The organism is Pseudomonas sp. B3(2017) (assembly GCF_002113595.1).
Lineage (GTDB): Bacteria > Pseudomonadota > Gammaproteobacteria > Pseudomonadales > Pseudomonadaceae > Aquipseudomonas > Aquipseudomonas ekonensis.
Genome location: NZ_NEIU01000016.1, coordinates 56,942 through 111,792, shown reverse-complemented (window position 1 = coordinate 111,792; position 54,851 = coordinate 56,942). Strand labels below are relative to the sequence as shown.

General features: G+C 64.7%; 57 protein-coding genes and 1 pseudogene (2 of these 58 running past the window's edge). 27 read left to right on the top strand and 31 right to left on the bottom strand.

The genetic code is table 11. The annotated features are described in order from the left end of the window. Nucleotides 1–47 carry the end of a L,D-transpeptidase family protein gene (locus CAG33_RS21680; protein ID WP_085577993.1) on the top strand. Its footprint begins 925 nt before the window's first position, so 47 of the gene's 972 nt are visible here — the last part of the coding sequence; its start codon lies beyond the left edge, outside the window; the stop codon is at nt 45–47. Between the two features lie 123 nt (nt 48–170). On the opposite strand, the gene oprI is transcribed toward CAG33_RS21680, so the two are convergent. Beyond that, nucleotides 171–422, bottom strand: coding sequence for an outer membrane lipoprotei OprI (gene oprI, locus CAG33_RS21675; RefSeq protein WP_011335311.1), 252 nt, complete (start codon nt 420–422; stop codon nt 171–173). Nucleotides 423–1,061: 639 nt separating this feature from the next. Between oprI and CAG33_RS21670 the strand changes: the two genes are divergently transcribed. Further along, the gene (locus CAG33_RS21670; protein ID WP_085577992.1) at nt 1,062–1,343 is read left to right on the top strand and encodes a GNAT family N-acetyltransferase; all 282 of its coding nucleotides are present in this window, start codon (nt 1,062–1,064) and stop codon (nt 1,341–1,343) included. A gap of 62 nt (nt 1,344–1,405) precedes the next feature. Here the strand turns inward: CAG33_RS21670 and CAG33_RS21665 are convergent, their stop codons facing one another. Together CAG33_RS21665 and CAG33_RS21660 are read right to left on the bottom strand one after the other, a co-directional pair. Further along, a complete protein-coding gene (locus tag CAG33_RS21665; RefSeq protein ID WP_085577991.1) occupies nt 1,406–2,482 on the bottom strand; it encodes a 3-deoxy-7-phosphoheptulonate synthase in 1,077 nt (358 codons plus the stop codon). Nucleotides 2,483–2,656: 174 nt separating this feature from the next. Continuing rightward, complete coding sequence (locus CAG33_RS21660; protein ID WP_085577990.1) at nt 2,657–3,100, bottom strand: PilZ domain-containing protein; 444 nt, start codon at nt 3,098–3,100, stop codon at nt 2,657–2,659. On the opposite strand from CAG33_RS21660, the gene CAG33_RS21655 reads away from it, so the two are divergent. The 5 genes from CAG33_RS21655 to cysB all read left to right on the top strand — a co-directional run bounded on the left by CAG33_RS21655 (nt 3,099) and on the right by cysB (nt 7,066). Next, entirely contained in the window at nt 3,099–3,485 is a 387-nt protein-coding gene (locus CAG33_RS21655; protein ID WP_085577989.1) for a co-chaperone YbbN, read from the top strand. The two genes, CAG33_RS21660 and CAG33_RS21655, sit on opposite strands and share 2 nt — an antisense overlap. Beyond that, on the top strand, nt 3,482–4,441 hold the full coding sequence (locus CAG33_RS21650; protein ID WP_085640476.1) for a putative 2-dehydropantoate 2-reductase: 960 nt from the start codon (nt 3,482–3,484) through the stop codon (nt 4,439–4,441). Before CAG33_RS21655 ends, CAG33_RS21650 begins: the two co-directional genes overlap by 4 nt. Nucleotides 4,442–4,471: 30 nt before the next feature. Further along, entirely contained in the window at nt 4,472–5,377 is a 906-nt protein-coding gene (locus tag CAG33_RS21645; protein ID WP_085577987.1) for a 5'-nucleotidase, read from the top strand. A gap of 98 nt (nt 5,378–5,475) precedes the next feature. Continuing rightward, nucleotides 5,476–5,979 carry a universal stress protein gene (locus tag CAG33_RS21640; protein WP_085577986.1) on the top strand — a complete coding sequence of 168 codons (504 nt, stop codon included), beginning with the start codon at nt 5,476–5,478 and terminating at the stop codon, nt 5,977–5,979. Nucleotides 5,980–6,091: 112 nt separating this feature from the next. Then, nucleotides 6,092–7,066 (top strand): HTH-type transcriptional regulator CysB, encoded by a 975-nt coding sequence (cysB, locus tag CAG33_RS21635; protein WP_085577985.1) that lies wholly within the window; start codon nt 6,092–6,094, stop codon nt 7,064–7,066. Nucleotides 7,067–7,081: 15 nt separating this feature from the next. Here the strand turns inward: cysB and CAG33_RS21630 are convergent, their stop codons facing one another. Both CAG33_RS21630 and CAG33_RS21625 read right to left on the bottom strand, forming a co-directional pair. Continuing rightward, nucleotides 7,082–7,564: a GreA/GreB family elongation factor gene (locus tag CAG33_RS21630; RefSeq protein ID WP_085577984.1), complete on the bottom strand. Its 483-nt coding sequence runs from the start codon at nt 7,562–7,564 to the stop codon at nt 7,082–7,084. Between the two features lie 2 nt (nt 7,565–7,566). Then, a complete protein-coding gene (locus CAG33_RS21625; RefSeq protein ID WP_085577983.1) occupies nt 7,567–7,974 on the bottom strand; it encodes a hypothetical protein in 408 nt (135 codons plus the stop codon). Nucleotides 7,975–8,098: 124 nt separating this feature from the next. On the opposite strand from CAG33_RS21625, the gene earP reads away from it, so the two are divergent. Together earP and efp are read left to right on the top strand one after the other, a co-directional pair. Further along, nucleotides 8,099–9,241, top strand: coding sequence for an elongation factor P maturation arginine rhamnosyltransferase EarP (earP, locus tag CAG33_RS21620; protein WP_085577982.1), 1,143 nt, complete (start codon nt 8,099–8,101; stop codon nt 9,239–9,241). Between the two features lie 48 nt (nt 9,242–9,289). Further along, nucleotides 9,290–9,859, top strand: coding sequence for an elongation factor P (efp, locus tag CAG33_RS21615; RefSeq protein ID WP_085577981.1), 570 nt, complete (start codon nt 9,290–9,292; stop codon nt 9,857–9,859). 84 nt (nt 9,860–9,943) lie between these two features. On the opposite strand, the gene CAG33_RS21610 is transcribed toward efp, so the two are convergent. The 4 genes from CAG33_RS21610 to CAG33_RS21595 all read right to left on the bottom strand — a co-directional run bounded on the left by CAG33_RS21610 (nt 9,944) and on the right by CAG33_RS21595 (nt 13,244). Next, complete coding sequence (locus CAG33_RS21610; RefSeq protein WP_085629821.1) at nt 9,944–10,954, bottom strand: alpha/beta hydrolase; 1,011 nt, start codon at nt 10,952–10,954, stop codon at nt 9,944–9,946. A 36-nt stretch (nt 10,955–10,990) separates the two neighbouring features. After that, on the bottom strand, nt 10,991–11,410 hold the full coding sequence (locus tag CAG33_RS21605; protein ID WP_085577979.1) for an organic hydroperoxide resistance protein: 420 nt from the start codon (nt 11,408–11,410) through the stop codon (nt 10,991–10,993). 332 nt (nt 11,411–11,742) lie between these two features. After that, a complete protein-coding gene (locus tag CAG33_RS21600; protein WP_085577978.1) occupies nt 11,743–12,204 on the bottom strand; it encodes a MarR family winged helix-turn-helix transcriptional regulator in 462 nt (153 codons plus the stop codon). A gap of 83 nt (nt 12,205–12,287) precedes the next feature. Beyond that, nucleotides 12,288–13,244 carry a LysR family transcriptional regulator gene (locus CAG33_RS21595; protein ID WP_085629825.1) on the bottom strand — a complete coding sequence of 319 codons (957 nt, stop codon included), beginning with the start codon at nt 13,242–13,244 and terminating at the stop codon, nt 12,288–12,290. 110 nt (nt 13,245–13,354) lie between these two features. Between CAG33_RS21595 and CAG33_RS21590 the strand changes: the two genes are divergently transcribed. Then, a complete protein-coding gene (locus tag CAG33_RS21590; RefSeq protein ID WP_085640474.1) occupies nt 13,355–14,104 on the top strand; it encodes a sulfite exporter TauE/SafE family protein in 750 nt (249 codons plus the stop codon). On the opposite strand, the gene CAG33_RS21585 is transcribed toward CAG33_RS21590, so the two are convergent. After that, complete coding sequence (locus tag CAG33_RS21585; RefSeq protein WP_085577975.1) at nt 14,094–14,948, bottom strand: LysR substrate-binding domain-containing protein; 855 nt, start codon at nt 14,946–14,948, stop codon at nt 14,094–14,096. The genes CAG33_RS21590 and CAG33_RS21585 overlap by 11 nt on opposite strands. A gap of 96 nt (nt 14,949–15,044) precedes the next feature. On the opposite strand from CAG33_RS21585, the gene CAG33_RS21580 reads away from it, so the two are divergent. Next, nucleotides 15,045–15,260 carry a DUF1127 domain-containing protein gene (locus CAG33_RS21580; protein ID WP_085577974.1) on the top strand — a complete coding sequence of 72 codons (216 nt, stop codon included), beginning with the start codon at nt 15,045–15,047 and terminating at the stop codon, nt 15,258–15,260. Nucleotides 15,261–15,333: 73 nt separating this feature from the next. Next, nucleotides 15,334–16,560 (top strand): winged helix-turn-helix domain-containing protein, encoded by a 1,227-nt coding sequence (locus CAG33_RS21575; protein WP_085640472.1) that lies wholly within the window; start codon nt 15,334–15,336, stop codon nt 16,558–16,560. A gap of 99 nt (nt 16,561–16,659) precedes the next feature. On the opposite strand, the gene CAG33_RS21570 is transcribed toward CAG33_RS21575, so the two are convergent. Beyond that, on the bottom strand, nt 16,660–18,006 hold the full coding sequence (locus CAG33_RS21570; RefSeq protein WP_085640470.1) for a class II 3-deoxy-7-phosphoheptulonate synthase: 1,347 nt from the start codon (nt 18,004–18,006) through the stop codon (nt 16,660–16,662). 150 nt (nt 18,007–18,156) lie between these two features. Between CAG33_RS21570 and CAG33_RS21565 the strand changes: the two genes are divergently transcribed. Continuing rightward, on the top strand, nt 18,157–18,912 hold the full coding sequence (locus CAG33_RS21565) for a spermidine synthase (RefSeq protein ID WP_085629829.1): 756 nt from the start codon (nt 18,157–18,159) through the stop codon (nt 18,910–18,912). 110 nt (nt 18,913–19,022) lie between these two features. Here the strand turns inward: CAG33_RS21565 and CAG33_RS21560 are convergent, their stop codons facing one another. Continuing rightward, nucleotides 19,023–19,814 (bottom strand): crotonase/enoyl-CoA hydratase family protein, encoded by a 792-nt coding sequence (locus CAG33_RS21560; RefSeq protein ID WP_085640468.1) that lies wholly within the window; start codon nt 19,812–19,814, stop codon nt 19,023–19,025. A gap of 387 nt (nt 19,815–20,201) precedes the next feature. Between CAG33_RS21560 and CAG33_RS21550 the strand changes: the two are divergent. Continuing rightward, a pseudogene (locus CAG33_RS21550) lies at nt 20,202–21,906 on the top strand (DEAD/DEAH box helicase). 127 nt (nt 21,907–22,033) lie between these two features. Here CAG33_RS21550 and CAG33_RS21545 read toward each other — a convergent pair. Next, the gene (locus tag CAG33_RS21545; RefSeq protein WP_085577968.1) at nt 22,034–22,801 is read right to left on the bottom strand and encodes a class III extradiol ring-cleavage dioxygenase; all 768 of its coding nucleotides are present in this window, start codon (nt 22,799–22,801) and stop codon (nt 22,034–22,036) included. 104 nt (nt 22,802–22,905) lie between these two features. On the opposite strand from CAG33_RS21545, the gene CAG33_RS21540 reads away from it, so the two are divergent. Next, nucleotides 22,906–23,571, top strand: coding sequence for a thiopurine S-methyltransferase (locus tag CAG33_RS21540; protein WP_085577967.1), 666 nt, complete (start codon nt 22,906–22,908; stop codon nt 23,569–23,571). A gap of 222 nt (nt 23,572–23,793) precedes the next feature. Here the strand turns inward: CAG33_RS21540 and htpX are convergent, their stop codons facing one another. Then, complete coding sequence (gene htpX / locus CAG33_RS21535; protein WP_085577966.1) at nt 23,794–24,681, bottom strand: protease HtpX; 888 nt, start codon at nt 24,679–24,681, stop codon at nt 23,794–23,796. 305 nt (nt 24,682–24,986) lie between these two features. Then, the gene (locus CAG33_RS21530) at nt 24,987–26,198 is read right to left on the bottom strand and encodes a pyridoxal phosphate-dependent aminotransferase (RefSeq protein ID WP_007955711.1); all 1,212 of its coding nucleotides are present in this window, start codon (nt 26,196–26,198) and stop codon (nt 24,987–24,989) included. 224 nt (nt 26,199–26,422) lie between these two features. Here CAG33_RS21530 and msrB point away from each other — a divergent pair, with 224 nt between their 5' ends. The 3 genes from msrB to CAG33_RS21515 all read left to right on the top strand — a co-directional run bounded on the left by msrB (nt 26,423) and on the right by CAG33_RS21515 (nt 27,863). Continuing rightward, nucleotides 26,423–26,818: a peptide-methionine (R)-S-oxide reductase MsrB gene (gene msrB / locus CAG33_RS21525; protein ID WP_085629909.1), complete on the top strand. Its 396-nt coding sequence runs from the start codon at nt 26,423–26,425 to the stop codon at nt 26,816–26,818. A 101-nt stretch (nt 26,819–26,919) separates the two neighbouring features. Further along, the gene (locus CAG33_RS21520) at nt 26,920–27,405 is read left to right on the top strand and encodes a glutathione peroxidase (protein ID WP_085577965.1); all 486 of its coding nucleotides are present in this window, start codon (nt 26,920–26,922) and stop codon (nt 27,403–27,405) included. After that, entirely contained in the window at nt 27,402–27,863 is a 462-nt protein-coding gene (locus CAG33_RS21515; RefSeq protein WP_085577964.1) for a MarR family winged helix-turn-helix transcriptional regulator, read from the top strand. Before CAG33_RS21520 ends, CAG33_RS21515 begins: the two co-directional genes overlap by 4 nt. Here the strand turns inward: CAG33_RS21515 and CAG33_RS21510 are convergent. Then, nucleotides 27,847–30,168, bottom strand: a complete 2,322-nt coding sequence (locus tag CAG33_RS21510) for a response regulator (RefSeq protein ID WP_085577963.1) — start codon at nt 30,166–30,168, stop codon at nt 27,847–27,849. The genes CAG33_RS21515 and CAG33_RS21510 overlap by 17 nt on opposite strands. Before the next feature lie 170 nt (nt 30,169–30,338). On the opposite strand from CAG33_RS21510, the gene CAG33_RS21505 reads away from it, so the two are divergent. Together CAG33_RS21505 and CAG33_RS21500 are read left to right on the top strand one after the other, a co-directional pair. Continuing rightward, nucleotides 30,339–31,229, top strand: coding sequence for an ATP-binding protein (locus CAG33_RS21505; RefSeq protein WP_085577962.1), 891 nt, complete (start codon nt 30,339–30,341; stop codon nt 31,227–31,229). Then, a complete protein-coding gene (locus CAG33_RS21500) occupies nt 31,226–31,708 on the top strand; it encodes a GAF domain-containing protein (RefSeq protein ID WP_085577961.1) in 483 nt (160 codons plus the stop codon). Before CAG33_RS21505 ends, CAG33_RS21500 begins: the two co-directional genes overlap by 4 nt. Here CAG33_RS21500 and CAG33_RS21495 read toward each other — a convergent pair whose 3' ends face one another. The 8 genes from CAG33_RS21495 to CAG33_RS21460 form a co-directional block, all read right to left on the bottom strand. Continuing rightward, a complete protein-coding gene (locus tag CAG33_RS21495; RefSeq protein WP_085640466.1) occupies nt 31,709–34,654 on the bottom strand; it encodes an HD domain-containing phosphohydrolase in 2,946 nt (981 codons plus the stop codon). 48 nt (nt 34,655–34,702) lie between these two features. Further along, a complete protein-coding gene (locus tag CAG33_RS21490) occupies nt 34,703–38,356 on the bottom strand; it encodes a transporter substrate-binding domain-containing protein (protein ID WP_085577959.1) in 3,654 nt (1,217 codons plus the stop codon). Nucleotides 38,357–38,364: 8 nt separating this feature from the next. Continuing rightward, complete coding sequence (locus CAG33_RS21485) at nt 38,365–38,991, bottom strand: response regulator transcription factor (RefSeq protein ID WP_085577958.1); 627 nt, start codon at nt 38,989–38,991, stop codon at nt 38,365–38,367. Between the two features lie 343 nt (nt 38,992–39,334). Continuing rightward, complete coding sequence (locus CAG33_RS21480; protein WP_085577957.1) at nt 39,335–40,663, bottom strand: deoxyguanosinetriphosphate triphosphohydrolase; 1,329 nt, start codon at nt 40,661–40,663, stop codon at nt 39,335–39,337. Nucleotides 40,664–40,731: 68 nt separating this feature from the next. Beyond that, nucleotides 40,732–41,895: an EAL domain-containing protein gene (locus CAG33_RS21475; protein WP_085577956.1), complete on the bottom strand. Its 1,164-nt coding sequence runs from the start codon at nt 41,893–41,895 to the stop codon at nt 40,732–40,734. 121 nt (nt 41,896–42,016) lie between these two features. Continuing rightward, nucleotides 42,017–42,355 (bottom strand): hypothetical protein, encoded by a 339-nt coding sequence (locus tag CAG33_RS21470; protein ID WP_085577955.1) that lies wholly within the window; start codon nt 42,353–42,355, stop codon nt 42,017–42,019. Continuing rightward, nucleotides 42,352–42,741 carry a phage holin family protein gene (locus CAG33_RS21465; RefSeq protein WP_085577954.1) on the bottom strand — a complete coding sequence of 130 codons (390 nt, stop codon included), beginning with the start codon at nt 42,739–42,741 and terminating at the stop codon, nt 42,352–42,354. The genes CAG33_RS21470 and CAG33_RS21465 overlap by 4 nt, the downstream gene beginning before the upstream one ends. Before the next feature lie 2 nt (nt 42,742–42,743). Continuing rightward, nucleotides 42,744–43,058, bottom strand: coding sequence for a YqjD family protein (locus tag CAG33_RS21460; RefSeq protein ID WP_085577953.1), 315 nt, complete (start codon nt 43,056–43,058; stop codon nt 42,744–42,746). Nucleotides 43,059–43,362: 304 nt separating this feature from the next. Here CAG33_RS21460 and CAG33_RS21455 point away from each other — a divergent pair, with 304 nt between their 5' ends. Continuing rightward, nucleotides 43,363–44,571, top strand: coding sequence for an ammonium transporter (locus CAG33_RS21455; RefSeq protein WP_085640464.1), 1,209 nt, complete (start codon nt 43,363–43,365; stop codon nt 44,569–44,571). On the opposite strand, the gene CAG33_RS21450 is transcribed toward CAG33_RS21455, so the two are convergent. Next, entirely contained in the window at nt 44,568–46,280 is a 1,713-nt protein-coding gene (locus CAG33_RS21450) for a monovalent cation:proton antiporter-2 (CPA2) family protein (protein ID WP_085640462.1), read from the bottom strand. The genes CAG33_RS21455 and CAG33_RS21450 overlap by 4 nt on opposite strands. Before the next feature lie 201 nt (nt 46,281–46,481). Here CAG33_RS21450 and CAG33_RS21445 point away from each other — a divergent pair, with 201 nt between their 5' ends. The 3 genes from CAG33_RS21445 (at nt 46,482) to CAG33_RS21435 (ending at nt 48,182) form a co-directional block, all read left to right on the top strand. Continuing rightward, entirely contained in the window at nt 46,482–46,718 is a 237-nt protein-coding gene (locus tag CAG33_RS21445; protein WP_085577950.1) for a glutaredoxin family protein, read from the top strand. A gap of 169 nt (nt 46,719–46,887) precedes the next feature. Further along, nucleotides 46,888–47,205: a transcriptional regulator gene (locus CAG33_RS21440; RefSeq protein WP_085577949.1), complete on the top strand. Its 318-nt coding sequence runs from the start codon at nt 46,888–46,890 to the stop codon at nt 47,203–47,205. Between the two features lie 80 nt (nt 47,206–47,285). Then, nucleotides 47,286–48,182: a pseudouridine synthase gene (locus tag CAG33_RS21435; RefSeq protein WP_085640460.1), complete on the top strand. Its 897-nt coding sequence runs from the start codon at nt 47,286–47,288 to the stop codon at nt 48,180–48,182. Nucleotides 48,183–48,262: 80 nt separating this feature from the next. Here the strand turns inward: CAG33_RS21435 and CAG33_RS21430 are convergent, their stop codons facing one another. Continuing rightward, the gene (locus tag CAG33_RS21430; RefSeq protein ID WP_085577947.1) at nt 48,263–48,484 is read right to left on the bottom strand and encodes a YgdI/YgdR family lipoprotein; all 222 of its coding nucleotides are present in this window, start codon (nt 48,482–48,484) and stop codon (nt 48,263–48,265) included. Nucleotides 48,485–48,562: 78 nt separating this feature from the next. After that, nucleotides 48,563–49,165, bottom strand: coding sequence for a molybdenum cofactor guanylyltransferase MobA (gene mobA, locus CAG33_RS21425; RefSeq protein ID WP_085640458.1), 603 nt, complete (start codon nt 49,163–49,165; stop codon nt 48,563–48,565). 78 nt (nt 49,166–49,243) lie between these two features. On the opposite strand from mobA, the gene moaB reads away from it, so the two are divergent. Then, entirely contained in the window at nt 49,244–49,783 is a 540-nt protein-coding gene (gene moaB / locus CAG33_RS21420) for a molybdenum cofactor biosynthesis protein B (RefSeq protein ID WP_085577945.1), read from the top strand. Continuing rightward, nucleotides 49,767–50,993, top strand: coding sequence for a gephyrin-like molybdotransferase Glp (gene glp, locus CAG33_RS21415; RefSeq protein ID WP_085640456.1), 1,227 nt, complete (start codon nt 49,767–49,769; stop codon nt 50,991–50,993). The genes moaB and glp overlap by 17 nt, the downstream gene beginning before the upstream one ends. A gap of 41 nt (nt 50,994–51,034) precedes the next feature. Here glp and CAG33_RS28585 read toward each other — a convergent pair whose 3' ends face one another. Further along, nucleotides 51,035–51,355: a hypothetical protein gene (locus tag CAG33_RS28585; RefSeq protein ID WP_170930052.1), complete on the bottom strand. Its 321-nt coding sequence runs from the start codon at nt 51,353–51,355 to the stop codon at nt 51,035–51,037. Between the two features lie 317 nt (nt 51,356–51,672). On the opposite strand from CAG33_RS28585, the gene yegS reads away from it, so the two are divergent. Then, entirely contained in the window at nt 51,673–52,587 is a 915-nt protein-coding gene (gene yegS, locus CAG33_RS21405) for a lipid kinase YegS (RefSeq protein ID WP_085577943.1), read from the top strand. Here the strand turns inward: yegS and CAG33_RS21400 are convergent. The 3 genes from CAG33_RS21400 to CAG33_RS21390 form a co-directional block, all read right to left on the bottom strand. Beyond that, nucleotides 52,571–53,230: a response regulator transcription factor gene (locus CAG33_RS21400; protein ID WP_085577942.1), complete on the bottom strand. Its 660-nt coding sequence runs from the start codon at nt 53,228–53,230 to the stop codon at nt 52,571–52,573. The two genes, yegS and CAG33_RS21400, sit on opposite strands and share 17 nt — an antisense overlap. Further along, nucleotides 53,227–54,120, bottom strand: a complete 894-nt coding sequence (locus tag CAG33_RS21395; protein WP_085577941.1) for a sensor histidine kinase — start codon at nt 54,118–54,120, stop codon at nt 53,227–53,229. The genes CAG33_RS21400 and CAG33_RS21395 overlap by 4 nt, the downstream gene beginning before the upstream one ends. A gap of 477 nt (nt 54,121–54,597) precedes the next feature. Next, a protein-coding gene (locus CAG33_RS21390; protein WP_085640454.1) for a hypothetical protein crosses the window boundary here: on the bottom strand, nt 54,598–54,851 show its 3' portion. 229 nt of this gene lie beyond the right edge of the window; 254 of the gene's 483 nt are visible here — the last part of the coding sequence; the start codon falls outside the window, past its right edge — the gene reads right to left on this strand; the stop codon is at nt 54,598–54,600.

Below are 54,851 nucleotides of genomic sequence, written 5' to 3'. Positions count from 1 at the left end.
CCTCGGCGCCGATGGTCTCCAGCGCCCCGATCGACCTTCAGCAGTAGCCCTGATGACGAAACCCGCCGGCGCGTGACGCGCCGGCGGGTTTTTTGTTGCCTGCAGAAAGCGGCGGGCACAAAAAAGCCGACCCAAAAATGGGTCGGCTTGATAACAATCCCGAAGGACTATTACTTGCGGCTAGCTTTTTCCAGCATGCGCAGAGCACGCTCGTTAGCTTCGTCAGCAGTCTGTTGTGCTTTTTGAGCAGCAGCCAGAGCTTCATCAGCTTTGCGGTAAGCTTCGTCTGCACGAGCTTGGGCGCGAGCAGCTGCGTCTTCAGTAGCGGTCAGACGTGCTTCGGTTTCTTTCGATGCGCTGCTGCAACCGGTAGCCAGAACTGCGGCCAGAGCCAGAGCAGAGAATTTCAGAACGTTGTTCATCGTGTTCCCCTTCAAGGACTTTCAATTAAGTGGCTGTCTCCTCCGATTGAGGAAATAGCCGGCGTACATACTACCCGTTACTTGTAGTAAGTAAACTGACGTAGTGCAAGAAGCAAAAAAAATTGTAGGCGCTGATTCTTTTTCGAGCAACTTTTAACTGGTCTGTATAAAAAATGTCCAGCTGTAAGCCCCGTGATGAGCGAGTCAATGAGAAAAAGTTCCCGTTAGGCAATGCTGTTTTGCCGTCGTTGGCCAATGTCCGTCTATATGGATTCGTCCACACTTTCATTGCGATTTTGTGCGGTGCTTCGCCTATCTTTGGCCGTGTAGAGGTGACTTAAAAAGACGGGGCTCGTCTTACGTCTCAACATCCGGCAATGTTCAGGCGTGCGGAGCGGGGGCAAGCGTCGCCCGCACCGCGCCCGGCGTCCACCGGAGCCGCCGTCGCCGGCGTGCATGTTGACGAGTGTGCCTTGAGCATTTGGCCCATTGGTGCCTACTATTCGTCACGTGCCAGGTTGCGCGAGATCGGTGCGGCTCTTCTCGGTGTCCATCAGGCACGGGGTGGCGTAGATGTTCCTTCGCCGGGAAAACATCGGTAAGGTAGGGGTCATATTCAAAGACCCGCGAGGAGTAGTGATGAGCGAGGCGTTGTCCATCCACCATGACCAGGCTGGTCATCAGTTCGAGACCAATGTGGACGGTCATCGTGCCTACCTGACCTATATGGATCTGGGGAAACAGACCCTGGACATCTACCGCACCTTCGTGCCCAACGCCTTGCGTGGCCGAGGCATCGCGGCGGCACTGACCGAACGGGCGCTGCAGTACGCCGACGAAATGGGCTACACGGTGATTCCTTCGTGCTCCTACGTCGAGCGCTACATGGAGCGCCATCAGAAGCGCACCGCCAAGATCTGAACGTCATCCATAAAAAAACGCCGGGCTCAGCCCGGCGTTTTTTTATGCCCGCGATAAAGCTGTCAGGTGCGCTGACGCTTGGGCAGCACGTCCTTGAGTTTGGCGTGCATGCTGCGCAGGGTGTTTTCGGTGGCGGTCCAGTCGATGCAGGCGTCGGTGATCGACACGCCGTACTGCAGGTCGGCGAGGTCTTTCGGGATCGCCTGGCAACCCCAGTTCAGGTGGCTTTCGACCATCAGGCCGATGATCGACTGGTTGCCTTCCAGGATCTGGTTGGCGACGTTCTCCATCACCAGCGGTTGCAGCGCCGGATCCTTGTTGGAGTTGGCGTGGCTGCAGTCGACCATGATGTTCGGCTTGATCTTCGCCTTGGTCAGCGCCTGTTCGCACAGTGCGACGCTGACCGAATCGTAGTTCGGCTTGCCGTTGCCGCCGCGCAGCACCACGTGACCGTAGGCGTTGCCCTTGGTGGTGACGATCGACACGCCGCCTTCCTGGTTGATGCCCAGGAAACGGTGCGGGCTGGAGACCGACTGCAAGGCGTTGATCGCCACGGTCAGGCCGCCGTCGGTGCCGTTCTTGAAGCCGACGGCCGAGGACAGGCCGGAAGCCATTTCGCGGTGGGTCTGGGATTCGGTGGTGCGCGCGCCGATGGCCGACCAGCTGATCAGGTCCTGCAGGTACTGCGGGGAGATCGGGTCGAGGGCTTCGGTGGCGGTCGGCAGGCCTTTCTCGGCCAGGTCCAGCAGCAGTTGGCGACCGATGTGCAGGCCGTCCTGGATCTTGAACGAGTCGTCCAGGTAAGGGTCGTTGATCAGGCCTTTCCAGCCGACGGTGGTGCGTGGCTTCTCGAAGTACACGCGCATGACCAGGTACAGCGTGTCGGAGACTTCCGCCGCCAGCACCTTCAGGCGCTCGGCGTATTCGTGGGCGGCCTTGACGTCATGGATCGAGCACGGGCCGATCACGACGAACAGGCGGTGGTCGGTGCCGTCCAGGATGTTGCGGATGACTTCGCGACCCTTGGTGACGGTGCGCAGGGCAGCGTCGCTCAGGGGGATATCGCGCTTGAGCTGATCGGGAGTGATCAGGGTCTCGTTGGAGGCGACGTTAAGGTCGTTGATCGGTAAATCAGCCATCGTTTACTCGTCAGGTCACGGGTGCCGTCCGCCAGCGATCCCCGCGCGGCGGAGCACAGCGGAATTGAGCGCGTCGGGGAGCGGAACCTTAGCGCGTTAGGCGCCTGCTCGACAATGGGAAAGTAACTGTTCAGGGGGGCTTTCGCGCCGGGGCGACGGGGCCCCGGAAGCCGTTCAATCCAGAACGGGGTGGGCAAAGGCCTTGCGGACGGTGTCGTGGGAGAACTCGTCGGCGTGCTGCGCGACCCATTGCAGCGCCAGCGCCTGGATGTCCTGCAGGTCGTCGTGGGCCTCGTTGAGGCGGCAGTAGCGTTCGATCTGGCACACTTGCTCGCCCATCCGCGCGCTGAACAGCGTCTGTTCGTCCGTGAAGGCGATGCCCACCAGATAGCCCTTCTTGCGCCGCAGGCACCAGGCGACGTAGCCCGGATAGCAGATGTCGGCGTTGAGGGTCGGCATGCGCACCTGCAGCGCCGTGCCGTGGCGCCATGCACGATGGTAATTGCAAGCGATGCCGCCGAGGCTGATAGTGTTCAGCCGTTGCCGCGAAATGCATTCAGGTGTGAGCAACGTCAGTTCAACGGGCACATCGTCCGGATGAGGAATGAAACGTCCCATGAGCACAGACTCCCTGTGTCGGCCATTTGACATTGTTTCCCCCAGTATAGTGGTCGAATCGCAACTGACCGATTTCGACGCCGACCAACGGCTGCTGGCGATGAGCGGCGTTTCCCTGGTGATCTTCACCAGCGCGGGCTGTGCCTCGTGCCGGTATGCCCGCCAGACGCTGCCGACGCTGAAGCTTGCGGTCGATCGCTTGTGCTGGATCGACGCCGGCGACAACGGCGGGCTCGTCGAGCGTTATCAGGTCTTTCATTTGCCGGCGCTGTTTGTGGTGCGCGACGGCGAGTTCTTTGGTGCTGTGCACACGCGCCTGAGCGCCGGCGAGCTGAATGCCGCCGTGGCCGGGGCGCTGGAGCGAATTGCAGAGGAGTTGCCATGACGGGGGCAGTGAACAACAGGCCGGCGGTGGGGATCATCGGTACCGGCGCGATCGGCGGGTTCTACGGATTGATGCTGGCGAGGGCCGGGTTCGATGTGCACTTTCTGTTGCGCAGCGAGTTCAGCGCCGTGGCCGAGCGCGGCTTGCGGGTGGACAGTGCGGTGCACGGCGCGCTGACGCTCGACCCGGTGCAGGCCTACGCAAAAGCCGACGACATGCCGCCGTGCGACTGGCTGCTGGTCGGGGCCAAGACCACCGGCACCGCCGACCTGGCGCCGGCGATCGTGCGGGCGGCGAAGCCCGGCGCCAAGGTGCTGTTGCTGCAGAACGGCCTGGACGTCGAGGACAGCCTGCGGGCGTTGCTGCCCGATTCGCTGCACCTGCTCGGCGGCCTGTGCCTGATCTGCGTCCACCGCGAGGGGCCGGGGCAGATCACCCATCAGGCGCTGGGGGCGGTGAACGTCGGCTACCACAGCGGCCCGGCGCCGGACGGCGCGGCGCGGATGGCGATCGTCGAGGAGGGCGCCGGGCTGTTCCGCGCCGCCGGCATCGACTCCCAGGCGATGCCCGACCTGCAGCAGGCACGCTGGCAGAAGCTGGTCTGGAACATTCCCTACAACGGTCTGTCCGTGCTGCTGGGGGCGAGCACCACCCCATTGATGGCCGACGCCGACAGCCGCGCGCTGATCCAGGCGCTGATGGCCGAAGTGGTGCAGGGCGCCAAGGCCTGCGGCCATGACATGCCGCCGGGCTATGCCGACTATCTGTTCATGATGACCGAGAAAATGCCGGACTATTGGCCGAGCATGCATCATGATTTCCTGCACAAGCGGCCGCTGGAACTGGAGGCGATCTACGCCCGGCCATTGGCGGCGGCCAAGGCGGCGGGGTGCGAGCTGCCGCGGATCGAGGCGTTGCACCGAACCTTGGGGTTCATCGACCGACGCAACAGGTGAGAGCGTTTTTCATGCACGGCGAGGGAAGGCATGGCAAAGAACATCGATGACAAACTGGTGCTGGCGATTTCGTCCCGCGCCCTGTTCGACCTGAGCGAAAGCCACAAGGTCTATGAGTCGAGCGGCGTCGAAGCCTACCGGCAATACCAGATCGAGCATGAGGACGAGATCCTCGCGCCGGGCGATGCCTTCCCGCTGGTCGAAAAGCTGCTGAGCCTCAACGCCCGTCTCGGGCGGGCGCGGGTCGAGGTGATCCTGGTGTCGCGCAACAGCGCCGACACCGGCCTTCGGGTGTTCAACTCGATCGGCCATTACGGCCTGGCGATTTCCCGGGCCGCGTTCGTCGGCGGGCGCAGCCCTTATCCGTACCTGAAGGCGTTCGGCTGCGACCTGTTTCTCTCCACCCACGCCGAGGACGTGCGGGCTGCGCTGGACGCAGGGTTCGCCGCGGCGACCATCCTGTCCGGCGGCGCCGGCCGTGCGGCCAGCGACGAACTGCGCATCGCCTTCGACGGTGACGCGGTGCTGTTTTCCGACGAGTCGGAGCGCATCTATCAGTCCGGAGGGCTGGAGGCGTTTCAGGCCAAGGAGCGCGAGTCGGCGCGCGAGCCGCTGCGCGGAGGGCCGTTCAAGGGGTTTCTGGCGGCGCTCAACGTGCTGCAGCGTGAGTTCCCGGAGGACGATTGCCCGATCCGCACCGCGCTGGTGACGGCCCGTTCGGCGCCGGCCCACGAGCGGGTGATCCGCACCCTGCGCGAGTGGGACATCCGCCTGGACGAGTCGCTGTTCCTCGGCGGTCTGACCAAGGCGGCGTTCCTCGAAGCGTTTGCCGCCGACGTGTTCTTCGACGACCAGGCCGGGCACTGCGAACTGGCGCGGGAAGTGGTCGCCACCGGTCACGTGCCCCATGGCGTGAGCAACGAACCTTCGCTCTGAAGCCCGCGTGGCACAAGACGTTGCACCGCCCGCCGCTGTCGCCAAGGCACTGCTAAGCTGAATCAAATCTCCGCCATGTCGGCACGCTGGGAGGTCACATGATTCGTGCGATGCTGTATGCCACTGACCTCGGTCTGTACGCACCGTTAGTGATGCAGCACGCCTTGGCGCTGGCGCGGACGTTCGACGCCGACCTGTATGTGGTGCACGCGGTGGAACCCATGGGGCTGTTCGCCGAATCGGTGCTGCAGAGCTATCTCGACGAGCAGGCGCTGAACGAATTCCACAGCCAAGGGCTGAAGACGGTCATCGCCAACATCGAGCAGCGGGTGCTCGACAGTTTCCGCGAAGAGCTTGGGGACGAAGGGGAGCAAGACCTGCAGCGGATCCGGGCCGTGCGGGTGCTGCAAGGGGATCCGTCCCAGGTGATTCTCGAACAGGTGCAGAAACTCTCGGTCGATTTGCTGATCGTAGGAAGTCACAGCCACGGGGTGGGGGCGGAAACGCCGTTGGGGCGCACGGCGGCCCGGGTGCTGCAATTGTCCAAGGTGCCGGTTTATCTGGTGCCGCTGGTGGAGCGTCGGCGTCGGGAGGATCGCTGAAGCGGAATAATGGCGTTTTGATGAAATAGTTCTAGATTTATTCTTCAAACCATTCATATAGTTATATATCGTCGCTGATGCCCGTGGCGTCTACCTGCTTTGAGGGATTCATATGAAGCTTCAACAATTGCGCTACATCTGGGAAGTGGCGCACCACGACCTCAACGTTTCCGCTACCGCCCAAAGCCTCTACACCTCGCAACCGGGCATCAGTAAACAGATCCGACTGCTGGAAGACGAACTCGGCGTCGAAGTGTTCGCCCGCAGCGGCAAGCACCTGACCCGCGTCACCCCGGCCGGCGAACGCATCATCACCACCGCCGGCGAGATCCTGCGCAAGGTCGAGAGCATCAAGCAGATCGCCCAGGAATTCTCCAACGAGAAGAAAGGCACCCTGTCGATCGCCACCACCCACACCCAGGCCCGTTATGCGCTGCCGCCGGTGATCAGCAATTTCATCAAGCAATACCCGGACGTGGCGCTGCACATGCACCAGGGTTCGCCGATGCAGATCGCCGAAATGGCCGCCGACGGCACCGTGGACTTCGCCATCGCCACCGAAGCGCTGGAGCTGTTCGGCGATCTGGTGATGATGCCGTGCTACCGCTGGAACCGTTGCGTGGTCGTGCCCCAGGGCCACCCGCTGACCAAGCTGCCGAAGCTGACCCTCGAGGCGCTGGCCGAATACCCGATCGTGACCTACGTGTTCGGTTTCACCGGCCGCTCCAAGCTCGACGAAGCCTTCAGCCACCGCGGCCTGACGCCGAAAGTGGTGTTCACCGCCGCCGACGCCGACGTGATCAAGACCTACGTGCGCCTGGGTTTGGGCGTGGGCATCGTGGCGAAAATGGCCGTCGACACCACGCTCGACAAAGACCTGGTGGTGCTCGACGCCAGCGAACTGTTCGAGTCCAGCGTGACCAAGATCGGTTTCCGCCGCGGCACCTTCCTGCGCGGCTTCATGTGCGACTTCATCGAAAAATTCGCGCCGCACCTGACCCGCGAAGTGATGGCCAAGGCCATCCAGTGCCACAACAAGCAGGAACTGGAAGAGCTGTTCGACGGCGTCGAACTGCCCGTCCATTAAGTAAGCGTCTCCCTTCTAGAGCACCTCGGTGACAGCGAACTGTTGCCGGGTGCCCGCCACCAGCACCTCCACCTCATCGCCTTCGAACCTGCCCAGCAGACCTTTGCCCAGCGGCGAGCGCGGGCTGATGACGGTGACTGGCTGACCCACCACATCGACCTTCAGGCCTGCCGCATCCGGCGCCAGGAACAGCCATTGCTCGCGCCCGCGTTCGTCCTCGAGGCCGAGCAGCGCACCCACCTCGATGCCCCGGCTGTCGTCGTAGGCGCGCAGGATCAGGTTCTGGCACAGCGCCAGCGACTGGCGGATTTCCTCGACGCGCCTGGCCTGCCCGGCGGCCAGGTACGACGCCTCCAGCCCAAGGGTGTCGTACTTGTTCTCGGCGATGTTCTCTTCGTGGGTCGCGGCCTCGTAAGCGGTTTGCGCCGCGCGCTCGGCGATGTCGAGGTCGCTGCGCAGCTTGTCGAGGATCAGTTGGTGGACGGTGTGTTTGTTCATGGTCAATCGCAGAACTGCAGCACGTTGGCGCGGCTCTTTTCGCTCGGGGCCGTCTGATCCTGCTGCAGCCAGAACTGGCATTTGGGATTGGACAGGTTGCGGGTGCTGTTGCGGGCCTGATCCAGGCGCACTTGCTGTTCGTTCTTGCGCAGGTTCTCTTCGTACTGCTCGAACATCCGGTTCTGCGGCTCCGGTTGCGGCTGCGGCTGGGCGACGGCCGGCGGCTTGCCCATTTGCTGAACCGCCTCGGTCACCGGGGCCAGCTGATGGCTGAAGAGCCGGGAGGCGAGCCACCAGGTCAGGGCGATGGCAAGAAAACCCAGCCACAGGCCGAGGGCGATGCTGCCGGTCAATTGCAGCGCACTAAGCTGAACGGGCAAAGGGCGACGCGGGGCGGGACGGTAGGGCATGACAGCCTCCTGGCGGACGAGAGCGGGCGAGCACCGATTGTCGCACGAAGATTCGTCGGCGTCGGCTCTTCTCCGAGGGCTCGTTTGCGCGGACAATCGGCGCTTTTGCCAACGGGAGCTTCTGATGGCGGCAACGAACACCCGCTGGGACATCTTTTGCACCGTGGTCGACAACTACGGCGACATCGGCGTGACCTGGCGCCTGGCCCGGCAACTGGTGGCCGAGCACGGCGTGGCGGTGCGCCTGTGGGTCGATGACCTGCGGGCGTTCGAGCGTCTCTGCCCGGAAATCGACCCAAGCCTCGCGCAGCAGCGGCAGCAGGGGGTCGAGGTGCTGCACTGGCCGCAGGCGTGGGTCGGGGCGGAGGCGGCCGATGTGGTCATCGCGGCGTTCGCCTGTCAGTTGCCTGGCCCGTACATGGATGCCATGGCCGAACGGGAACAACCGCCGCTGTGGATGAACCTCGACTACCTCAGCGCCGAAGACTGGGTGGTCGGGTGCCACGGACTGCCGTCGGTGAAGTACCGGTCGGTGCAGAAGTTTTTCTTCTTTCCGGGGTTCCAGCCAGGCACCGGTGGGCTGTTGCGTGAGCAGGGGCTGATCGAACGGCGTGAGGCGTTTCAGCAAGATCCCGCAGCCCAGCGAACATTCCTGCAGGAACTGGGGATTGATCCGGCGCCCGGCTCAGAGCTCATTTCACTGTTCGCCTATGAGAACGCCGGCCTGGCCAGTTGGCTCGATGTGCTGGCCGCCGATGCCCGGCCGACCCACTTGCTGGTGCCGGAGGGCCGGATCCTGGGCGACGTCGCCCGCTGGCTCGGGGTGGACGCGCTGACGGCGGGCGCCTTGCAGGTGCGTGGGTCGCTGACCGTGCAGGTCATCCCGTTCGTGCGTCAGGATCAATACGACCGCTTGCTCTGGTGCTGCGATTTCAATGCGGTGCGCGGGGAGGACTCGTTCGTCCGGGCGCAGTGGGCGGGGCGGCCGATGCTGTGGCACATTTACCAGCAGGAAGAAGACATCCACCTGGACAAGCTCGACGCGTTCCTGGCGCTCTACACCCAAGGCCTTTCGTCGGCTGCGGCTGAGGCGACAAGCGGTCTATGGCGGGCATGGAGCGCCGGACTCCCCATCGGACAGCACTGGCTCGCGGCCCGCAAACACTGGACGGAACTGCAGCGGCACGCCCAATCCTGGTCTCTGGAACAGGCCTTGCAGGCCGATCTTGCCACGGCGCTGGTACAGTTTTACCGAAATTGGCTATGATACGCGGCCTAGATTTTTGTACATCCCATCCAAATTCGGATATTCGCAATGAAAACTGGTAAAGAACTCAAACCCGGTACCGTGCTCCGTATCGACAACGATCCTTGGCTGGTTCAGAAAACTGAATTCACCAAGTCGGGCCGTAACAGCGCGATCATGAAGACCAAGCTGAAGAACCTGCTGACCGGTTACAAGACCGAAACCGTTTACGGTGCGGACGACAAACTGGACGACGTGATCCTGGACCGCAAAGAAGCCACCCTGTCCTTCATCAGCGGTGACTCCTACACGTTCATGGACACCACCGACTACACCATGTACGAGCTGAACGCCGAAGACATCGAAAGCGTGCTGCCGTACATCGAAGAAGGCATGGAAGACGTCTGCGAAGCCGTGTTCTTCGAAGGCCGTCTGGTATCGGTAGAACTGCCGACCACCATCAGCCGTCAGGTCGTCTACACCGAGAACGCCGCTCGCGGCGACACCTCGGGCAAGGTGATGAAGCCTGCCAAACTGAAGAACGGCACCGAGATCCAGGTTGCTGACTTCATCGAAATCGACGAGTGGATCGATATCGACACCCGCGACAACTCCTTCAAGGGTCGCAGCAAGAAGTAATTCTGCTGTCGTGTCGCACAAAAAAACCCGACCATCGAGTCGGGTTTTTTTGTGCCCTGCGGGAGCGGGACTGTTCCTACAGCTTCACTTCAAGTGTTGCTTGAGTTCCTGCGAAGCCTGAAGCATCGCCGAACGCACCGCCGGCACCTGGCTGACCACGTTGAGCAAACCGTAGTCGTGGATCAGACCGTTGTAGCGCACGGCCGTCACCGGCACACCGGCCTCGTCCAGTTTGCGGGCGTAGGCCTCGCCTTCGTCACGCAGCACGTCGGCGCTGGCGGTCTGCACCAACGCAGGCGGCAGGCCTTTGAGTTGCGCGGTAGTGGCCCGCAGCGGCGAGGCGTAGATCTCGTTGCGCTGCTTGGCGTCGGTGGTGTAGTTGTCCCAGAACCACTTCATCATGTTGCGGGTGAGGAAGTGCCCCTCGGCGTACTGGCTGTAGGAACCGGTGTCGAAGCTGGCGTCGGTCACCGGCCACAGCAGCGCCTGGAAGCGGATGGCCGGAGTGCCCTTGTCCTTGGCCATCAGCGCGACCACGGCCGCCATGTTGCCGCCGACGCTGTTGCCGGCCACGGCCAGGCGCTTGCCGTCGACGTTGATCTCTTTCCCGTGCTCGGCCACCCATTTCGTGGCGGCGTAGGCCTGGTTGATCGCCACCGGGTAATGCGCTTCCGGCGAAGGGGTGTAGTTGACGAACACCGCCGCCGCACCCGAACCGGCCACCAGGTCGCGCACCAGGCGTTCGTGGGTCGGGAAGTCCCCCAATACCCAGCCGCCGCCGTGGAAGAACATGAACACCGGCAGCTCACCCTTGACCCCGGCCGGGCGGACGATGGTCAGGCTCAGCGGCTGGCCGTCGACCTGGATGGTCTTCTGGCTGACATCGGCCGCCGGCAGCGTCAGCTTGACGCCGGCCTGGGCGCCCACCAGCACGGCGCGGGCCTCTTTCGGCGTCATCTGTTCCATCGGCTTGCCGTTGCCGGCGTTCAGCGCATCGAGGAACGCCTGGGTGTTGTGTTCGACATCACCGGCGAACGCGCTGTGGACGGACAGGGCGAGAAGGGTGCCGGTCAAGACTTTGCTCAAAGCGTTCATGTTCATTTCCTGTGTTCGGGCCTTGGGTGTCGAGGGTTACACGGTGACGTGCAGGCGAACGTCGACGTTGCCGCGGGTGGCGTTGGAGTACGGGCAGACCTGGTGGGCCGCGTCGACCAGGCTTTGCGCGTCGGCCTGTTCCAGGCCCGGCAGGCTGATGTGCAGGTCGATGTCCAGACCGAACCCGCCTGGGATCTGGCCGATGCCGACATGGGCGGTGATCGAGGCGTTGTCCGGGATCTTGCGTTTGGTCTGGCCGGCGACGAATTTCAGGGCGCCGATGAAGCACGCCGAGTAGCCGGCGGCGAACAGTTGCTCAGGGTTGGTGGCCGCGCCGCCGGCACCGCCGAGTTCTTTCGGGGTGGCCAGCTTGACGTCGAGGATGTTGTCGCTGGAGATCGCACGACCGTCACGGCCGCCGGTGGAGGTTGCGATTGCGGTGTAGAGAGTTTGCATGGTGTGAGCCTCTTGAGGTGTGTTTGCCGCGCTAATTGTTTGCGCGTTAAGTAAGTGCGAGATGAATGTATCGCTCTAATATTTAGCGCGCAAGATAAATTTTTCGAAAAAGCTGGCGCGAGCAACGGAAATACACCGCTTATGTGGCGTAAGTTTTTGATGTGAAAGGATTTTTATGGCTAGACAGGAGGCAAAAATATTTTGCGTAGGCAGGTGACACGCAGCCCCTGTAGGAGCGAGCCTGCTCGCGATGGCGGTGGTTCAGTCACGCAAAGGCTGAATGTCCAACCGCTATCGCGAGCAGGCTCGCTCCTACAGGGGGAAGGGGGGATTCAGCTCAGGCTGTCTTGCAGGTGGCTGCGCAGCGCCTGCAGTTCGGCCTGCAGGTGCTGCAGGCGCTCCAGCGAAAAGCCGCTGGCGCCGAGGATGCACTGCGGAATGGTGCGGGCCTGCTCGTGGAGGGCGCGGCCCTGCTCGGTCAGTTCGACGATCACCACCCGTTCGTCTTCCCGGCTGCGGGTGCGGCTGAGCAGGCCTTCGCCTTCCAGGCGCTTGAGCAGCGGGGTCAGCGAGCCCGGATCGGTCAGCAGGCGTGCGCTGATTTCCCCGACGGTCAAGCCGTCCTTTTCCCACAGCACCATCATCGCCAGGTATTGCGGGTAGGTCAGGCCGAGCGCTTGCAGCAAAGGCTTGTAGACCTTGGTCATCATCAGCGAAGTGGAATGCAGGGCGAAGCAGGCCTGGTTGTCCAGCAGCAGGTCTTCGCAGAGGTCGGTGTTGCGGTCGGTGTTCATGTCAAAGCCTTGATCGGTAATCGGATGAATCTAGCGCCCGAACCTTTAATGCGCCACACAATTCTGGCCGGGCGCGGCATCGGTCAGTGCCGGCCCAGCTCCCGTTGCAGCGCCAGATCCCAGGGCGGCACCGGGCTGAAGCGGGTCTTGAGGTACTCCAGCAACAGGCGGCTGCGTGAGCTGGCCTGCTGTGCCAGACGCAAGGCATAGATGACGGCGGGTTCCGGTTTGGGCAGACCGTGTTCGCAGAACAGCGGCAGCAGCTCGCCGCGCAGCAGGTATTCGCTGGCCAGCCAGGTCGGCAGGTGGGCGATGCCGAGGCCGGCCAGGGCGCCGCACACCAGTGCCTCGGCGTTGTTGGCGCTCATGCGGATCCGGCCCGGCCGGTGCAGCTGCATTTTCCCCTCGTGTTCGAAGCGCCAGGCGAAGGGCGGGGCGAGGCCGTCCCAGTCCAGGCCGTCATGGTCGCTCAGTTGCGCGGGGTCGGCCGGCATGCCCCGGCGTTTCAGGTAGTCGGGGCTGGCGCAGGCGATGCGCATCATGCTCGCCAGAGGCGTGGCGACCAGCCGGGTGTCGGCCAGTTGCCCGGCGCGCAGCACCAGATCGACCTTGCCCAGGTTCGAGCCGTGCATGTCGACGAAACTGTCGATCAGGTGCAACTGAACGTCCAGGCCCGGGTACAGCACCAGGAAATCGGCGATCACCGGCGCCAGGTGCCGGCGGCCGAACGCCGCCGGGGCATCGACCCGGATCAGGCCTTCCGGCGCGCTGCTCAGGGACACGGCCTCGGCCCGGGCCAGGCGCAGTTCGGCGACGATCCGCCGCGCCCGCTCGGCGAACGCCAGCCCGGCCGGCGTGGCGCGCACGGCGTGGGTGCTACGGATGAACAGTTGGCTGCCCACCGCCGATTCCAGGCTGTCGATGCGCCGCGCCACGGCCGAAGGTGTCAGCGGATGACGCCGGGACGCTGCCGAAAAGCTGCCGCTTTCCAGCACGTCGAGGAACAGGCCGAGCTGTTCGGTCAATTGATTGGGGTTCATGAAAGGTCGTTGCCTTTGCGAATTTGGCACAGCCATTGTGCGTTGCTGTGCGTTTCCGAGCCAGCACCGACTGCGTAGGATGACCCCCATGACGTAAGAGGAGTACTGCTGTGATCGAGTTTCTGCTGTACCTGCTGTTTGGCGCCGCCCTCGGCACACTGGGCGGCGTGTTCGGGATCGGTGGCGGCCTGATCGCCATTCCTTTGCTCGGCGCCTGGTTCGGGCTCGATCAGCAATTGGCCCAAGGCACGGCCCTGGTGATGGTGGTGCCCAACGTGATGCTGGCGCTGTGGCGCTATCACCAGCGCAACCGCATCGAACTGCATCACGCGCTGCCGCTGGCGGTGATGGGATTCTGCTTTGCCTGGATCGGATCGGTCTGGGCGGTGCGGATCGACGCGCAGACCATGCGCATCGGTTTTGTGGCGTTCCTGGTGGCGCTGTCGGCCTACAACGTGTTGCGCATGTTCGGCGGCAAAGCGGCGGCGACATCTGAGATGCGTTATTCATGGCCATGGCTGGGCGTGCTCGGCGCGGCCTCCGGCACCATGGGCGGCCTGTTCGGCGTGGGCGGGGCGGTGGTGGCGACGCCGGTGCTGACCAGCCTGTTCGGCACCACCCAGGTGGTCGCCCAGGGCCTGTCGCTGGCGTTGGCGCTGCCCAGCACCGGGGTCACGCTGGTGACCTACGCGGTGCACCGGGAAGTGGACTGGATGATCGGCCTGCCGCTGGCGGCGGGCGGGTTGTTGAGCATCAGCTGGGGCGTGCGCATCGCCCACGCGATGCCGGAAAAGCTGCTGCGCGGGCTGTTCTGCGGTTTCCTGGTACTGAGCGCGGTGATGCTCGCCCTTAAAGTTTGAAGCCTTCGACGATATGCTCGGCCAGGCACTCGGTGATCGGCGACGGGTTGTTGAGGTTGCGGATCAGCATGATGCTGGCCTCCGGCAGCAGCGGCAGGTCTTCGTCGGCGCCGAGGATGCGCATGTCCGGGGTGATCAGGCTTTCCAACTGCGCGGTGATGGCCAGCCCCGCGCTCACCACCGCCATCAGCGCCGACAGGCTGGTGCTGTTGTAGGCGATGCGGTATTCGCGGCCCATGGCGTCCAGCGCGTTGCAGGCCCAGAGGCGGCAGAAACAGTCGCTGTTGAACATCGCCAGCGGCAGGGGTGTCTGTTCGTGGGCGCTGAAGTTCTGCGCTTCAGCCCAGACGAAGCGTTCCTTGCGCAGCAACTGGCCGATCTCGCTGCCTGGCTCGCGGGTGACGATCGACAGGTCGAGGTCGGTGCGCTGCAGCAACTGCTTGGTCGATTCGCAGTGCACCTCGATCTGGATCAGCGGATAGAACTGGGCGAAGCGCGACAGGATCCCCGGCAGGAAACGCATCACGTAGTCATCCGGAGTGCCGATGCGCACGGTGCCGACCATGTGCGGCTCGCGCAGGGTGTTGAACACTTCGCTGTGCAGCTTGAGGATGCGCCGGGCGTAGCCCAGCAGCACCTGGCCCTCGGCGGTCAGGCGCACCTGGCGGCCGTCGCGCTCGAACAGCTGGCGCTGCAGCACGTCTTCCTCCAGGCGCTTCATCTGCATGCTCACCGCCGACTGGGTGCGGTTGACCATTTCGCCGGCGCGGGTGAAGCCGCCCTGATCGGCAATCGCGACGAAGGTGCGCAGGACATCGGTATCGATACTGGGGTAGGCGGACATTCATCAATCTCCGAGATGCATGCCATCAGAAACATTCGTTGGATTGATCGTAGACCCGGGGCGAGACTGAAGCCATCCCTAAAGGAGGGCAACACGATGAAAGGTCAAAGCGAATATGTAACTGACGAAAAAGTGTCCGGCCATCTCGTTTCCGATCTGCTGCACAAGTTCAGCCGCTGGTACGAGCTGCACCGCGAGCGCGAGCTGCTCGCCGGCCTGAGCGACGAAGCGCTGAAGGACATCGGCGTCAGCCGTGCCGATGTCGAGCATGAAGCGGTGCGGCCGTTCTGGGACGACCCGATGCACAAATGATGACGGTGACTCGGGGGACGCTACACAAACCACTTTCAGGTGAGGTAGGTTGCGAGCAGACAAGGAGACGTTCATGCCCGCGACACTGTCCTTTTCCCTCAAACAGGCTCGACGCTTGGCGCTGGCCGCCCAAGGATTCCACGGGCGCCAGCCGCCGGCCGTCAAGGCGCAGCACCTCAACCGGCTGATCGAACGGCTGGGCCTGCTGCAGATCGATTCCGTCAACGCGGTGGTGCGTTCGCACTACTTGCCGCTGTTTTCCCGCCTCGGTTCCTATTCCGCCGATTTGCTCGACCAGGCCGCCTGGAGTTCGGGGCGTCGCCGTACGCTGTTCGAATACTGGGGGCATGAAGCCTCGTTGCTGCCGCTGTCGATGTACCCGTTGATGGGCTGGCGCATGCAGCGGGCCCGGCGCGGCGAGGACATCTATCAGCAGTTGGCGCGCTTCGGGCGTGAACAGCAGGACACGATCCGACGGGTGTTGGCCTCGGTTCAAGAGCAGGGCGCCCTGGGGGCGGGCAGCCTGTCGACCCGCCAGGAAAAGGCCGGCCCTTGGTGGGACTGGAGCGCCGAAAAGCACGCGCTGGAGTGGCTGTTCGCGGCGGGTGAAGTCACCGTCGCCGGCCGGCGTGGCTTCGAGCGCCTGTATGACTTGCCGGAGCGGGTGATTCCGGGGTCGGTGCTGCAGCAGCCGCTGCCGGATGAAGCCGAGGCGCAACGGGGCTTGCTGCTGCACGCCGCCCAGGCGCTGGGGGTCGCGACGGAGAAGGACTTGCGCGATTACTTCCGTCTGAATCCGGGGGACGCCCGACCGCGCCTGGCGGAACTGGTCGAGGCCGGACAACTGCTCACCTGCGCAGTCGAGGGCTGGCGGCAAACCGCCTATTGCCTGCCCGAGCCCAGGATCCCGCGCAAGGTCGGCGCCGCTGCGTTGCTGTCGCCGTTCGATTCGTTGATCTGGGAACGCAGCCGCACCGAGCGCCTGTTCGGTTTCCGCTATCGGCTGGAGATCTACACGCCGCCGCACAAGCGGGTCTATGGCTACTACGTGTTGCCGTTCCTGCACGACGAGCGGATCGCGGCGCGTGTGGACTTGCGGGCGGAGCGGGCGCAGGGGCAGTTGGCGGTGCATGCGGTGCACGAAGAGGAAAGCGGTCTGGATGAGGCGGGGATGCAGGCCTTGGCGCTGAACCTGAAGGCGCTGGCGGGTTGGCTGGGGCTTGAGCGGGTGCAGCTCAATTGCCGGCGGGAGAGTGCCGGCAGGTTGCGGCAGGCATTGGCACAGGTTGAAGGTGCTTGAGCCGACGCCATCGCCAGCAGACCGGCTCCCACATGAGGTGTGCGCGCGACACAGAACCCCTGTAGGGGCCAGCTTGTTGGCGATCGGAGCGATTCGCCCTTACCGGCGCACCTGCTTCAGCGTCTCGGCGATCAGGAACGCCAGCTCCAGCGACTGGTCGGCATTCATCCGCGGATCGCAATGCGTGTGGTAGCGGTCCGACAGCCCGTCCTCGGTGATCGGCCGCGCGCCGCCGATGCATTCGGTCACGTTCTGCCCGGTCATCTCGATGTGGATGCCGCCGGCGTAGCTGCCTTCGGCCTGATGCACCTGGAAGAACTGTTTCACCTCGCCGAGGATCTGCGCGAAGTCGCGGGTCTTGTAGCCGCTGCTGGCCTTGATCGTGTTGCCGTGCATCGGGTCGGAGCTCCACAGCACCTGCTTGCCCTCACGCTGGACGGCGCGGATCAGCGCCGGCAGGTGGTCGCCGACCTTGTTCGCGCCCATGCGGGCGATCAGGTTCAGGCGGCCCGGATCGTTGTCCGGGTTGAGCACGTCGATCAGGCGGATCAGGTCGTTCGGATCCATGCTCGGGCCGACCTTGACCCCGATCGGGTTGTTCACCCCGCGCAGGAACTCGACGTGGGCACCGTCGAGCTGACGGGTGCGGTCGCCGATCCACAGCATGTGCGCCGAGCAGTCGTAATAGTCGTTGGTCAGGCTGTCGCGGCGCACGAAGGCTTCTTCGTAGTTCAGCAGCAGCGCCTCGTGGGCGGTGAAGAAACTGGTTTCGCGCAGTTGCGGCGAACTGTCCATGCCGCAGGCGCGCATGAAGGCCAGGGTCTCGTCGATGCGGTCGGCCAGGTGGCTGTACTTTTCGGTCAGCGCCGAATTGGCGATGAAGTCCAGGTTCCACTTGTGCACCTGGTGCAAGTCGGCGAAGCCGCCCTGGGCGAACGCGCGCAGCAGGTTGAGGGTCGCGGTGGACTGGTGATAGGACTGCAGCAGGCGCTCGGGATCCGGCACACGGCTGGCGGCGTCGAAGCCGATGCCATTGACGATGTCGCCGCGGTAGGCCGGCAGGGTCACGCCGTCGATAGTCTCGTCGTTGGCCGAGCGGGGCTTGGCGAACTGGCCGGCCATGCGCCCGACCTTCACCACCGGGCAGCCGGCGGCGAAGGTCATGACCACCGCCATCTGCAACAGCACCTTGAAGGTGTCGCGGATCTTCGCCGCCGAGAACTCGGCGAAGCTTTCGGCGCAGTCGCCGCCCTGGAGCAGGAACGCCCGGCCCTGGGTGACCTCGGCGAACTGGCGGCGCAATTCGCGGGCCTCGCCGGCGAACACCAGCGGCGGATAGCTGGCCAGGGTCTGCTCGACCTGGCGCAGGTGCGCGGCGTCGGGGTAGCGGGGTTGTTGCTGGATCGGCAGGGCGCGCCAGCTGTCAGGGCTCCAGGGTTGGCTCATCACGGTCTCTAGGGGTCTACGCACGGACGCCCATGGTAGCAGCAATTAGTGCGTGACCTGCTCCTGCCGATTGGCCGACAATCGCCGCTTTGCCACGGCGCCGCACGGGTGCCATCGCGTCACCGCGCCCGGTGACCGTCAGGAGATGAAATGACTGAGGAGCGCGTCGAGCGGTTGCTCGCCGAAGTGCAGGACGAGTTTGGCGTGATCCGCGTGCTGGAAGTGGCCGATTACCGCTTTCTGGAGTTCGGCGACGCCATCGAGCAGAGCTGCGTGTTCACCGCCGACCCGAGCTGGCTGGAGTACGACTACACCCGGGCGATGCTGATCGGCGCCTTGTGCCACGAGCAGCCGGAGAGTGCGCTGTTTCTGGGGCTGGGCGCGGGGACGCTGACCCAGGCCTGCCTGAAGTTCTTGCCGCTGGAAGACGTCGAGGCCATCGAGTTGCGCCCGGACGTGCCGCGCCTGGCCATCGAATACCTGGGGCTGGACGACGATCCGCGCCTGTACATCCGCGTGGGCGATGCCCTTGAACTGTTGCCGACCGCAGAGCCGGCGGATCTGATCTTCGTCGACCTGTACACCGACGTGGGCCCCGGCGCCGGGCACCTGGCCTGGAATTTCCTCGGCGACTGCCAGAAGCGCCTGAATCCCGGCGGCTGGCTGGTGATCAACCAGTGGGCCACCGATGACGGCAAGCCGTTGGGCGCGGCGTTGCTGCGCGGCCTCTATCACCGGCATTACTGGGAACTGCCGGTGAAGGAGGGCAACGTGATCCTGATCGTCCCGGCGGACCTTGAGCAGGAACTGGACTTGCCGGCGCTGACCGCACGGGCCGAAGCGCTGTTGCCGAGGCTGGGTTATTCGCTGCAGTCGTTGATCAACGCGATTCGTCCGGCGACCTAGCCCTGCGGGATGCCGCGGTCCCTTCACGGGCAGGCTGGCCCCGGCCGTGAAACGCGATCCCCTGTGGGAGCCAGCCTGCTGGCGATGACGGATCTACAGGCGCCGCGTTATCAGACCCCTCTGAAGACCCCGGCCCGCCGCTCCACCAAAGACCGCACGCCTTCCCGTGCATCCTCGCTGGCCAGCAGTTTCTTCACCAGCGGCGGCAATCCTTGGGCCGCCGCCGTCTCGCCTTCATAACGGGCCTGGCGCGCCGACATCAGCGTCGCCTGCACCCCTAAAGGCGCCTGGCGGGCAATCCGCTCGGCCAGTTCGACGGCCCGGGGCAACAAGTCTTCGCTGGCCATGACTTCCTGCACCAGCCCCAGGCGCAACGCCTCATGGGCATCGAACTCGTCGCCGGTCAGCAGCCAGCGCATCGCGTTGCCCCAGCCGGCCACCTGATGAAAGCGCAACGTCGCACCGCCGAACGGAAAGATCCCGCGCTGGACTTCCATCTGGGCGAACCGGGTGTTGCTCGCGCACAGATTGATGTCGGCGGCGAGCATCAACTCGATGCCGATGGTCAGGCAGTAGCCTTGGGCCGCGACGATCACCGGTTTGCTGACCCTGGGGCCGGCGAACACGCCCCACGGGTCGCAACCGCCGCTGGGCACCTGCCAGCCTTGGGCGAGGGTGGCACTGGCGTTGACCAGGTCGAGCCCGGCGGTGAAATGCTCGCCGTGACCGAACACCACTGCGACCCTGGCGTCGCTGTCGGCCTCGAATTCGCCATAGGCCAGGCTCAGGTCATTGAGCAGGTCCAGGTCGAAGGCATTGCGCTTGGCGGCGCGGTCCAGGCCGATCAGGTACACATGTCCGAGTCGTTCACGGCTGACGCGACCGGCGGCGGGCTGATTCATGGGGATTTCCTCGGACGGGAAAATGAGGGGCAGCGACCACGTGCCGCAGGTAGATGAATCGTTTAAGCGTCATCGCCCGCAGGGCCGGGCCTTTGGAAAAATAGACCTTCGCCGGATTATCCGCAAAACCCCGTTACATCGCGGTGACAAACCTGTCGGGCCGACAAAAAAAGCTCCACTTTTGGGCAAATTCCGGTATAGTGCGCGCCGGCCTTTAACAGGGCCTCGTCCAGGTAGCGCATTCCCGAAGTCAGATTCGGTTGCTCGTCCGCATTGCGGGCTCTTCCTGACGACTCTTTTTTCCATCCATTCGTTTTCGCAAATCCCCGCCGACAAAGCTGCCAGGGCGACTCTTGAGTCTCAACACGGCATGTGCAGCTTTGGAGCATGGGTCTTTGCGGATGCACTTTGAGGCAGACCCATGACCCAGGAAATCGGCGGCTTCGCCGCTCTTGAACTTCATCCCAATATTGTCGCTGCAGTAGTCGCCACCGGCTATGAAGAGCCTTCGGCCATTCAGCAGCAGTCGATCCCGATCATCCTCGCCGGTCACGATATGATTGGCCAGGCGCAAACCGGCACCGGCAAGACCGCTGCCTTTGCCCTGCCTATCCTGCACCGCATCGATCCGTCCAAGCGCGAGCCGCAAGCTCTGATCCTGGCCCCAACCCGCGAGTTGGCGCTGCAAGTAGCAACCGCTTTCGAAACCTACGCCAAGCAAATGCCGGGCGTGACTGTTGTGGCCGTCTACGGCGGTGCGCCGATGGGCCCGCAACTGAAAGCCATCCGGAACGGCGCACAAATCGTTGTCGCCACCCCGGGCCGTCTGTGCGACCACCTGCGTCGCGACGAAAAAGTCCTCGCCACCGTGAACCACCTGGTTCTCGACGAAGCGGACGAAATGCTCAAACTGGGCTTCATGGACGACCTCGAAGTCATCTTCAAGGCCATGCCTGAATCCCGCCAGACCGTACTGTTCTCGGCCACCTTGCCGCAGTCGATCCGTGCGATCGCCGAGCGTCACCTCAAGGATCCGAAGCACGTCAAGATCCAGAGCAAGACCCAGACCGTCACCGCGATCGAGCAGGCCCACCTGCTGGTTCACGCCGACCAGAAGACTTCCGCCGTTCTCAGCCTGCTGGAAGTGGAAGACTTCGACGCCCTGATCATGTTCGTGCGCACCAAGCAAGCGACCCTGGATCTGGCCAGCGCCCTCGACGCCAAAGGCTACAAGGCCGCGGCGCTGAACGGCGACATCGCCCAGAACCAACGTGAGCGCGTGATCGACTCGCTCAAGGACGGCCGCCTGGACATCGTCGTCGCCACCGACGTCGCCGCCCGTGGCCTGGACGTGCCGCGCATCACCCACGTGTTCAACGTGGACATGCCGTACGATCCGGAATCCTACGTGCACCGTATCGGCCGTACCGGCCGTGCCGGTCGCGAAGGCCGGGCGCTGCTGCTGGTGACGCCGCGCGAGCGCCGCATGCTGCAGGTGATCGAGCGTGTGACCGGCCAGAAAGTGGCCGAAGTGCGCCTGCCGGACGCCCCGGCGATTCTCGATGCCCGCATCAAGAAGCTGACCAACAGCCTGGCGCCGCTGGTGGCCGATGCCGAAGCGACTCACGGCGATCTGCTGGATCGTCTGACCGCCGACATCGGTTGCAGCCCGCGTGCCCTCGCTGCCGCCCTGCTGCGCAAGGCCACCAACGGTCAGGCGCTGAACCTGGCAGCCATCGAGAAGGAGCGTCCGCTGGTGCCGAACAGCGCACCGCGCGGCGAGCGCCCTGACCGTGGCGAGCGTCCGGACCGCGGTGACCGCGAGCGCCGTGCGCCGATGCCGCTGGGCGAAGGCCGTGCCCGTTGCCGTACCGCGCTGGGCGCGCGTGACGGTATCGCGGCCAAGAACCTGCTGGGTGCCATCCTCAACGAAGGTGGCCTGGCACGTGACGCCATCGGTCGCATCCAGGTGCGTGACAGCTTCAGCCTCGTCGAGCTGCCGGAAGAAGGCCTGGATCGTCTCCTGGCCAAGCTGAAGGACACTCGCGTTGCAGGCAAGCAGCTGAAACTGCGTCGCTACCGCGAAGATTGATCGGCCTGCGGGCTGATTGATCGAGCGAAAAAAATCCCCGACCGGTTCGGGGATTTTTTTTTGCCTGCGGTTCGGGTCTGCGTGCACCCCGAACCTCTGTAGGCGCGAGCCTGCTCGCGAAGGGCGGTCAGTCGAAGCGGTAGATGTCCATGCCCAGTGCGCCCATGGTGAAGCCCTGATGGGCAACGCTGAACTTGCCTGCGGCGCCACGGGCGAAGTACAGCGGCAGCAGGTGTTCGTCGCTGGGGTGGCTGCGCACCGCATTCGGTGCTTGCCGGCGGTAGTCGTGCAGCGCGGTCTCGTCGTCCGCCACCAGTCGGTCGATCATCCAGTCGCGGAAGTCACGGGCCCAGGGTTCGACGCTGTCCGGGCCGGCATGCCAGTCCAGTTCGCGCAGGTTGTGGGTAATGCTGCCGGAGCCGATCAGCAGGATGCCTTCTGCGCGCAGGCCGGCCAGCGCCTGGCCGACCCGGGTCTGCAGCGCCGGGCCGCCGCGGGTGGGCAACGACACCTGCACGATCGGTATGTCGGCCTGCGGATACATCAGCGACAGCGGCACCCACACGCCATGGTCGAACGGACGTTGCGGGTCAAGGCGGGCGGGCAGGCCGTTGGCGGTCAGCCGTTCGGCGACTTCGCCGGCCAGTTGCGGATGGCCCGGTGCCGGGTACTGCACCTCGAACAGGGCACGGGGGAAGCCGCCGAAGTCATGCCAGGTCTCTGGCTGCGGGTGGCTGCCGACCAGCAGTTCATGGCTTTCCCAATGGGCGGAAACGATGACGATGGCCTTGGGCCGAGGCATATCGGCGGCCAGTCGCGCGAGGGCGGGGCCGCTGGCACCGGGCTCGAGCGCGAGCATGGGCGAGCCGTGCGAAATGAACAGGCTTGGAAACATGAAGGGGTTCCTGAGCGTTAAGATGGGCTCATCTTCATTCAGATCATTGATCTAAATCTAATATAAGTTTTAACGCGTTTTTATCGATTTTTTGGGAGTGATCCATGCAGCCCGAGTTTTGGCACAAGAAGTGGGAATCCAATCAGATCGGTTTTCATCTGTCGCAGGTGAACCCGTATCTGCAGCGGCATTGGCCGGGTTTGCCCGTGCCGCAGCAGGCGCGTGTGCTGGTGCCCTTGTGCGGCAAGAGCCTCGACTTGCTGTGGCTGGCCGGGCGCGGTCACCGGGTCTTGGGCGTGGAGTTGTCGCAGAAGGCCGTCGAGGACTTTTTCGGCGAGCAGCGGTTGCAGCCCCAGGTCAGCGAGGAGGGCGCCTTCAAGGTCTACCGGGCCGGTGCGATTGAGTTGATGTGCGGGGACTTCTTTGCCTTGACGGCGGAGGACGTGGCGGACTGCGCCGCGCTGTATGACCGGGCGGCGCTGATTGCCTTGCCTGCGCCGATGCGTGAACGCTATGCGGCGCATCTGCAGGTCATTCTGCCTACGGACCTGCATGGGTTGCTGATCACGCTGGATTACGACCAGGCGCAGATGCCCGGGCCGCCGTTTGCGGTGGCGGACGCTGAAGTGCAGCGCCTTTTGGGTGCCGCGTGGCAGGTGCGGATGCTGGAGGAGCAGGACGTGCTGGGGGACAGCTGGAAGTTTGTGCAGGCCGGGGTGACGCGGCTTGAGGAGCGGGTGTATCGGGTTTCCGGTCTTTCGATTTCTTGAGGGAATCGGGGGATCCGGTCTGTGCTTGCGCCTCTGTGGGAGCCAGCCTGCTGGCGATGGCGGCCTTACAGCCTGCGAGCCTTTATCTGTCGACCAGAAAGCATGTGAAAGCGGACAGGCCCAGGGCCGCGGCTCGACGAGGAAACCGGTTCGGTCACGCCAATGAACCGTATCAAAAAAAAGGCCCGCATCGCTGCGGGCCTTTCTGTTGTTGCGTGGAAATCAACCGCGACGGCGCAGGGCGTCGATGCGTTCTTCCAGCGGCGGGTGGCTCATGAACATGCGGGCCAGGCCCTGCTTGATGCCGCCGTTGATGCCGAACGCGTTCAGGGTGTCGGGCATGTGCACCGGCAGGCCCTGTTCGGCGCGCAGGCGTTGCAGGGCGCCGATCATCGCGCTGGTGCCGGCCAGGCGTGCGCCGGCTTCGTCGGCACGGTATTCGCGCTTGCGCGAGAACCACATCACGATCGCGCTGGCCAGGATGCCCAGCACCAGTTCGGCGAAGATGGTCGCCACGTAGTAGGCGATGCCCTGGCCTTCTTCGTTCTTGAAGATGACCTTGTCGACGAAGTTGCCGATGATCCGGGCGAAGAACATCACGAAGGTGTTCACCACGCCCTGGATCAGCGCCAGGGTGACCATGTCGCCATTGGCGACGTGGCCGATCTCGTGGGCCAGCACGGCCTTCACTTCATCGGGCGAAAAGCGCTCCAGCAGGCCCTGGCTGACGGCCACCAGTGCGTCGTTCTTGTTCCAGCCGGTGGCGAAGGCGTTGGCCTCGTAGGCCGGGAAGATCCCGACTTCGGGCATCTTGATCCCGGCTTCCCGGGACAGTTGCTCGACGGTTTGCAGCAGCCATTGCTCGTGCCGGGTGCGCGGCTGGCTGATGATCTGGGTGCCGGTGCTCATCTTCGCCATCCACTTGGAGATGAACAGCGAGAACAGGGAGCCGGCGAAACCAAAGACGGCACAGAAGACCAGCAGCTGATTGAGGTTGAGGTCAACCCCGTTGGCCGCCATGAACCCGTTGAAGCCGAACAGGCTCAGGGTGATGCTGGCTATCAGCACGACCGCCAGGTTAGTGGCCAAGAACAGCAGGATGCGCATCATGGTTGTAGAAATCTCCTCAAGCTAAAGATGTAGCGTACTGCGGGGTATATAAGGTGCGGCACCTGGCGATTCAACCGGGTGACTATTTCAAACTGTGTCCTACAGCGGATTCCGTGACGTTCGCCGCGTTTTCCGTCATCCGTCGGCACCGGGGCGTCGGACGACGGCCACCCGCCGACGCGGCACCGGCCGTGTATGGCCGGTGCGCATCGCAAGTCTAGAAGCTGTTTCGGGGCGGGTGACGCAGAAGTGTTGCTGAATCCGTCAGTGCGCAACGTTCGGCGCGTTGCGCAGCGGACCGCCGGTCACTGGCGGTAGGATTTGAGGAAGTTGCCGATCCGGCCGATGGCCATGTCCAGGTCATCGACCCGCGGCAAGGTGACGACGCGGAAGTGGTCAGGCCACGGCCAGTTGAACGCCGTGCCTTGCACCACCAGCAGCTTTTCGGACAGCAGCAGGTCGAGGACGAACTTCTCGTCGTTGTGGATCGGGCAGACCTTCGGGTCGATCTTGGGGAACGCGTAGAGCGCGCCCATCGGCTTGACGCAGCTGACGCCCGGAATGTCGTTGAGCAGTTCCCAGGTGCGGTTGCGCTGCTCCAGCAGGCGGCCTTGCGGCAGCACCAGGTCGTTGATGCTCTGGTAGCCGCCCAGGGCGGTCTGGATGGCGTGCTGGCTCGGCACGTTGGCGCACAGGCGCATGTTGGCCAGCATGTCGATGCCTTCGATGTAGCTGTGAGCGTTGTGTTTCGGCCCGGAAATGGCGATCCAGCCGGAGCGGAAACCGGCCACGCGGTACGACTTGGACAGACCGTTGAAGGTCAGGCACAAAAGGTCCGGCGCCAGCGAAGCGGTGCAGATGTGCACGGCGTCGTCGTAGAGGATCTTGTCGTAGATCTCGTCGGAGAACACCACCAGGTTGTGCTGACGGGCCAGTTCGAGCATGCCCAGCAGCACTTCCTTCGAATACACCGCGCCGGTGGGGTTGTTCGGGTTGATGATCACCATCGCCTTGGTGTTCGGGGTGATCTTGGCCTTGATGTCGGCCAGGTCCGGGAACCAGTCGGCGCCCTCGTCGCACAGGTAATGCACCGCGTTGCCGCCGGCCAGGCTCACGGCGGCGGTCCACAGCGGGTAGTCCGGCGCCGGCACCAGCACTTCGTCGCCGTTGTTGAGCAGCGCCTGCAGCGACATCACGATGAGCTCGGACACGCCGTTGCCCAGGTAGATGTCTTCGATGCCGACGCCTTCGACCTGCTTCTGCTGGTAGTACTGCATGACGGCCTTGCGCGCGCTGAACAGGCCTTTGGAGTCGCTGTAGCCCTGGGCGGTCGGCAGGTTGCGGATCACATCCTGGAGGATTTCGTCCGGCGCTTCGAAACCAAAGGGCGCCGGGTTGCCGATGTTCAGCTTGAGGATGCGGTGGCCTTCCTCTTCCAGGCGTTTGGCGTGCTTGAGCACCGGGCCGCGAATGTCGTAGCAGACGTTGGCGAGCTTGTTCGATTTGCTGAACTGCATGGCGATGTGATCCCGAAAATGAACGATCCAGGCGGCGGGTGGACAACCGGGCTGGGATTCCTGCGTCTTCGCACAGGAAGGCATTCTGGGCGGCGGTTTCCGGAATTCGTTTGAATGCGCAGGAACCCGCTGCCAGACTGGCGTGTGACGAGGCGCAATCATACGTGCCGCCCGATCCGTGGAAAAGGTACAGATCGGGCTTTTTCAGCCGCTGAGGTGTGATGATGGAAAAGATCGAAAAAACCCTGGAGGAATGGCGTGCGATGCTCGATCCCGAGCAGTTCAACGTGTGCCGGCTGAGCGCCACCGAGCGCCCGTTCTCCGGCAAGTACAACGCCACCAAGACCGATGGCGTCTACCATTGCGTGTGCTGCAACGAGCCGCTGTTCGACTCGGACACCAAGTTCGACTCCGGTTGCGGCTGGCCGAGTTTCTACGCGCCGATCGGCGAAAGCGCCATGATCGAGATCCGCGACCTGAGCCACGGCATGATCCGCACCGAAGTGAAGTGCGCCCGGTGCGACGCGCATCTGGGCCATGTGTTCCCCGACGGCCCGCCGCCCACCGGGCTGCGTTACTGCATCAACTCGGTGTGCCTGGATCTGGTGCCGCGCGGGTAGGTGTCGCCGGCGATCCACGGGTCGCCGTTCGGTAAATTAAATTGCACGCAATTTAATTGGTCGCTATTTTTACGGCTCCTTAACTTCCAAGAGTGCGCACCATGAGCGACAGCCTGCTGAACATCCCGTGCACCACCATCAAGGGCGAGCAGAAGACCCTCGCCGATTTCGCCGGCAAGGCGGTGCTGGTGGTGAACACCGCCAGCAAGTGCGGGTTCACCCCGCAGTACAAAGGGCTGGAGGAACTCTGGCAGAGCTACAGGGATCGCGGCCTGGTGGTGCTGGGGTTCCCGTGCAACCAGTTCGGCAAGCAGGAACCGGGCAACGAAGGCGCGATCAGCGAGTTCTGCGAGCTGAACTACGGCGTCAGTTTCCCGCTGTTCAAGAAGATCGACGTCAACGGCGCCGCTGCGCACCCGTTGTTCGTGCAGCTCAAGAAGCGTGCGCCGGGGGTGCTGGGCTCCCAAGGCATCAAATGGAACTTCACCAAGTTCCTGATCGGCAAGGACGGCAGCCTGGTCAAGCGCTTCGCCCCGGCCACCAAGCCGCAGGACCTGCGCCGCGAGATCGAAGACCTGCTCAAATGACCGACTTGCCCGCCGACGCGCTGAAGCTCGACACCCAGTTGTGCTTCAAGCTGTACGCCGCCTCCCGGGCGGTGATCCGCGCCTACCGGCCGATGCTCGATGAGCTCGGCCTGACCTACCCGCAGTACCTGGTGATGCTGGTGCTGTGGGAGTGGCAGGACGAGGCGCCCGAACAGCCGACCGTCAAGGCGCTGGGCGAGCGCCTGGCGCTGGACTCCGGCACGCTGACCCCGCTGCTCAAGCGTCTGGAGCAATTGGAGTGGGTGCAGCGCCGGCGTTCGGCACGGGACGAGCGCGAGGTGCACCTGAGCCTGACGCCGTCCGGACAGGCGCTGCGCGAGCAGGTCGGGCCGCTCAAGGCGCGGTTGCTGTGCGACAGCGGGGTCGACCTGGACCGGCTCGGCGAACTGCGCGACGGCCTCGACCGACTGCTGGGCCTGATCAAAGCGGCGTCATAGTCGGTATCCACTGGTCCAGCAGCGCCGCCAGCTCCTCGCGGCGGAACGGTTTGGCCAGATAGTCGCTCATCCCCGCCGCCCGGCAGCGCTCGCGCTCCTCGGACATGGCGTTGGCGGTCAGGGCCACGATCGGCAGATGGGGCCAGCGACCGCTGCGGCGGATCTGCCGGCTCGCCTCGTAGCCGTCCATCACCGGCATGTTGCAGTCCATCAGCACCAGGTCGAAGGCGTCGTTCTCCAGTTGATCCAGCGCCTCGGCGCCATGGGCGGCCACCACGACATCGCAGCCGAGCTTGCCGAGCATGCCTTTGGCCACCAATTGGTTGACCGGATTGTCCTCCACCAGCAGCACGCGGCCGCGTCGCTGGGTCGGCAGGGTCTCCAGGCGGGCCTCGTCGAGGGTGGCGACGTTCGGCTGCAGGATCCGCCGCAGGGTCTGGTACAGCGCATTGCGGGCCAACGGACGGCCCTGCTGCTGCAGCGGCGCAAGGGCGGCGGCCTCTTCCGAAGGCATGAAGCTGCCGTAGGCGGTCACCAGCAGGATCGGGGCTTTGAGAGTAGGGCGCAGGCCGAACAGGCATTCCGGACAGTCCGTGATCAGCACGTCCGGCGAGAGGCCCAGCAGCGAATCCTCGATCGAGCGCCGCTCGTACGCCAGGCCCCAGGTCGGCAGCAGGTTGTTCAGCAGCTCCGCCAGACCGCTGCTGGCGGCCGTGATGGCGAGCACCTTGCCGTGCAGCGGCGCCGGCGCCACGGCGCGGGTGTGGCAGGGCAGCGGCAGTTCGGCGCAGAACTGGCTGCCGAAACCGACTTCGGAACTGATCGTCAGGCGGCCCTGCATGGCTTCGCACAGGTTGTGCGTGAGCGCCAGGCCCAGACCGGTGCCGCCGAACTGCCGGGTGATGCCGGCGCCGGCCTGGGTGAACGGCTGGAAGATCTTCACCTGGGCTTCCCGGGCGATGCCGATGCCGGTGTCGCAGACTTCGATGCGCACGCCGTCCTTGTGGGTGGTCAGGCGCACATCGACCCGGCCGAAGCGGGTGAACTTGAGGGCGTTGGACAGCAGGTTGCTGACGATCTGCCGTACCCGGGTCGGGTCGCCCAGCACCAGCGCGGGGAAGTGCGGGTCGATCAGGCAGGTCAGCTCGACGCTCGGCGCCGCGTTCTGCGACAGCAGGTTGGCGGTGTCCTCGATCAGCGAGCCGAGGTCGAACGGGATGTTCTCCAGCTCCAGTTGGCCGGCGTCGAACTTCGACAGGTCGAGGATATCGTTGAGCAGTTCCACCAGCACCTTGCCCGAGTCGTGGGCGATCGACAGCTGTTGTTGCTGTTCGGCGCTCAGGGGGCCGTCGAGGGACAGGGCGATCATGCCCAGCAGGCCGTTGAGCGGCGTGCGGATCTCATGGCTCATGTTGGCGAGGAACGCCGAGCGCGCTTCGGCCATGTCCAGCGCCGTGCTGCGGGCCACTTCCAGCTCCTGGTTGGACTGGCTGAGCCGGCTGTTGATCGCCTTGAGCTCGGCGGTGCGGGCCGAGACGATGTCTTCCAACTGGGCGAGGTAGTCGGTCAGGCGGTTCTCCGCGTTGCGTCGCTGCTGGATCTCCGTGGCGATGTTCTCGAACTGCTGGTTGGCGACCTCGACCAGCACGCCGATCTCGTCGTTGCCGTGCCCGTTCGGGCATTCGAGCGGCTTGGGTTGGGCGCTGCGCGGATCGCGGCCGCTGAGCTCGCGGATCACCCGCACCAGCGGTTTGGTCAGCATCACGTAGAACAGCGCCAAGAGGATGCCGGTCAGGATCAGGCTGCGGGCGAAGCCGTTGAGCAGGGTGACTTCGGCCCGGCGCAGGAAGCGGCTGCCGAACGCGTAGGTGTCCACTTCCAGGCTCAGGGTGCCGAGGGACTCGTTGGGCAAGTGGTCGAGGTAGAGACGGTCCTCGAAGCGGCGCTTGGCGCCGAACAGGAAGTCGCTGACCATCCGGTAGCCGCTCTGGAACTCCGGGCGCTTGACGCTGGCCAGCACGTTGGCGTTGTTGTCGGTCAACTGCGCGGAGATGATGGCCGGCGAGCGCAGCAGGCCGAGGGTGAGCTCCTGGGCCAGTTCGGCGTCGATGTTGTAGGCGATGCGCGACGCCGGGTTGTGGCTGATTTCCAGCAGCGACAGGATTTCCCGGTTGATGGAGGCGTCTTCGCTGGCATAATCGATGCCGATCTGCAGCAGGCTGAGCAGCGTGCCCAGAATGAACCCGACCAGCACGGTGAGCCTGGCTTGCTTGTATGACAGCCGGTGGGTGAATTTGATATCCATGGGGTGTTGAATCACTTCCGTTTCCCTTCGCTGCTCAAGCATAGTCGATCATGTATGGATACCGGGGTTCCCGAATCGCCTTGTGACAAGGTCAGGAGCGGGGGTCGAACGTGGTAGGACGCGCATCGCTGCATCGTCATCATCTCTGTGAACGAGCCCGAGGAAAAGACGTGGATTCCCGATTGAATGCCTTTCTTGAGCGTGCCGAGTCGGTTCTGGCGCGGATCGAGCCGCTGTTGCCGGCGCCGCGCCCCGTCATCGACTGGAGCGCCTGCCTGGCGGCACGCTGGCAACGCGACGGCCGCAGCGGCTTTCTGCTGCCGCTGGAGGTCAGCCTCGACATGCGCCTGTCCGACCTGATCGGGGTCGAGCGGCAACTGGAGCAACTGGGGCAGAACACCCGCCAGTTCCTCGACGGCATGCCCGCCAACCATGCACTGCTGTGGGGTTCGCGCGGCACCGGCAAGTCGTCCCTGGTGCGGGCGCTGTTGGCCGAGCATGCCGGCGCCGGGCTGCGGCTGATCGAGATCGAGCGCGATCACCTGGCGGACCTGCCGCGGGTGGTGGAGCAGATCGCCAAACTGCCGCAGCGCTTCGTGCTGTTCTGCGATGACCTGTCGTTCGAGGCCGGCGAAGGCGACTACCGGGTGCTCAAGAGCGTGCTGGACGGCTCCCTGGAGCAGGCGCCGGACAACGTGCTGCTGTACGCCACCTCCAACCGTCGCCATCTGGTGCCGGAAAAGGAAAGCGACAACGAAAACTGGAAGCGCGTCGAAGGCGAACTGCACCCCAGCGAAGCGGTGGAGGACAAGATCGCCCTGTCGGACCGTTTCGGCCTGTGGCTGTCGTTCTACCCGTTCACCCAGGAACATTTCCTCAACGTCGTCGAGCACTGGATCGGCCAGCTGGCCGCCAAGGCCGGGCTGGCCTGGCAGCGCGACGAAGCCCTGGACATCCTCGCCGTGCGCTGGGCCACCGGCCGCGGCAACCGCAACGGACGTTGCGCGTACCAATTCGCCCGTTACTGGGTGGGACTGAAATTGTTGGAGCACAAGGCATGATTGATTTGAAGCAGAGCGGCCAGGGTCTTGAAGGCTACGGCCTGTTGGCCGCGCAACTGGAATCGCTGCTGGCGGACGAGCGCGATTTCATCGCCAACGCCGCGCAGTTCTCGGCGTTCCTGTTCACCCAGCTCGATGACCTGAACTGGGCCGGCTTCTACCTCAACCGCAACGAAGAGCTGGTGCTCGGCCCGTTCCAGGGCCAGATCGCCTGCGTGCGGATCCCGTTCGGCCGGGGCGTGTGCGGCACGGCGGCGGCCAGCCGGCAGACGCAGCGCGTCGAGGACGTCCATGCGTTCCCCGGCCACATCGCCTGCGACAGCGCGTCGAACAGCGAATTGGTGGTGCCGCTGGTCAAGGACGGGCGCCTGATCGGCGTACTGGATCTGGACAGCCCGAAGCTGTCGCGTTTCGGCGTCGCGGATCAGGCCGGCATCGAGCGTCTGGCCGACATTTTCCTGCGCCTGACCGACTGCTGATCAGGCCGCCAGGCCGGCCTTGCGCAACAGGCCGGCGGAATCCACCGCGTCGATCTGCCGGGGATCGAGGAAGCGCCGGGCGTATTGCAGGTAGATGCCTTCGCCGATGAACAGCCCGAACAGGTCGGCGTCGATGTGCGCCTCCCGGCACATGGTGGCCATGATGCCCAGCGCTTCGCTGAGGCTCTTGGCCTTCTTGTAGGGCCGGTCGGCGGCGGTGAGCGCCTCGAAGATGTCGGCGATCGCCATCATCCGGGCCGGCAGGCTCATTTCCTCGCGCTTGAGGCGTTTCGGGTAGCCGGTGCCGTCCATCTTCTCGTGGTGGCCGCCGGCGATCTCCGCGATGTTGCTCAGGTGCCCGGGGAAGGGCAGGTGGCTGAGCATCAGGATGGTCTGCACCATGTGGTGATTGATCACGTAGCGTTCTTCGCGGGTCAGGGTGCCCCGGGGGATGCTCAGGTTGTAGAGTTCGCCGCGGTTGTACTTGTAGCGCGGCACTTCCATCTTGAACCCCCAGGGATTGTCTTCGGCGATGAGCTCGCTGTCGGACCGTTCGAGCAGGTGCTCGGGCTTGTCGGCCAGCAGCGGCTCGCTGACCGGCAGCGTCGGCGCCGGCGTGCGCTCCTGGCGCCGGTTCTCTTCCCACGACACCCCCAGGCGGTCATCCAGCGTGCGCGTCCAGGTGCGCCGGGCGATGCTTGCCAGGCGCGCCAGGTCTTCTTCGGCCATGGCCTCGGCGCCGAGGTTGCAGCGGGCGACGAACGCAAACTCGTCATCCAGCCCGGCCAGCGCGGCATCGCGCAGGCCGGCCAGCTGCGCTTCGTCGCCGCCCTGGGCCAAGGCCTGCCAATAGGCGATCCAGGCATCGCGCTTGAGCACCTCGAAGCGGGTGCGGATTTCGTGGATGCGATCGTTCAGGGTCTCAAGTTTGGTGGCCTTGTCCACCACGTATTCGGGCGTGGTGACCTTGCCGCAATCGTGCAGCCAGGCAGCGATGTGCAGCGCTTCCCACTCGTCTTCGTTCGGCCGGTACCCGCTGAACGCCGGCGCTTGGCTCGCCGCGGCGGCGTGGGCGAGCATCAGGGTCAGCTCCGGCACGCGCTGGCAGTGCCCGCCGGTGTAGGGGCTCTTGGCGTCGATCGCGCTGGCGAGCAACTGGATGAAGGCGTCGAGCAGTTGTTTCTGGCGCGCCTGCAGACGCTGGCTTTCGATGCTCACGGCCGCCGCGCCAGACACCGCCTGCAGAAAGGCGATGCGGTCGGGCCGCAGTTTTTCCCGGTCGGCAGCGGTGCCGCTATCGTTCACCAGCAGGACCAGCAGGCCGACCGTCTCGTTGTGCCGGTTGCGCAGGCGGATGCCGATCAGGTGCACCCGCGGTGCCGCCATGGCCAGCAGCACTTTCTGCAGGTCTTCGGCCTGCTCGAACCCCAGGTCGCTCACCACGTTGTCGGCTTGGGCCAGTTGCGCGAACCAGGCCGGGTTGTGGGCCGAGTCCAGCTGGCGGCCGAGGATGCCGAACCTGGCCAGCGGCTGGGTGACCCCGTCAAGCACCAGCCCGGAAGGCTCCATCCGGTTGCCGTCGTTTTCGCGCAGATAAATCAGGCCGCCCTGGGCCTGGGCGATCTGCACCGTCTCGAACAGCACCCGTTGCAGCAACGGCGCGAAGCGGGTTTCGGCGGTCAGGCTGTCGGTGATGCGGAAGAAGCTGGCCAGCGTGTCTTTCATGCGCGCCATCGACAGGCTCAACTGGTCGACCTCCAGCACCGGAGAGCGGCGGGTCAGGGGGAAGCCGAAATCGAAGCTGCGGATCGCATCGGCCTCCCTGACCAGCGCATGCAGGGGCTTGACCAGAATCCGCGACGTCAGCCAGCCCAGCGGCAGGCACAGCAGAAGCGTGGCGAGGGTGATCAGTGCACCTTGCCAGCGCAGGCGGTAGGCATCGGCCAGCAGTTCGTCCTCCGGCACCAGCAACGCCAGTTGCAGGCCATTGGGGCCGCCTTCGGCAAGGTGGCTGCGGGCGACGATCCATTGCCGGCCGTCGGCCTCCAGACGGTTGCCCCGTTGCCCGCCGTTCAGCAGCGCGTGCAGGCCCGGGCTCAGGTCGGCGGCCTTCGCCAGGCGCGCGCTGCGGTCGTCGACGATCAGGCGGGCGCTGTCCGGGTAGGCCACGGCGTTGCCGGCGGCGTCGAACAGGGCGACCTGGGTGGAAGGCGTCACGACGTGCTTGCTCAAGGTCGCCGAGAGCGCCGCCAGCGTGAGGTCGGCGGCGATCACGGCGTCCCCGCCGCTGCGCCGCGCCAGGGTGGTGCCGACGTGGCGGGTGGAGAAAAACACGTAGGGCTCGGTGGTGATCTGCCCGGCCTGCTGCGTGGCGCTGACGTACCAGGCCCGTTCGCGGGGGTCGTAGGGATCGTCAGGGTTGTCCTGGCGGCCGACCGGGTTCAGGGCCCGGTCGACGAACAGCGATTGCGAGCGGACCTTGCCGCCGCTGTCGCGCTCGATGCTCCAGACCTGGTAGGCGGCCGCCTCCGGCGCCTTGAGCAAGGCCTTAAGCCCGTCGGTGCGCAGGGGCCGCACCATGAAGAAATCGCCGTTGCCGTAACCCAGGTACAGCGAGGCCAGGTCAGGGTTGTCCATGAGCGCCTGGCTGAACGGCTTGAGCAGCGCCATGCGGGCTTCGAGGCTGGTGGTGCGGGTTGCGGGGCTGTCCGCCAACAGGCTCAAGAGGTGGCGGATCGGCTCATAGGTGTTCTGCAGGTCCAGGCGCACATCCTGCTCGATGCGGTCGAACAGTTTCTCGCTGCTGGCGAAGATGATCTGGGTGGTCTGGCGATAGTTGAAGAGACCGAGCACCACGCCCGTGAGCAACAGCAAAAAGGTGAACATCACGCTGATGTGCACGTGCAGGGGGAACCGGCGTCGTTCCGGGCGCAGTGGGCTGGGCATTGCGGTCACTCCGTGATGGGAAACACACTGCTCAGCGCTCAAGCATAGTTAAGGCTCGACCGTTCTGCCGTACGCGAGCCGGTCCAACTGCTGCTGCAGCGCCCGGTCCAGTTCGAGCAGGGCAAGATCGCTGCGTCGGCAGCGAAGGCGGATCTCGGTGGCCGGCAGTGCTTGCGCGCAGGCTTGCTCCAACGCCTCGCAGCAGTCGATCACGCAGCCGGCCTGGACGATGCGTGCGGCGCCCTTGATCTTGTGGGCGAGCACGGCCAGCGCTTCGCGGTCGGCGGCTTCGGCCAACGCCTGCATCTGCTCGCGATCCCGACGGTTGCTGTTGAGCAGTTCGGCGAGCAAGCGTCGCGTCTGGGACGGATTGCCGCCCGTCAACGGCTTGAGCCCTTGAAGGCTGAGCGCCGGCGCCGCGACCGCAGCAGGCGCGGCGGGCGCGATGCCGTCCACCCATTGGCTGAGGACGCTCAGGCTCAAGGGCTTGAACAGGCAATCGTCCATGCCCGCCTGCCGGCAGCGTTGCAGCTCTTCGGGCTGGGCGTTGGCGGTGAACCCCAGCACCTTGCAGGGCGGGCGCCGGGTCTGGCGCTCAAGCCGACGGATGGCCTGCGTCAGCTCGTAGCCGTTCATGATCGGCATGTTGCAGTCGGCGATCACCAGATCGAAGCGGCCGGCCTTCCAGACCTCCAGGGCGCTGCGGCCTTCTTCCGCAACGCTGTAGGCATGGCCGAGGAACTCCAGTTGCTGGCACATCAGCAGGCGGTTGGCGGGATGGTCATCCACCACCAGCACGTTCAGGGGCGCGCCGGCGCGCCGCACCGGTTCATCGCGGCGCTCGACGACGGGGCTGGCGGGGCGGGCTTCCAGCGGCAGGGAGACGCTGACCTGCGTGCCGACGCCGGGCTGGCTGTTCAACTGCAGCCGGCCTTCCATCATTTCGCACAGGCTGCGGCTGATCACCAGCCCCAGCCCGGCACCGCCGTGGCTCTGCAGGCCGTGGTCGGCCTGGGCGAACGGCGTGAACAGCCGCTGTTGGTCTTCGGCGCTGATGCCGACGCCGCTGTCCTGAACGGTCAATCGCATGATCGGCCGCTCGGACCCGTCGGCATCCGGCAGGTCGAGTGTGACCTGGATCTGCCCGGCGTCGGTGAACTTGATGGCGTTGCTGATCAGGTTGGACAGAATCTGCTTGAAGCGCAGCGGGTCCAGGTACACATCCGCCGCGAGTCCAGGCGGATTGACCGTCAGTTGCAGGGAGAGCTTCTTCTGGCGGGCCAGGCCGTCGAAGATCCTTGTCACCGAGCTGACCGTCTCCACCAGGCCGACCCATTCGGGGCTCAGGCTCAAGCGCCCGGACTCGATCCGGGCGATGTCGAGGATGTCGCCGATCAGGCCCAGCAGATCCCGGGCCGAGCGGTAGGCCGTCTCGATGGACGAGCGGTCAGGGTGATGCGCGTCCAGGCGTTCGAGCGTCAGTTCGAGCATGCCGATCACCGCGTTCATCGGGGTGCGGATCTCGTGGCTCATGGTCGCCAGAAAGGTGCTTTTGGCCCGGTTGGCGTTGTCGGCCTGTTCCTTGGCCGTGCGCAGTTCGTCCAGCAGGCGCCGGCGCTCGCTGATGTCGATCCAGCCGCCGATGATGCCCTGGACGTCGCCGCTGGAGTCGCGGTAGGGCAGGATCCAGTGGTAGATGGTCAGGCGCAGCCCGCCGATGTGCAGCGGACGGTCCTGGATCAGCGGCTTGCCTTGCGCCAGCACCCGGCGGTAGTCCGCCTGATAGGCCTGGGCCTCGAAGGCGTTGCCCTGGGCGCTGTGCATGACGCTTTTGCCGATCACGTCTTCGCGCCGGGCGTTGAAGGCCTTGAGGTAGCTGTCGTTGCAGCTTTGCAGCAACCCGTTGCGGTCGCGCACATAGATCGGATGGGGAGTGCCGTCGACCAGCGAGCGCATGAACTCGTATTGGTCGTTGAGGGCCCGTTCGGCGGCCTGGCGCTGTTTGATCTGGCGTCGCATGTAGGCATTCCAGGCCAGCGACAGCAGCAGGAGCAGGCAGGCGCCGGTCGCCACCTGGTAGAACAGGCGCCGGTAGTCGCGCCATGCGCCCTGGGAGGCTTCCGAATAGCCGCGCCAGCGGCTGTTGATGATGCCGAGTTCCTCGGGCGAGATGCTCAGCAGCGCCTTGTCGAGGATCGCCACCAGTTCCGGGTTGGCGTGGGTGGTGGCCAGGGAGAACGCGGCCTGGCGCGTACCGAGGGTCGTGGTGATCTGCAGCCGGTGCTCGAAGATCCGCGACGAGATGAAGTAGTTGGCGATCACCAGCGAGGTCACCGCGCCGTCGACCTGCCCGCCGGCCAGCATCGCCACGGCGCTGAAGGTGTCCGGCGTCTCGACCAGGTCGATGCGCGGAAACTCGCGGCGCAGGTAGTCGATCATCGGGTTGCCCTGGGCGATCGCCACCGACCGGCCCTTCAGTTGCCCCGGGTGGGTGGGGCTGTCGGCGGCCTTGCGGGTCAGCAGGACGTGGGAGTTCTCCAGGTACGGGCGGCTGAAGCTCAGGTGCCGTTCGCGTTTGGCGCTGGGCAGCAGCGCGGCGATCAGGTCGGCCTGATCGTTTTCGAGCTGCCCGATCATGTCGCTGTCGCTGCGGCCGCGGCGGATGTCGAAGCGCAGGCCGGTGCGCAGGCGGATGAGTTCGAGCAGGTCGGCGGAGATCCCGCGCAGGTTGCCGTCGCTGTCGAAGAACGTCAGCGGGGCAAAGGCTTCGTTGACCACCACGCGCACCACCGGGTGGCGCTTGAGCCAGTCCTCTTCGCGGCGGGTCAGTTGCAGTTTGCGGTCGGTCAGCAGGATGTCGCTGCCGGCGCTCCAGCGTTTGGCGATGTTCGTCCGTTCGCTGCCGGGCACGCCCTTGAGCACCGTATCGACGATGCTCAGCAACTGTGGGTTGTCACGGTGGACGGCAAAGCTGAACCCATGGGCTTCGTGCTTGCCGAAGTTGGCCATGCGGATGTTGTTCAGGTAGCCCTTGTTGATCATGTAATGGGTGGAGACCGTGTCGCCGAGGAACACGTCGGCCTGATCGAACGCCACGGCGTTGAGGGCGTTCTGGTACGACGGGTAGACCGTGAGGACGGCCTTGGGGTAGAGCGCCTTGACTTCGTCGAGCGGCAGGTAGTGATAGACCATGCTCAGCCGCAGCCCGGCGAGGCCTTCGGTCAGCGATCGGGTTTCGCCCTCGCGGGTGACCAGCACCGGCTGGTCGATGGCGTAGGGTGTGGAGAGCACCACGTCGGGGTTGGCGGCTTCGAAGCCGTTGGCGGTGCCCAGCAGGTCGACCTCGCCGTCGACCAGGGCCTGCACCGCCTCATCCCGCGAGGCGTAATGACGGATGCGCACCGGCAGGCCGGTCGCCTGGCCCAGCAGACCTGCGTAGTCGGCGGTGAGCCCTTCGTAGTCGCGGCCGCTGGAGGTCATGTCGAACGGCGGGTAGTCCGGGGCGGAAGTGCCCAGAACCAGGGCCTTGCGGGTCTGCAGCCACTGCCGTTGCATGGCGTCCAGGGTGATCGGCGGCGCCATGTGCGTCGCGCGGCTGAGCAGGACGTAGTGCGGCGGGGAGGCAAACGCGACGAACGCGAGCACGGCCAGGCACAGGCCTGCGCACCAGGTCGTCAGTGTGAGCAGGAGTCGGCTGGGCATGCGGGCTCTCACACTAATGCGTTGCGTTTGGCCATTTCGATAAGTTCCACCAGAGACCGGGCCTTCAGTTTTTGCATCAGGCGCTTTTTATAGGTGCTGACGGTCTTGTTGCTCAGAAACATGCCCTTGGCGATTTCCTTGTTTGTCCGGCCTTGGGCAAACAACTGCAATACCATCAGTTCGCGGTCGTTGACGGACTTGAACAGTTCCAGTTCGGCATAACGGACATCGTCATTGCGCACGGGATTCAATGCTTGGCTGGGAAAGTAGTTGTAACCGGACAGCACCGCTTTGATCGCACTCACCAGTTCGCTCAGGTCTTCCTGTTTGCAGACATAGCCCGAGGCCCCCGACTGCATGCAACGGATGCCGAAGAGGGTCGGGCATTGGGCCGTCAGCACCAGTGTCTTGAGGGGCGACCCCATGGCGTTGAAGCGTGCGAGGACTTCCAGCCCGTCCAGCTTGGGAATGCTGATGTCGAGAATGATCAGGTCGGGCATGCACTCCCGCACCATCTGCATGGCGTCGACCCCGTTATCGGTTTCACCGACGACTTTGTAGCCTTCATGTTCCAGCAACATGCGAACGGCAAGACGGATGACCGGGTGATCGTCGACAATAAAAACGGAGTTCATATTCAAGTCCCATGCAAGCACGAATAAAGCGCGCACATTAGCTCAGATGAATAAGCGCCCGCAGGGACTGACTTGGCTCTAACGGCAATATAGGAATGTTCCTACATTTAAAAGGGAATGCGACTACTGTTGGGCTGGGTGTGGAGTAAGGAAGAGTAAATCGCCCTTCACTGTTTACTCTAAGTGTTAACGGTCTGCGTCCATTTGTTTTCCCCGATCCAGAGGGCACGGATCGGGCCGGGGCGGCGGTGGGGGCGGTTGTTTAATGTCCTTCACCTCCCGGCAAACCGGCCAGGGTGCCGGGCGCCTGAACGGTCGGCGGGGCGACCGTTCAGGCGTCCGGTCAATGGCTGGAGCGACCGGTCATCTCCAGCGCCATGTCGCTGGCGTAGCTGTCGGTCATGCCGGCGATGAAGTCGATCATGCGCAGGAACGAGGTGTGCAGCGGGCCGCGCGGATCCGGCGCGTTGTTGCCCAGCAGGTCGAGGATGCGCCGGCTCTTGAAGGACGGGGTGCGGCCGTTGTGCTGTTCCAGCGCGGCCCCGCAGAAGGCGTTGAGCAGAATCTCCAGCGTCGTGTAGGCGCCGATCTCGTGCAGGGTCTTGCGCTTGTCCTGAAAGATCTTCTTGCGGGCGATGTCCTTGGCGTTCAGCACGCAGCGTTTGGCCGGGCCGTGCATGTGCTCCACCAGATCGCCGTGCAGGGTGCCGGCGAGCAGGGCGTCCTGCTGTTCGACGAAGGCCCGGGCCGCGGCGTTGGTCAGGTGTTCGATGGCCTTGCCGCGCAGGATCGCCAGCTTGCGCCGCCGCGAATCCTGGGGGCCGAGCAGGCGATAGGTTTCCGGCAGGTCGTCGCCCACCAGGCCCAGCAGCAGGGACTCGACTTCGGCGTAGTCCAGCAAGTCCATCTCCAGGCCGTCTTCCAGATCGATCAGCGCATAGCAGATGTCGTCCGCCGCCTCCATCAGGTACACCAGCGGGTGGCGGGCCCAGCGCTGTTCCTCGAGCTGCGGCAGGCCGAGCTTGTGGGCGATCTGCTCCAGCAGGGGCAGTTCGCTCTGGTAGCAGCCGAACTTGTGCTTCTTGTAGCCCAGGGAGTCCGCGTGCCTGGCGGTCCACGGGTACTTCAGGTAAGTGCCGAGGGTGGCGTAGGTCAGTCGGGTGCCGCCGTCGAACTGGTGATATTCCAACTGCGTCAACACGCGGAAACCCTGGGCGTTGCCTTCGAAGTTGAGGAAGTCACCCCGTTCGGCCTCGCTCATCGCATCCAGCCAGCCGCGTCCGGCGGCCTGCTGGAACCAGTGGCGGATGGCGTCTTCGCCGGAGTGGCCGAACGGCGGGTTGCCGATGTCATGGGCCAGGCAAGCCGACTGCACCACCATGCCCAGGTCGCTCGGTTCGCACCATTCGGGCAGGACGCCGCGCAGGGTTTCGCCCACGCGCATGCCCAGCGAGCGCCCGACGCAGCTGACTTCCAGCGAATGGGTCAGGCGCGTGTGGATGTGGTCGTTGCTCGACACCGGGTGCACCTGCGTCTTGCGCCCCAGGCGGCGGAAGGCGCCGGAGAAGATGATCCGGTCGTGATCCTTGTGGAACGGGCTGCGGCCCAGTTCCTGCGGGCTGTGCAGCGGTTTGCCGAGGCGTTCGCGGTTGAGCAGGGTGTGCCAATCCAAGGCGGGGGCTCTCCATCGGATGAGTGATGGCCTAGCTTCCCGGTTCGGGCTGGCCTGCGCAAGTCCGGCTAGAGTCCGGCAGCGTCTATGTCGATCAGCAGCAGGCGTTCGCCGTCGTCGAAGAACTGTCCGGCGGTGAGGCAGTACTGGTTGCTGGTGGCGTCGCGGTAGGTGTCGGACAGGATCAGGCGCCGCTCCTCCCGGCCCTCGGCCAGCAAATGATGGAAGTACGGTCGCCACGACCAGTTATGGCCCATGTAGCGGTCGTCGGCGGTCCAGGCGCCGTGGCGCCATTCCAGGTTCGGCGTCAGTTGCGTGCCTTGGCGATCGCACAGGTAGAACCGCAGCAGCCAGGCAAAGGCCTGCGGCTGCGGCAGGGCGCTGACCGGTGCGCCGGCCCCGGCCCAGGCTTGCAGGGCCGCCATCCATTCGGCCAGTTGCCGACGCAGCTCCATCAGCCGGCTGCGTTCGTCCAGCTTCTGGCGCACATAACGCTGACGCAGCGCCGCGAAGCGCTCGACGAAGGCATCCGTCTCGAAAAACGCTTCCTGCGCCCTGGCGAACAGGTAGCCCTGCACATAGCGCGAGCCGCACTCCAGCGCGTAGTTGAGCTGGGCCTCGGTCTCCACCCCTTCGGCGATGATCCGGCAACCGGTCTTCTCGGCCATCTGGGCCAGGGCCTTGACCACATCGCTGCTGGGCCCGCCGAGCGCGGCGGCCTGGAACAGGCGCATGTCGAGCTTGAGGATGTCCGGCTGCAGGGCCAGCACCCGGTCGAGCTGCGAGTGGCCGGCGCCGAAATCGTCGATGGCGATGCGTGCCCCGGCGTCGCGGTAGCGTGCGACGACTTGCGCCAGGCGCTGGCTGTTGCCGCCCAGTTCCGTGATCTCGAAGACGATCCGCTGCGCATCGACGCCGTGCCGGGCCAGCTGCTTGAGGCTGGGCAAGGCTTGCTCAGGGCGCAGGCGACTGATCCAGCGCGGCGACATGTTCAGGCTCAGGAACCAGTCCGCCGGCGCTTCGTGCAGGCGGCTCAAGGCGTTGTCGCGGATCTGCCGGTCGAGGCGCCGCAGGGCGATGGCGGGGGTGCGCGGGTCGGAGAACAGCGGCCCGACCGAGGTCAACCGGCCATCGGCCTGACGCAGGCGCCCCAGTGCCTCGACGCCTGCGATGCGTCCGGTGGCGGTATCGATGAAAGGCTGAAAGCAGGCGAGCGGTTGCCCGTCGATCACGAGGCCTCCTTAGTTATTCTTGTTCGGGTTCGGATGCCCGCCGGGCAGGCGGGCAGGGCCGGAACTCCAGGCTGCGGAGTCCGGTCCCGGCGCCGTTGCAAGAATGCAGCCAGACAGCGGCTCAGCGCTTGTTGGCGTTCTGCATCACCAGCCGGATCAGCGGCCCGAGCGCGCTGCCCAGGCGGATCAGGCGGCTCAATCCACCGACGCCGCCGCCCTTGGCGCCTTTGCCGGTGAGGAAGCCGAGCAGCGTGACCGCGGCGATGCCCCAAAGCGGCGCATGCTTGATGCCGAAACCGTCCTGCAGGTTTTGCGTCATCCCGCGCATGCGCTGCAGCGGCTGCAGCACCTGGCCGGCTTCGTGGCGGATCTCCTGGCGATGCATTTCCATGCGCAGGCGGATCAGGGCCTTGCGCATTTCCTGGCGCGAGCTGTTGCGCGGAAGTTCAGGCAGGCTCATGGCAGCAGGCGCTCCCGATCGTTGGCCAGCTCTTCCAGGGTGCCGTGGAAGGGCGAGGATTCATCGAAGACGGCCGCCTTCAGGCGCAACGCGCAGAAGATCGCCGCCAGGGCATAGAACACGCACAGGCCGATGATCGCGGCCAGGCGATACGTGTCCCAGAGCACGATCAGCACCAGCGCCGACAGGCCGACCAACAGCAGCAGCGCGAACACCAGAGCCAGGCCGGCGAACAGCAGCAGGCTGACGGTGCGCGCCTTCTGCTCTTGCAGTTCGATGCCGAACAGTTCGACGTGACTGTGCAGCAGGCCAAGGAAGGCGGCGCCCAGGCGCCGCGTGGAAGAGCTTGTTCCCGTTGAGGACGGGCCCGATTCACCGATCGACATGATCAGCGCCGAGTGGCCAGCAGGCCAAGCAGGAAGCCGACGCCGGCGGCGATGCCCACCGATTGCCAAGGGTTGGCCGACACGTATTCCTCGGTGGCGGCGACCGCTGCCTGACCGCGTTCGCGCAGGCTGTCTTCGGTGAGTTTGAGGGTCTCCCGGGCACGCAGCAGGCTTTCGTGGATCTGGGCGCGCAGCTCGTCGGCCTGGTCGCCGGCGAGGGTCGCGGTGTGTTCGAGCAAGCGTTCGGTGTCGCTGACCAGGGTCTGGAAATCGTCCATCAGGATCTCTTGAGCAGTCTTTGCCTTGGTGCCGGCCATGGGGAATCTCCGTTAGTGGCGTTCTGAAGCGTTCGAGTATGGGCCTTGCGCGAAGGTTCAGCGCAATCGGCTGGTACAACTCTTGCTGTGTCGTGGTGCGCGATCCGGCCGCTGTGCGCTGTTGCCGGGCGCGGAGCCGGGAAAATCCCGGCCCGGATGATAACGGTTTGTGTCAGGACATCGGCCGGGTGCGCCAATGCGGTTCACGAACCTTGGGTTCGCGGATCCGCCGGGCGCAACTTGGTGCAAGAAATGCCCGCGTGAACCGCTTTGGTGCCATTTTCAGCCTTGGGTCTGCCTCCTCATGGAAAATCTGCAAAGCGCTGTGGACACGCTGGTTCACAGCTCCAACACGTTGTTCATTCTGATCGGCGCGGTCATGGTGCTGGCCATGCACGCAGGGTTCGCGTTTCTGGAGGTCGGTACGGTCCGCCAGAAGAACCAGGTCAACGCATTGTCGAAGATTCTCAGCGACTTCGCGGTCTCGACCCTGGCCTATTTCTTTATAGGCTATTGGATTTCCTACGGCGTGACGTTTCTGCAGCCGGCGGCGGTGCTCAGCGCCGACCACGGCTACGGGCTGGTCAAGTTCTTCTTCCTGCTGACGTTCGCGGCGGCCATTCCGGCGATCATATCCGGCGGCATCGCCGAGCGGGCGCGGTTCGTGCCGCAACTGTGCGCGACGGCGCTGATCACGGCGTTCATCTACCCGTTCTTCGAGGGCATGGTCTGGAACGGCAACTATGGCCTGCAGGCCTGGCTGGCCGCGACGTTCGGCGCAGGCTTCCATGACTTCGCCGGCTCCGTGGTGGTGCATGCCGTGGGCGGCTGGCTGGCGCTGGCGGCGGTGCTGTTGCTGGGCCCGCGCAACGGCCGCTACCGCGACGGCCGTCTGGTGGCGTTCGCGCCTTCGAGCATTCCGTTCCTGGCGTTGGGGTCGTGGATCCTGATCGTCGGCTGGTTCGGCTTCAACGTGATGAGCGCGCAGACCCTGCAAGGCGTCAGCGGGCTGGTGGCGGTCAACTCGCTGATGGCGATGGTCGGCGGCACGGTGGCGGCGCTGATCGTCGGACGCAACGACCCGGGCTTCCTGCACAACGGCCCCTTGGCCGGGCTGGTGGCGGTGTGCGCCGGTTCCGATCTGATGCACCCGGTCGGCGCCCTGGCGACCGGGGCGATCGCCGGCGCCTTGTTCGTGTGGTGCTTCACCGCCGCCCAGGTCAAATGGCGGATCGATGACGTGCTCGGCGTCTGGCCCCTGCACGGACTGTGCGGCGTGTGGGGCGGGGTGGCCTGCGGGATTTTCGGCCAAACCGCCTTGGGCGGGCTCGGCGGCGTCAGCGTCGCCAGCCAATTGATCGGCACGGCGCTGGGCGTGGTCGTGGCGCTGGCCGGCGGGTTCGCCGTCTATGGGGCGATCCGCGCGCTGCACGGCCTGCGCCTGACCCAAGAGCAGGAGTATTACGGCGCGGACCTGTCGCTGCACAAGATCGGTGCGGTCAGTCAGGACTAGGTCTCTTCGTCTTCGCTGCCGGGGTAGAACCCGTGCAGCAGGCGATAGCGGTCGATGCGCACCTGATCGACCTTCTCCTGCACCTTGTGCGCAGGCAGGCCCAGCAGGATCAACGCGTGGGAGGCGAGCATCAGGCTCGACTCCAGCAGCTCCGGCACCACTTCGCTGGCGCCGGCGGCCTTCAGTTCCGCCCATTGGCTGTCGTCGCGGGTGCGCACCAGGATCGGTACCTTGGCGTTGAGGCGCCGGGCTTCCTTGAGCACCCGCAGCGCGACATCACTCTGGTCTACGGCGATCACCAGCAGCCGGGCGCGCAGCAGCCCGACGGCGGTCAGCAGGTCGCCGCGGGCGGAGTCGCCGTAATGCACGTCCCGTTCGGTGGCGGCGGCCTCTTGAACGCGCACCGGGTCGTTGTCCAGCGCGACGTAGGCTTGCCCGGCGTTGCGCATGAAACGGCCGATGGATTGGCCCACACGGCCGTACCCGCAGATCACCACGTGCCGGTCGAACCCGGCGTTGAGGGCGCTGATTTCTTCGATCTGCGCGGTCTGGTTAGGTTTGCGGTGCAGGCGGGCGGCGATGCGCGGGGCGGCACGCAGCAGCAGCGGCGTGAGCAGCATCGAGCAGAAGGTCGCGGCGAGCAGCAGGGCGCCGAGCCCTTCGGGCAGCAGGCTGTGCTGTTGCATCTGGGCCATCAGCGCAAAGCAGAACTCGCCGCCCTGGGCCAGCGCCAGGCCGCTGCGCCAGGCGGTTTCGCTGTCGCTGCCGCGCCATTTCACCAGCGCCGCCACCACTGCCCCCTTGATCAGCAGCAAACCCAACGTCAGGCCGACAATCGCCAGGCTGTGGCTGGCGAACAGTCGCAGATCGATGAGCATGCCGATGCTGACGAAAAACAGGCCCAGCAGGATGTCGCGGAACGGCCGGATGTCGGCCTCGATCTGGTGCCGGTAGTGGCTTTCGCCCAGCAGCATGCCGGCCAGGAACGCGCCCAGGGCGGGGGACAGGCCGAGCAAGTGAGTCAGCCATGCCGTCAACAGCACGATCACCAGCGCCAGCAACACGAACAGTTCGGCCGAGCGTGAGGCGGCCACCTCGTGGAACAGCCGCGGCAACAGCCAGCGGCTGGCCAGCAGCAACCCGAAGAACAGCACAACGGTCTTGAGCAGCGTGAGCGGCAAGGCCCAGTACCAGGCTTGCCCGCCGCTTCCGGCGAACGCCGGCACCAGCGTCAGCAGCAACACCGCCACCACGTCCTGGAACAGCAGCACGCCCACCGCATTCTGGCCGTGGCTGCTGAACACTTCCCCCAGGCTGCCCAGCTCCTTGGTGACGATCGCCGTGGACGACAGCGACAGTCCGGCGCCCAGCAGCAAGGCCGGCAGCGCGTGCATGCCCAGCAACATCAGGACACCGCCCAGCAGCGCCGTGCTGAACAGCACTTGCTGGCTGCCCAGGCGAAACACCACGTTGCGCAGGGCGATCATCTTCGACAGGGAAAACTCAAGGCCCAGGGAAAACAGCAGGAACACCACGCCCAGCTCGGCCAGGTCCGGCAGGTGTTCGCTTTCGTTGACCCAGTCGAACGCCGTCGGGCCCACCATCAGCCCCACGCACAGGTAGCCCAGCACCGGTGGCAGGCGCAGGCGGCGGAACAGGGCAATCACCAGCAAGGATGAGGCAAGAATGATCAGCAGGTTGGCGAACACGAAACACTCCGGTCGGATGGGCAGGCCATGGAAGCGTAGAGGCAAAAAACATCGGAGCATCGGCTGAAACGCGTTTCGGCGCCGTGATCTGTGTCAGGGCATCGGCGGAAGGGGGCGATGTGCGGGCGCTGCCGTCGGGGTGGCTCGACGGGTTTTCGGGGCGGGCCTAGAATGTCCGTTCAATTTTTGGGAAGAGCGCACATGCTTCCGGAATGTCAGCTGTTCGGCACCCTGGGGTGCCATCTGTGCGAGGTCGCCGAGTCCCTGCTGATGCCCTTCGTCGAGAACGGGCTGTTGGTCGAACTGGTGGACATCGCAGACGACGAGTCCTGGTTCGAGGCCTACAGCCTGCGGATTCCTGTCCTGCGCCGCACGGACACCGGGGCCGAACTGGGGTGGCCGTTCAGCGCCGATCAGGTGGTGGCGTTCCTGCGTTAGCCTTTGATTCCTGCCTGCCGTCACTTCCGCTTGTCGCGCTCGCCGACGCGTCCCTTGGCAATTTCCGTTTGCTTCTATACTGTATGCGCATACAGTAAATGAGCGGGTTCGCCATGCCATGTCCCTTTCGGGCAGACGGCAGGCGCACCGGACGTCAGAGGGATGAGCCGTGGTCAATGTCGAACAGTTGAAGAACAGCGTGAACCGGATGTCGGTTGACGTGGTGCGCGAGGCCGTCCTCGAACTGCGCCTGGACGGACTGGTCACGGAAGGCAAGACGCCGTTCAGCAAACTGCATTTCAATACGTGCTTCGCCGAGATCGAGGCCCTGTTCCAGCGGGCCGGCTACCACAGGCAACTGGACGTCGTCGGTTATCAGGGGTTGCTGTACGCCCTGTACGACCCGGGTCGCTGGGAGGCTGTCGACGTGTTGCGCTGGCTCAAGGAGTTCACCGAAGCGGCGGCCGCCGAACCTGCACCGGCCTGAGGCGGATTCCGGAATCGGCGCTAGGTTCGTTTCGTTCCCTGTTGGATAATGCGCGCCTGCATTGAGGGTTCGAGTTCCGTATGTCCACATCAACATTTTCCGCGGCCCGGCATCAGGCCAGCACCCTTCACCTGCCGCCCGGCGCCTGGCTGACGGTGCTCGACTGCCTGTGCGAACGCTTCGGCGCCATCAGCCGCGAGCAATGGCTGGATCGGATCGCCCGTGGTCGGGTGCTCGACGGCGAGGGCCGACCGATTTCGGTGGACTTGCCTTACAAGGAAGGGCTGCGGATCCACTACTTCCGCGAGGTGCCGGACGAGAAGCCGATTCCGGTGGAGGAGTCGATTCTTTACACCGACGACCATCTGGTGGTGGTCGACAAGCCGCATTTCCTGCCGGTGATCCCGTCTGGCGGTTATGTCGAGCAGACGTTGCTGCGCCGCTTGATCCGGCGCCTGGACAATCCCCATCTGGTGCCGCTGCACCGCATCGACCGCCATACGGCGGGGCTGGTGATCTTTTCCGCCGACCCGCAGAGCCGTTCGGCGTACCAATCGCTGTTCCCGACCCGGCAGATCGAAAAGCGCTATGAAGCGATTGCGCCGGCCTTGCCCCAGTTGAGCTTTCCGCTGGTGCACAAGAGCCGTCTGGTCGATGGCGTGCCTTTCTTCCGCACCCAGGAGATCGAGGGCACCTGCAATTCGGAAACCCTCGTGCAGGTGCGGGAAAAGAACGGCGACCTGTGGCGCTACAGCCTCTTCCCGGTGACCGGCAAGAAGCATCAGTTGCGCGTGCACATGACGGCGCTGGGCGCGAGCATCTGCAACGATCCGTTCTATCCGCAGGTATCGGCCGACGCTGACGCCGAGGACGACTACGATAAGCCGCTCAAGCTGCTGGCCCAGGGGCTGCGGTTCATCGATCCGGTCACGGGGCAGGAGCGCGAGTTCGAAAGCCGCATCACGCTGCAGTGGTGACCGTTGCCGGGGATGTTTCCGGCAGGCATGAAAAAGCCCGCATGATGCGGGCTTTTTCGTATCCGGCGCGTGCTGAGGGCTTACAGCTCTTTGACGGTGCGCACTTGATCTTTGTTGATGCGGGTCTGCTTGCCATCCAGCTGTTCGAACTCGTAGAAGCCCGAATCCTTGTCGAATTTCGGCGAGTCGACGGCCTGGATCTCACGACCGTCATTCAGGGTGATCACGGTCGGCGAAGCGCAGCCGGCGAGCGTGGCCAGGCCCAGAGCGAGCATGAGAGTGGCGAGGGTCCGTTGAGTCATGTGTTTGTCTCCGAAGGGAAATTCTTTTGGTTACTGAGCTTGAGACGTATGCACGGCGTGCAAGTTCCTTGCTGGGTGTCAGTCTGACACAGTGTTATGTGCGCTTAACAGTTCGGGCGTGTTGAGATTGGCCAGCCGGGGATCGTTGTCCGGACATTGCAGGGCAACGGCGCCCAGGTCGCGCATCACCCGGCCGGGGCTGCGCTCACCCGCGTCCCAGGCGGCGTCGAAGGCTGGCGAGAGGCGGGTGGGAATCACGCACAGCAGGGGTTCCCAGTGCCCGTCATGGCGCAACATTAAAGGTTTGTCAGAATCCAGGGCGGCGGCTTCGCGCATGCCGTGCAGCAACGCCGCATCGATGCCCGGCACATCGCAGGGCAGCACCAACAGGTGCGGGTGGCGCGCAGCCATCAGGCCCGCGCGGATCCCGGCCAACGGGCCGGGAAAGCCGGTTTCATCGTCCGTCACCAATTGGTCGGCGAATGGCGCATAGCGTTCCCGGTTGCGGTTGCAGGAGATGATCAGGTCGTCCGTCAGCGGGCGCACCTTGCGGTGCAGGTGAGCGATCAGGGGCGCGCCCTGCCACTCCACCAGCCCCTTGTCCTGGCCGCCCATGCGTTGGCCGCGACCACCGGCCAGCAACAGGATGGAGCAGGGCGGCAACGGCGGGTTGGTGTTCATGGCGGCTCTCCGGTGGGGCAGAAAAAGGGGGCGCTGTGATATAACACCGGGCTGTTTCTCCCACAACTGGACGAGCCTATGAAAGCCAAGGCCGATGTACCTTTCGCACCGCTCAACATCGCGGTGCTGACTGTCAGCGATACCCGCACCCTGGAAACCGACACGTCAGGCCAGGTCTTCGTCGATCGGCTGACGGCGGCCGGCCATCGTCTGGCTGAGCGGGTGCTGCTCAAAGATGACCTGTACAAAATCCGCGCGCAAGTGGCCGGGTGGATCGCCGACGATGTCGTGCAGGTGGTGCTGATCACCGGGGGCACCGGCTTCACCGGTCGCGACAGCACCCCGGAGGCCGTCGCGTGTCTGCTCGACAAGCAGGTCGACGGGTTCGGCGAGCTGTTCCGTCAGATCTCGGTGGCGGACATCGGCACGTCCACTGTGCAGTCTCGGGCGCTGGCGGGCCTGGCCAACGGCACGCTGGTCTGCTGCCTGCCGGGGTCGACCAACGCGGTGCGCACCGGTTGGGACGGCATTCTCGCGGAGCAGCTGGATGCACGGCACCGCCCGTGCAACTTCGTGCCTCACCTGAAACAGGCGGTGCCTTGTGAATCCCGCGGGTAAGCCGGGCAAGACCGGCAGCCTGATGCCCGTGGAAACGGCGTTGGCGCGATTGCTGGACATGGCCGAAGCCGCACCGATCGTTGAGCGCGAGCATTTGCCGTTGGCGCAGGTGGAGGGGCGGGTGCTGGCCGCCGACCTGCTGTCGACGCTGGATCTGCCGCCCTGGCCCAACAGCGCCATGGACGGTTATGCCCTGAACCTGAGCGACTGGACAGGGCAGCCCCTGCCGGTCAGTCAGAAGGTGTTCGCGGGGCAGGCGCCGGCACCCTTGCAGCCCGGCACCTGTGCGCGGATCTTCACCGGGGCTCCCGTGCCGGCCGGTGCCGATTGCGTGGAGATGCAGGAAAACAGCGAGGTTCAGGCCGACGGGCGCGTGCGTTTCCTCGAACCCCTGGTGGCCGGGCAGAACATCCGCCCCCAAGGCCAGGAAACCACCGCCGGCGAGTTGATCCTCACGGCGGGAACCCGCCTCGGGCCGATTGAGCAGGGCCTCGCGGCGTCCTTGGGATGCGCCGGACTGGATGTGGTGCGCAAGGTGCGTGTCGCCGTGGTGTCGACGGGGGACGAGTTGATCGAACCTGGCCAGCCTCTGGGGGCGGGGCAGATCTACAACAGCAATCGGGTGCTGCTGTGCAGTTGGCTGCAGCGCATGGGCTGCGAGGTGATCGATGCCGGCATTCTTCCGGACGACCTCGATGCCACCCGTGTGCGTCTGGGGCAGTTGCAGGACGTCGACCTGATTCTGTCCACGGGCGGGGTCTCGGTGGGGGAGGCCGATTTCCTTGGGGTCGCCTTGAGGGAAGAGGGTGAACTGGCGTTGTGGAAACTGGCGATCAAACCTGGAAAACCGCTGACGTTCGGCCATTTCCGGGGCGTGCCGGTGATTGGCCTGCCCGGAAACCCGGCCTCGACGCTGGTGACGTTTGCCTTGCTGGCGCGGCCCTACATCTTGCGCCGCCAAGGCGTTCAGGATGTCACGCCCTTGAAGTTCCGGGTGCCTGCACGGTTTGACTGGCCTCAGGCCGGTAACCGCCGCGAGTATCTGCGTGGCCGCCTCGATCAGGGCGGCGCAATCATTTACCGCAACCAAAGCTCAGGCGTCCTGCGCAGTGCGGCGTGGGCCGATGGGCTGGTGGAAGTCATGGAGGGACGCACCCTGTCTGCGGGAGACGAAGTGTCCTTCATCCCCCTGAGCGAGCTGTTGGCCTGATCTTTCCGGGTGGGTGCGAAGCCGTCGGCAAGGCTTGGCACTCACCCGGACATTAAAGGGCTCAGCAGCGATACGAGCTGGTCGAACCGGCTGTTGGCCACCCATCCCAGCATCCCCAGCACAACCGCTGTCGCTCCCGCCGAATAGGCCAATCGGTACTTGATGGATTTGACGTCCTCACGGATCTCGTCCATATCCCGGCGGATGTACTTGAGGTGGGTTTCCAGTTCGACGACACGTGGTTCCATTTCGGCCTCTCCGGTTTTCCTGTCGTTGTTCTTGTGTTCGCTCTGTTGACCGGGGCGGTTCTCGGTGAGGGAGGGCACAGGGCTCAACGGCATTCTGGCTTCATGGCTCAACATGACAGCGCCCGCCTTCTGCCTGGTTGTCGCCTGGGCAACCGTTGAGGTCGCCCAACCCTTCAAGCGCCCATGAGGTGTCTACGCTCATTTCATGCACATCCTTGTGTTGTGGTCAGATTGTGATTGATACAGCCCGCACACGGTCTCCCATTGCCGGAATCAGGTCAATTGAGCCGATTCCTCAGGTTTTGTAAGAAAGATCTTTGTTCTGTAGGACGGGGCCGTTGAGCTTCCCGGCCTGCCGAACGCGTTCGGGATTTTTGCCTTCAACGATGGTCAACATGGCCTGTACCGTCTTTGTCCGGAGGGAGACTGGCATGAGTGAACGCAAGGCGCTTTTGATATTGCATGGCAAACAGGCACTCAACGAGCAGGTGCGTGCCGCTGTAGAAAACAGGCGCAAGGACGGCTGGACGCTGGCGGTGCGCCTGACCTGGGAAGCCGGAGATGCGCAGCGGATCGTGGAGGAGGCGCTGGAGGCCGGCTACACGCAGATCATCGCCGGCGGAGGGGACGGCACGTTGCGCGATGTGGCCCAGGCGTTGGCGGGCCATGGGCGCAAGGCAAGTCTGGTCCTGCTTCCGTTGGGCACCGCCAATGACTTTTCCCGTGCCGCCGGCATTCCGCTGGAGGTGGCGGATGCATTGGCTTTGCTGGATGTGCCGGCGTGCGACATCGACCTGGGCGAAGTGGGGGGGCAGGTGTTCCTCAACATGGCCACCGGCGGCTTCGGCAGCCAGGTGACCGCCAATACGTCCGAAGACCTGAAGAAGGTGCTCGGCGGCGCCGCTTACCTGTTCACCGGATTGTCGCGGTTCAGTGAGCTGCACGCCGCCTACGGCGAACTGCAGGGGCCGGATTTCTACTGGAGCGGCGAGCTGCTGGCGCTGGGCATCGGCAACGGCCGACAGGCCGGCGGCGGGCATGTGCTGTGCCCGCAGGCGGTGGTCGACGACGGGATGCTGGACATCGGCATCCTGCCGGCGCCGCAGGAGGTGGTGGGCACGCTGAAGACATTGCTCAGCGATGGTTTCGGCCTGGACAACCTGTTCGTCAGGACCCGCCTGCCCTGGGTCGAGATCAAGGTCGCCGAGGGGCTGTGCATCAACCTCGACGGCGAGCCGCTGGAGGGCGACAACCTGCGGTTCGAGGCACGCCCCGGTGCGTTGCGGGTGCACCTGCCGCCGGACTCGCCCTTGCTGGGCGGTGCGGCGGTCAATCGTCCAGGCTGATGATCTGCTCGCGCACCGCGAACAGCACGAGGCCGGCCACGTCGTAGATCTGCAGGCGTTTCATGATCTGTGAGCGGTGGGTCTCCACGGTCTTGATGCTCAGCCCCAGGCCGTTGGCGATTTCCCGGGTGGACTTGCCCCGGACGATCAGCCGCAGGATCTCCAGCTGACGGGCCGTCAGGTTGTGGGTGTCGGTCGTCTCGGGCTGGCTCTTCTGGGTGCGGATAAGCGCCTGGTTGATCACCGTGTGGGCGATGGCCGGGCTCAGGTAGCGCTCGTTGTTGCGCAGGGCCTCCAGGGCGTGTTCCAGTTCGGTGGCCGTGGTGTCCTTGAGCAGGTAGCCGTGGGCGCCGGACTCCAGCGCCTGCATGATCAGCGCAGGATCGGTGTGCATCGACAGGATCAGCACCTTGCTTTGCGGGCGCACCCGCTTGAGCTGCTGCAAGGCTTCCAGGCCGCCGGTCTCCTTCATCGAGATGTCCAGCAGCACGATATCCGGAATCAGCCGTTCGACGAGTTCGAGCAACTGCGAGCCGTCGCTGGCCTCGCCGATGACGGCGTAGCCGGGAATGTCGAGCACCAGAGCGCGCACGCCGGCCCTGATCAGCGAGTGGTCATCCACCAGGAGTAAGTTACAAGTCAACGCAAAACCTTATGGGTGCTGGCCCGCTCAAGCGCGCGGGGCGCCCAGGGGAAAAGTGCTTCGATTTGAGTGCCTTTGCCTGGCTCGCTGGTGACGGTCAGTTTGCCGCCCAGCTGTTCGATCCGTTCGGACATGCCCGCCATGCCACGCTGCCCTTCGCGGCCGGGGTTCTGCGCCGGCGAAAACCCTTGGCCGTCATCGCTGATCATCAGGGTGAGGCCCTGGGGCAAGCGCTGGATGCGGATCAGCAGGTTGCGGGCGTTCGCATGGCGCAGGATGTTGGTCACGGCTTCCTGGGTGATGCGGAACGCGGCCACCGCCATTTCCTCGGGAATGCCGTTCAGGCGCTGCTGGCAGTCCAGGCTCCAGTGAATGGCCGTGCTGCCCAGGGTCTTGAGCAGGTGGGCGCGCAAACTGGCTTCCAGGCCCAGGCTGGTCAATTGCCGCGGGTTGAGGATCGCCGACACGTCCCGCACTTTGTTCAGGGTCTCTTCGAGGGTGTCGCACAGCGCCGAGCAGGAGGTCTGCAGGTCGTCCGGCAGGCGCCGCTTGAGCCATTCGCTCTGCAGTTTGGCGGCGGTCAGCAATTGGCCGATGTCGTCGTGCAGTTCGCGACTGAGGCGATGGCGCTCGTTTTCCTGGACTTCCAGCAAGCGGTCGGCCAGTTCCTGGGGCTGAAACTTGATCGACTTGCGCGAAAGCCGGTACTGCACCGCGACGCAACCGGCGGCCACGACATTGACCAGCAGCAGGCCGAGGGACATCGGGGCCGACAGGCCATAGGTCAGCGCGCAGCCTGCCGCAGAGCAAATGCACAGCGTCAGGGTGAACCGGCGTGCGTTTTCCCGGGAGGGCGGCCATGTGGTGATTGACTTGAGGCTGGCGTGCATAGCGGATGGAGCCAATGGATGATCGCTGCGGGCAGACCGGCCATGGGGGCTGGCGGATCTCTGTCTTAAATATTGTCGTTCGGTTCAATGCTTCAACGTGGCGACCGGGCGAAAGTGATCGTTAACTTCGGTCTATGTTGCGGTGGGCGTCACCGTGCCATTAATTGAAAGCAACTAGCGGGCGGCATAATACCACTTCGGATACCGTTGGTCGCGTTTGCGATATATGTCCAGCAAGTCAGGAAACATGCTTTGTTGGACGCCTGTTCCATAATGGAAAAGTTGATATTCGAGACTCGATAGATATCGGCTTTTTCCGAAGTTTCATGTACAGGCAATCCCCGATGTCGACAAGGAAAGTTTTGTCGGACGGCGATTATTGTTTTTGTGGATTTGTCGCTGGTAGATATGCGAACGGTCTGAATGCGACCTGCGCATGGGCACATCAGGCGGGCGGCATGCGCCTGCGCATCAGGGTCAGCGGCCGATTTGGGCCTGTCGCTCCGGGTAACCGACCCGGGTCATCGGCTTGGCGCCGAGGGGCGACGGAAAGCACGGCTGACCGACTTGAAACGCAAAGGCTTCGATCAGCGACGTCTGCTCGCTTTCATCGAGGCCCAGTTGGCCGGTGTGCTGATCGACCAACTCCAGTTGCCAGGCCATCAGGGTGAAGCAGTCCTGCAGGGCGCCCAGCGCCTCGGCGTGCAGGTTCACCTGTTCCAGCGCCTGGT

Coding starts and splice junctions, on each gene's coding strand:
- oprI (WP_011335311.1), bottom strand. CDS start 422: ATGAACAACGTTCTGAAATTCTCTGCTCTGGCTCTGGCCGCAGTTCTG.
- CAG33_RS21670 (WP_085577992.1), top strand. CDS start 1,062: ATGAGCGAGGCGTTGTCCATCCACCATGACCAGGCTGGTCATCAGTTC.
- CAG33_RS21665 (WP_085577991.1), bottom strand. CDS start 2,482: ATGGCTGATTTACCGATCAACGACCTTAACGTCGCCTCCAACGAGACC.
- CAG33_RS21655 (WP_085577989.1), top strand. CDS start 3,099: ATGAGCACAGACTCCCTGTGTCGGCCATTTGACATTGTTTCCCCCAGT.
- CAG33_RS21660 (WP_085577990.1), bottom strand. CDS start 3,100: ATGGGACGTTTCATTCCTCATCCGGACGATGTGCCCGTTGAACTGACG.
- CAG33_RS21650 (WP_085640476.1), top strand. CDS start 3,482: ATGACGGGGGCAGTGAACAACAGGCCGGCGGTGGGGATCATCGGTACC.
- CAG33_RS21645 (WP_085577987.1), top strand. CDS start 4,472: ATGGCAAAGAACATCGATGACAAACTGGTGCTGGCGATTTCGTCCCGC.
- CAG33_RS21640 (WP_085577986.1), top strand. CDS start 5,476: ATGATTCGTGCGATGCTGTATGCCACTGACCTCGGTCTGTACGCACCG.
- cysB (WP_085577985.1), top strand. CDS start 6,092: ATGAAGCTTCAACAATTGCGCTACATCTGGGAAGTGGCGCACCACGAC.
- CAG33_RS21630 (WP_085577984.1), bottom strand. CDS start 7,564: ATGAACAAACACACCGTCCACCAACTGATCCTCGACAAGCTGCGCAGC.
- CAG33_RS21625 (WP_085577983.1), bottom strand. CDS start 7,974: ATGCCCTACCGTCCCGCCCCGCGTCGCCCTTTGCCCGTTCAGCTTAGT.
- earP (WP_085577982.1), top strand. CDS start 8,099: ATGGCGGCAACGAACACCCGCTGGGACATCTTTTGCACCGTGGTCGAC.
- efp (WP_085577981.1), top strand. CDS start 9,290: ATGAAAACTGGTAAAGAACTCAAACCCGGTACCGTGCTCCGTATCGAC.
- CAG33_RS21610 (WP_085629821.1), bottom strand. CDS start 10,954: ATGAACGCTTTGAGCAAAGTCTTGACCGGCACCCTTCTCGCCCTGTCC.
- CAG33_RS21605 (WP_085577979.1), bottom strand. CDS start 11,410: ATGCAAACTCTCTACACCGCAATCGCAACCTCCACCGGCGGCCGTGAC.
- CAG33_RS21600 (WP_085577978.1), bottom strand. CDS start 12,204: ATGAACACCGACCGCAACACCGACCTCTGCGAAGACCTGCTGCTGGAC.
- CAG33_RS21595 (WP_085629825.1), bottom strand. CDS start 13,244: ATGAACCCCAATCAATTGACCGAACAGCTCGGCCTGTTCCTCGACGTG.
- CAG33_RS21585 (WP_085577975.1), bottom strand. CDS start 14,948: ATGTCCGCCTACCCCAGTATCGATACCGATGTCCTGCGCACCTTCGTC.
- CAG33_RS21580 (WP_085577974.1), top strand. CDS start 15,045: ATGAAAGGTCAAAGCGAATATGTAACTGACGAAAAAGTGTCCGGCCAT.
- CAG33_RS21575 (WP_085640472.1), top strand. CDS start 15,334: ATGCCCGCGACACTGTCCTTTTCCCTCAAACAGGCTCGACGCTTGGCG.
- CAG33_RS21570 (WP_085640470.1), bottom strand. CDS start 18,006: ATGAGCCAACCCTGGAGCCCTGACAGCTGGCGCGCCCTGCCGATCCAG.
- CAG33_RS21565 (WP_085629829.1), top strand. CDS start 18,157: ATGACTGAGGAGCGCGTCGAGCGGTTGCTCGCCGAAGTGCAGGACGAG.
- CAG33_RS21560 (WP_085640468.1), bottom strand. CDS start 19,814: ATGAATCAGCCCGCCGCCGGTCGCGTCAGCCGTGAACGACTCGGACAT.
- CAG33_RS21545 (WP_085577968.1), bottom strand. CDS start 22,801: ATGTTTCCAAGCCTGTTCATTTCGCACGGCTCGCCCATGCTCGCGCTC.
- CAG33_RS21540 (WP_085577967.1), top strand. CDS start 22,906: ATGCAGCCCGAGTTTTGGCACAAGAAGTGGGAATCCAATCAGATCGGT.
- htpX (WP_085577966.1), bottom strand. CDS start 24,681: ATGATGCGCATCCTGCTGTTCTTGGCCACTAACCTGGCGGTCGTGCTG.
- CAG33_RS21530 (WP_007955711.1), bottom strand. CDS start 26,198: ATGCAGTTCAGCAAATCGAACAAGCTCGCCAACGTCTGCTACGACATT.
- msrB (WP_085629909.1), top strand. CDS start 26,423: ATGGAAAAGATCGAAAAAACCCTGGAGGAATGGCGTGCGATGCTCGAT.
- CAG33_RS21520 (WP_085577965.1), top strand. CDS start 26,920: ATGAGCGACAGCCTGCTGAACATCCCGTGCACCACCATCAAGGGCGAG.
- CAG33_RS21515 (WP_085577964.1), top strand. CDS start 27,402: ATGACCGACTTGCCCGCCGACGCGCTGAAGCTCGACACCCAGTTGTGC.
- CAG33_RS21510 (WP_085577963.1), bottom strand. CDS start 30,168: ATGGATATCAAATTCACCCACCGGCTGTCATACAAGCAAGCCAGGCTC.
- CAG33_RS21500 (WP_085577961.1), top strand. CDS start 31,226: ATGATTGATTTGAAGCAGAGCGGCCAGGGTCTTGAAGGCTACGGCCTG.
- CAG33_RS21495 (WP_085640466.1), bottom strand. CDS start 34,654: ATGCCCAGCCCACTGCGCCCGGAACGACGCCGGTTCCCCCTGCACGTG.
- CAG33_RS21490 (WP_085577959.1), bottom strand. CDS start 38,356: ATGCCCAGCCGACTCCTGCTCACACTGACGACCTGGTGCGCAGGCCTG.
- CAG33_RS21485 (WP_085577958.1), bottom strand. CDS start 38,991: ATGAACTCCGTTTTTATTGTCGACGATCACCCGGTCATCCGTCTTGCC.
- CAG33_RS21470 (WP_085577955.1), bottom strand. CDS start 42,355: ATGAGCCTGCCTGAACTTCCGCGCAACAGCTCGCGCCAGGAAATGCGC.
- CAG33_RS21465 (WP_085577954.1), bottom strand. CDS start 42,741: ATGTCGATCGGTGAATCGGGCCCGTCCTCAACGGGAACAAGCTCTTCC.
- CAG33_RS21460 (WP_085577953.1), bottom strand. CDS start 43,058: ATGGCCGGCACCAAGGCAAAGACTGCTCAAGAGATCCTGATGGACGAT.
- CAG33_RS21455 (WP_085640464.1), top strand. CDS start 43,363: ATGGAAAATCTGCAAAGCGCTGTGGACACGCTGGTTCACAGCTCCAAC.
- CAG33_RS21445 (WP_085577950.1), top strand. CDS start 46,482: ATGCTTCCGGAATGTCAGCTGTTCGGCACCCTGGGGTGCCATCTGTGC.
- CAG33_RS21435 (WP_085640460.1), top strand. CDS start 47,286: ATGTCCACATCAACATTTTCCGCGGCCCGGCATCAGGCCAGCACCCTT.
- CAG33_RS21430 (WP_085577947.1), bottom strand. CDS start 48,484: ATGACTCAACGGACCCTCGCCACTCTCATGCTCGCTCTGGGCCTGGCC.
- mobA (WP_085640458.1), bottom strand. CDS start 49,165: ATGAACACCAACCCGCCGTTGCCGCCCTGCTCCATCCTGTTGCTGGCC.
- moaB (WP_085577945.1), top strand. CDS start 49,244: ATGAAAGCCAAGGCCGATGTACCTTTCGCACCGCTCAACATCGCGGTG.
- CAG33_RS28585 (WP_170930052.1), bottom strand. CDS start 51,355: ATGTTGAGCCATGAAGCCAGAATGCCGTTGAGCCCTGTGCCCTCCCTC.
- yegS (WP_085577943.1), top strand. CDS start 51,673: ATGAGTGAACGCAAGGCGCTTTTGATATTGCATGGCAAACAGGCACTC.
- CAG33_RS21395 (WP_085577941.1), bottom strand. CDS start 54,120: ATGCACGCCAGCCTCAAGTCAATCACCACATGGCCGCCCTCCCGGGAA.